Source organism: Pontibacter sp. T17, from assembly GCF_057219875.1.
The window spans coordinates 1,657,815-1,714,115 of record NZ_JBXVVW010000001.1; the positions used below are offsets into that span (position 1 = coordinate 1,657,815).

52 protein-coding genes (1 of these 52 cut by a window edge) are annotated in these 56,301 nt (G+C 57.9%); 22 read left to right on the forward strand and 30 right to left on the reverse strand.

Annotated elements, in window-relative coordinates; translation table 11 throughout:
- Positions 1–984 carry the 3' portion of an ABC transporter ATP-binding protein gene (locus AC2D8O_RS07315; RefSeq protein WP_484678142.1) on the forward strand. The gene continues 924 nt to the left of window position 1, outside the view, so 984 of the gene's 1,908 nt are visible here — the last part of the coding sequence; its start codon lies beyond the left edge, outside the window; its stop codon occupies positions 982–984.
- 11 nt (positions 985–995) lie between these two features.
- Here the strand turns inward: AC2D8O_RS07315 and AC2D8O_RS07320 are convergent, their stop codons facing one another.
- From AC2D8O_RS07320 to AC2D8O_RS07355, 8 genes are all read right to left on the reverse strand, one after another.
- The gene (locus AC2D8O_RS07320) at positions 996–1,820 is read right to left on the reverse strand and encodes a universal stress protein (RefSeq protein WP_484678143.1); all 825 of its coding nucleotides are present in this window, start codon (positions 1,818–1,820) and stop codon (positions 996–998) included.
- A gap of 71 nt (positions 1,821–1,891) precedes the next feature.
- A complete protein-coding gene (locus AC2D8O_RS07325) occupies positions 1,892–2,512 on the reverse strand; it encodes a tetratricopeptide repeat protein (protein ID WP_484678144.1) in 621 nt (206 codons plus the stop codon).
- Between the two features lie 232 nt (positions 2,513–2,744).
- Complete coding sequence (locus AC2D8O_RS07330; protein ID WP_484678145.1) at positions 2,745–3,311, reverse strand: YqgE/AlgH family protein; 567 nt, start codon at positions 3,309–3,311, stop codon at positions 2,745–2,747.
- A gap of 44 nt (positions 3,312–3,355) precedes the next feature.
- Positions 3,356–3,883, reverse strand: coding sequence for a D-glycero-alpha-D-manno-heptose-1,7-bisphosphate 7-phosphatase (locus AC2D8O_RS07335; RefSeq protein WP_484678146.1), 528 nt, complete (start codon positions 3,881–3,883; stop codon positions 3,356–3,358).
- Positions 3,884–3,916: 33 nt separating this feature from the next.
- Entirely contained in the window at positions 3,917–5,938 is a 2,022-nt protein-coding gene (locus AC2D8O_RS07340) for an alpha/beta hydrolase family protein (protein WP_484678147.1), read from the reverse strand.
- A gap of 723 nt (positions 5,939–6,661) precedes the next feature.
- A complete protein-coding gene (gene dnaX / locus AC2D8O_RS07345) occupies positions 6,662–7,798 on the reverse strand; it encodes a DNA polymerase III subunit gamma/tau (protein WP_484678148.1) in 1,137 nt (378 codons plus the stop codon).
- Between the two features lie 58 nt (positions 7,799–7,856).
- Complete coding sequence (locus AC2D8O_RS07350; protein ID WP_484678149.1) at positions 7,857–8,759, reverse strand: alpha/beta hydrolase family protein; 903 nt, start codon at positions 8,757–8,759, stop codon at positions 7,857–7,859.
- Positions 8,756–10,339, reverse strand: a complete 1,584-nt coding sequence (locus tag AC2D8O_RS07355; RefSeq protein WP_484678150.1) for a C1 family peptidase — start codon at positions 10,337–10,339, stop codon at positions 8,756–8,758. The genes AC2D8O_RS07350 and AC2D8O_RS07355 overlap by 4 nt, the downstream gene beginning before the upstream one ends.
- A gap of 126 nt (positions 10,340–10,465) precedes the next feature.
- On the opposite strand from AC2D8O_RS07355, the gene AC2D8O_RS07360 reads away from it, so the two are divergent.
- Positions 10,466–11,509 (forward strand): sodium-dependent bicarbonate transport family permease, encoded by a 1,044-nt coding sequence (locus AC2D8O_RS07360; protein WP_484678151.1) that lies wholly within the window; start codon positions 10,466–10,468, stop codon positions 11,507–11,509.
- Positions 11,506–11,811 (forward strand): P-II family nitrogen regulator, encoded by a 306-nt coding sequence (locus AC2D8O_RS07365; RefSeq protein WP_484678152.1) that lies wholly within the window; start codon positions 11,506–11,508, stop codon positions 11,809–11,811. Before AC2D8O_RS07360 ends, AC2D8O_RS07365 begins: the two co-directional genes overlap by 4 nt.
- Before the next feature lie 4 nt (positions 11,812–11,815).
- Here AC2D8O_RS07365 and uvrA read toward each other — a convergent pair whose 3' ends face one another.
- Both uvrA and AC2D8O_RS07375 read right to left on the reverse strand, forming a co-directional pair.
- Positions 11,816–14,719 carry an excinuclease ABC subunit UvrA gene (gene uvrA / locus AC2D8O_RS07370; RefSeq protein ID WP_484678153.1) on the reverse strand — a complete coding sequence of 968 codons (2,904 nt, stop codon included), beginning with the start codon at positions 14,717–14,719 and terminating at the stop codon, positions 11,816–11,818.
- A 63-nt stretch (positions 14,720–14,782) separates the two neighbouring features.
- On the reverse strand, positions 14,783–15,349 hold the full coding sequence (locus AC2D8O_RS07375) for a DinB family protein (protein WP_484678154.1): 567 nt from the start codon (positions 15,347–15,349) through the stop codon (positions 14,783–14,785).
- A 165-nt stretch (positions 15,350–15,514) separates the two neighbouring features.
- Here AC2D8O_RS07375 and AC2D8O_RS07380 point away from each other — a divergent pair, with 165 nt between their 5' ends.
- From AC2D8O_RS07380 to AC2D8O_RS07395, 4 genes are read left to right on the forward strand one after another with little or no spacing between them, the layout of a single operon-like run.
- Positions 15,515–16,009, forward strand: coding sequence for a hypothetical protein (locus tag AC2D8O_RS07380; RefSeq protein WP_484678155.1), 495 nt, complete (start codon positions 15,515–15,517; stop codon positions 16,007–16,009).
- Positions 16,006–16,455: a hypothetical protein gene (locus AC2D8O_RS07385; protein ID WP_484678156.1), complete on the forward strand. Its 450-nt coding sequence runs from the start codon at positions 16,006–16,008 to the stop codon at positions 16,453–16,455. The genes AC2D8O_RS07380 and AC2D8O_RS07385 overlap by 4 nt, the downstream gene beginning before the upstream one ends.
- Before the next feature lie 44 nt (positions 16,456–16,499).
- A complete protein-coding gene (locus tag AC2D8O_RS07390; RefSeq protein ID WP_484678157.1) occupies positions 16,500–17,399 on the forward strand; it encodes a histone deacetylase family protein in 900 nt (299 codons plus the stop codon).
- 2 nt (positions 17,400–17,401) lie between these two features.
- Positions 17,402–18,190 carry an alpha/beta hydrolase family protein gene (locus AC2D8O_RS07395; RefSeq protein WP_484678158.1) on the forward strand — a complete coding sequence of 263 codons (789 nt, stop codon included), beginning with the start codon at positions 17,402–17,404 and terminating at the stop codon, positions 18,188–18,190.
- On the opposite strand, the gene AC2D8O_RS07400 is transcribed toward AC2D8O_RS07395, so the two are convergent.
- The 8 genes from AC2D8O_RS07400 to AC2D8O_RS07435 all read right to left on the reverse strand — a co-directional run bounded on the left by AC2D8O_RS07400 (position 18,187) and on the right by AC2D8O_RS07435 (position 27,025).
- The gene (locus AC2D8O_RS07400) at positions 18,187–20,562 is read right to left on the reverse strand and encodes a TonB-dependent receptor (protein WP_484678159.1); all 2,376 of its coding nucleotides are present in this window, start codon (positions 20,560–20,562) and stop codon (positions 18,187–18,189) included. The two genes, AC2D8O_RS07395 and AC2D8O_RS07400, sit on opposite strands and share 4 nt — an antisense overlap.
- A gap of 132 nt (positions 20,563–20,694) precedes the next feature.
- The gene (locus AC2D8O_RS07405; protein ID WP_484678160.1) at positions 20,695–21,420 is read right to left on the reverse strand and encodes a head GIN domain-containing protein; all 726 of its coding nucleotides are present in this window, start codon (positions 21,418–21,420) and stop codon (positions 20,695–20,697) included.
- A 32-nt stretch (positions 21,421–21,452) separates the two neighbouring features.
- Positions 21,453–22,157, reverse strand: a complete 705-nt coding sequence (locus AC2D8O_RS07410) for a head GIN domain-containing protein (protein WP_484678161.1) — start codon at positions 22,155–22,157, stop codon at positions 21,453–21,455.
- A gap of 80 nt (positions 22,158–22,237) precedes the next feature.
- Positions 22,238–23,737, reverse strand: a complete 1,500-nt coding sequence (locus tag AC2D8O_RS07415) for a phytoene desaturase family protein (protein WP_484678162.1) — start codon at positions 23,735–23,737, stop codon at positions 22,238–22,240.
- A 51-nt stretch (positions 23,738–23,788) separates the two neighbouring features.
- Positions 23,789–24,220: a hypothetical protein gene (locus AC2D8O_RS07420; protein WP_484678163.1), complete on the reverse strand. Its 432-nt coding sequence runs from the start codon at positions 24,218–24,220 to the stop codon at positions 23,789–23,791.
- Between the two features lie 25 nt (positions 24,221–24,245).
- Positions 24,246–24,731, reverse strand: a complete 486-nt coding sequence (locus tag AC2D8O_RS07425) for a CPCC family cysteine-rich protein (RefSeq protein ID WP_484678164.1) — start codon at positions 24,729–24,731, stop codon at positions 24,246–24,248.
- 201 nt (positions 24,732–24,932) lie between these two features.
- Positions 24,933–26,030, reverse strand: coding sequence for a mannose-1-phosphate guanylyltransferase (locus AC2D8O_RS07430; protein ID WP_484678165.1), 1,098 nt, complete (start codon positions 26,028–26,030; stop codon positions 24,933–24,935).
- Between the two features lie 11 nt (positions 26,031–26,041).
- The gene (locus AC2D8O_RS07435) at positions 26,042–27,025 is read right to left on the reverse strand and encodes a KpsF/GutQ family sugar-phosphate isomerase (protein ID WP_484678166.1); all 984 of its coding nucleotides are present in this window, start codon (positions 27,023–27,025) and stop codon (positions 26,042–26,044) included.
- A gap of 106 nt (positions 27,026–27,131) precedes the next feature.
- Here AC2D8O_RS07435 and recQ point away from each other — a divergent pair, with 106 nt between their 5' ends.
- Positions 27,132–29,354, forward strand: coding sequence for a DNA helicase RecQ (gene recQ / locus AC2D8O_RS07440; RefSeq protein ID WP_484678278.1), 2,223 nt, complete (start codon positions 27,132–27,134; stop codon positions 29,352–29,354).
- Positions 29,355–29,431: 77 nt separating this feature from the next.
- Here the strand turns inward: recQ and AC2D8O_RS07445 are convergent, their stop codons facing one another.
- Together AC2D8O_RS07445 and AC2D8O_RS07450 are read right to left on the reverse strand one after the other, a co-directional pair.
- Entirely contained in the window at positions 29,432–30,889 is a 1,458-nt protein-coding gene (locus AC2D8O_RS07445; protein WP_484678167.1) for an NADP-dependent isocitrate dehydrogenase, read from the reverse strand.
- 111 nt (positions 30,890–31,000) lie between these two features.
- Positions 31,001–31,753: a L,D-transpeptidase family protein gene (locus AC2D8O_RS07450; RefSeq protein ID WP_484678168.1), complete on the reverse strand. Its 753-nt coding sequence runs from the start codon at positions 31,751–31,753 to the stop codon at positions 31,001–31,003.
- 30 nt (positions 31,754–31,783) lie between these two features.
- On the opposite strand from AC2D8O_RS07450, the gene AC2D8O_RS07455 reads away from it, so the two are divergent.
- Together AC2D8O_RS07455 and AC2D8O_RS07460 are read left to right on the forward strand one after the other, a co-directional pair.
- Positions 31,784–32,263, forward strand: a complete 480-nt coding sequence (locus AC2D8O_RS07455; RefSeq protein ID WP_484678169.1) for a hypothetical protein — start codon at positions 31,784–31,786, stop codon at positions 32,261–32,263.
- Between the two features lie 32 nt (positions 32,264–32,295).
- Positions 32,296–33,417, forward strand: coding sequence for a serine hydrolase domain-containing protein (locus tag AC2D8O_RS07460; RefSeq protein ID WP_484678170.1), 1,122 nt, complete (start codon positions 32,296–32,298; stop codon positions 33,415–33,417).
- Here the strand turns inward: AC2D8O_RS07460 and AC2D8O_RS07465 are convergent.
- Positions 33,402–34,253, reverse strand: a complete 852-nt coding sequence (locus AC2D8O_RS07465) for an alpha/beta fold hydrolase (protein ID WP_484678171.1) — start codon at positions 34,251–34,253, stop codon at positions 33,402–33,404. The two genes, AC2D8O_RS07460 and AC2D8O_RS07465, sit on opposite strands and share 16 nt — an antisense overlap.
- A gap of 80 nt (positions 34,254–34,333) precedes the next feature.
- Here AC2D8O_RS07465 and AC2D8O_RS07470 point away from each other — a divergent pair, with 80 nt between their 5' ends.
- The gene (locus tag AC2D8O_RS07470; RefSeq protein ID WP_484678172.1) at positions 34,334–35,173 is read left to right on the forward strand and encodes an AAA family ATPase; all 840 of its coding nucleotides are present in this window, start codon (positions 34,334–34,336) and stop codon (positions 35,171–35,173) included.
- Between the two features lie 116 nt (positions 35,174–35,289).
- Positions 35,290–37,092, forward strand: coding sequence for a molecular chaperone HtpG (gene htpG, locus AC2D8O_RS07475; protein WP_484678173.1), 1,803 nt, complete (start codon positions 35,290–35,292; stop codon positions 37,090–37,092).
- Between the two features lie 65 nt (positions 37,093–37,157).
- Here the strand turns inward: htpG and AC2D8O_RS07480 are convergent, their stop codons facing one another.
- From AC2D8O_RS07480 to AC2D8O_RS07495, 4 genes are all read right to left on the reverse strand, one after another.
- Positions 37,158–37,658 (reverse strand): DUF4199 domain-containing protein, encoded by a 501-nt coding sequence (locus AC2D8O_RS07480; protein ID WP_484678174.1) that lies wholly within the window; start codon positions 37,656–37,658, stop codon positions 37,158–37,160.
- A 70-nt stretch (positions 37,659–37,728) separates the two neighbouring features.
- Positions 37,729–38,442, reverse strand: coding sequence for a DUF5683 domain-containing protein (locus AC2D8O_RS07485; protein WP_484678175.1), 714 nt, complete (start codon positions 38,440–38,442; stop codon positions 37,729–37,731).
- Entirely contained in the window at positions 38,439–39,419 is a 981-nt protein-coding gene (locus AC2D8O_RS07490) for a ParB/RepB/Spo0J family partition protein (protein ID WP_484678279.1), read from the reverse strand. The genes AC2D8O_RS07485 and AC2D8O_RS07490 overlap by 4 nt, the downstream gene beginning before the upstream one ends.
- A gap of 126 nt (positions 39,420–39,545) precedes the next feature.
- Positions 39,546–40,343: a ParA family protein gene (locus AC2D8O_RS07495; protein ID WP_484678176.1), complete on the reverse strand. Its 798-nt coding sequence runs from the start codon at positions 40,341–40,343 to the stop codon at positions 39,546–39,548.
- A gap of 101 nt (positions 40,344–40,444) precedes the next feature.
- Here AC2D8O_RS07495 and AC2D8O_RS07500 point away from each other — a divergent pair, with 101 nt between their 5' ends.
- Complete coding sequence (locus tag AC2D8O_RS07500) at positions 40,445–42,112, forward strand: ABC transporter substrate-binding protein (RefSeq protein ID WP_484678177.1); 1,668 nt, start codon at positions 40,445–40,447, stop codon at positions 42,110–42,112.
- On the opposite strand, the gene AC2D8O_RS07505 is transcribed toward AC2D8O_RS07500, so the two are convergent.
- The gene (locus AC2D8O_RS07505; protein WP_484678178.1) at positions 42,109–43,023 is read right to left on the reverse strand and encodes a glycerophosphodiester phosphodiesterase family protein; all 915 of its coding nucleotides are present in this window, start codon (positions 43,021–43,023) and stop codon (positions 42,109–42,111) included. The two genes, AC2D8O_RS07500 and AC2D8O_RS07505, sit on opposite strands and share 4 nt — an antisense overlap.
- 70 nt (positions 43,024–43,093) lie before the next feature.
- Between AC2D8O_RS07505 and purL the strand changes: the two genes are divergently transcribed.
- Complete coding sequence (purL, locus tag AC2D8O_RS07510; RefSeq protein ID WP_484678179.1) at positions 43,094–45,346, forward strand: phosphoribosylformylglycinamidine synthase subunit PurL; 2,253 nt, start codon at positions 43,094–43,096, stop codon at positions 45,344–45,346.
- Positions 45,347–45,362: 16 nt separating this feature from the next.
- Here purL and AC2D8O_RS07515 read toward each other — a convergent pair whose 3' ends face one another.
- Positions 45,363–46,769 (reverse strand): aldehyde dehydrogenase, encoded by a 1,407-nt coding sequence (locus tag AC2D8O_RS07515; RefSeq protein ID WP_484678180.1) that lies wholly within the window; start codon positions 46,767–46,769, stop codon positions 45,363–45,365.
- Between the two features lie 187 nt (positions 46,770–46,956).
- Between AC2D8O_RS07515 and AC2D8O_RS07520 the strand changes: the two genes are divergently transcribed.
- Entirely contained in the window at positions 46,957–47,619 is a 663-nt protein-coding gene (locus AC2D8O_RS07520; protein WP_484678181.1) for a DUF3667 domain-containing protein, read from the forward strand.
- Positions 47,620–47,621: 2 nt separating this feature from the next.
- Here AC2D8O_RS07520 and AC2D8O_RS07525 read toward each other — a convergent pair whose 3' ends face one another.
- Positions 47,622–47,948: a rhodanese-like domain-containing protein gene (locus tag AC2D8O_RS07525; protein WP_484678182.1), complete on the reverse strand. Its 327-nt coding sequence runs from the start codon at positions 47,946–47,948 to the stop codon at positions 47,622–47,624.
- A 138-nt stretch (positions 47,949–48,086) separates the two neighbouring features.
- Between AC2D8O_RS07525 and AC2D8O_RS07530 the strand changes: the two genes are divergently transcribed.
- On the forward strand, positions 48,087–49,046 hold the full coding sequence (locus AC2D8O_RS07530; protein ID WP_484678183.1) for a hypothetical protein: 960 nt from the start codon (positions 48,087–48,089) through the stop codon (positions 49,044–49,046).
- Positions 49,047–49,130: 84 nt separating this feature from the next.
- Here AC2D8O_RS07530 and ychF read toward each other — a convergent pair whose 3' ends face one another.
- Both ychF and AC2D8O_RS07540 read right to left on the reverse strand, forming a co-directional pair.
- Entirely contained in the window at positions 49,131–50,234 is a 1,104-nt protein-coding gene (gene ychF / locus AC2D8O_RS07535) for a redox-regulated ATPase YchF (RefSeq protein ID WP_484678184.1), read from the reverse strand.
- Positions 50,235–50,289: 55 nt separating this feature from the next.
- Positions 50,290–51,297, reverse strand: a complete 1,008-nt coding sequence (locus AC2D8O_RS07540) for a hypothetical protein (RefSeq protein WP_484678185.1) — start codon at positions 51,295–51,297, stop codon at positions 50,290–50,292.
- Positions 51,298–51,422: 125 nt separating this feature from the next.
- Here AC2D8O_RS07540 and mqnE point away from each other — a divergent pair, with 125 nt between their 5' ends.
- From mqnE to AC2D8O_RS07570, 6 genes are read left to right on the forward strand one after another with little or no spacing between them, the layout of a single operon-like run.
- Entirely contained in the window at positions 51,423–52,586 is a 1,164-nt protein-coding gene (mqnE, locus tag AC2D8O_RS07545) for an aminofutalosine synthase MqnE (protein WP_484678186.1), read from the forward strand.
- 3 nt (positions 52,587–52,589) lie between these two features.
- Complete coding sequence (locus AC2D8O_RS07550; protein ID WP_484678187.1) at positions 52,590–53,246, forward strand: histidine phosphatase family protein; 657 nt, start codon at positions 52,590–52,592, stop codon at positions 53,244–53,246.
- Positions 53,243–54,040 (forward strand): menaquinone biosynthetic enzyme MqnA/MqnD family protein, encoded by a 798-nt coding sequence (locus AC2D8O_RS07555; RefSeq protein WP_484678188.1) that lies wholly within the window; start codon positions 53,243–53,245, stop codon positions 54,038–54,040. The genes AC2D8O_RS07550 and AC2D8O_RS07555 overlap by 4 nt, the downstream gene beginning before the upstream one ends.
- Before the next feature lie 8 nt (positions 54,041–54,048).
- Positions 54,049–54,789 carry a bifunctional demethylmenaquinone methyltransferase/2-methoxy-6-polyprenyl-1,4-benzoquinol methylase UbiE gene (ubiE, locus tag AC2D8O_RS07560; RefSeq protein ID WP_484678189.1) on the forward strand — a complete coding sequence of 247 codons (741 nt, stop codon included), beginning with the start codon at positions 54,049–54,051 and terminating at the stop codon, positions 54,787–54,789.
- A complete protein-coding gene (porT, locus tag AC2D8O_RS07565; RefSeq protein ID WP_484678190.1) occupies positions 54,762–55,481 on the forward strand; it encodes a type IX secretion/gliding motility protein PorT/SprT in 720 nt (239 codons plus the stop codon). The genes ubiE and porT overlap by 28 nt, the downstream gene beginning before the upstream one ends.
- 9 nt (positions 55,482–55,490) lie before the next feature.
- Positions 55,491–56,255 carry an SDR family NAD(P)-dependent oxidoreductase gene (locus tag AC2D8O_RS07570; protein ID WP_484678191.1) on the forward strand — a complete coding sequence of 255 codons (765 nt, stop codon included), beginning with the start codon at positions 55,491–55,493 and terminating at the stop codon, positions 56,253–56,255.
- Positions 56,256–56,301 lie beyond the last annotated feature (46 nt).

The window sequence follows — 56,301 nt, forward strand, 5'->3', positions numbered from 1 at the left end:
GTCGCTGCGGGTGAAATCACGGTGGGTCAGCTAACGAGTTTTCTGATCTACACGATGTTTGTCGGTGCAGCCATCGGCAACTTTGGGGAACTGTACGCGCAGGTGTTACGCACCGTGGGTGCCACTGAGCGTATACGTGAGCTGATGGGCGAGACAACGGAACCCGTGAAGCTGGAAGCGGGGCAACCACGTGCCCAACGTCTTGCAGGCCGTGTGGCGTTCGAAGATGTGATGTTTGGTTACCAGGGCGACCGCAGCCGGGATGTGCTGAAGGGTATCTCTTTCACGGCCAACGCTGGCGAGAAAGTGGCGCTGGTGGGGCCAAGTGGTGCTGGCAAGTCTACGCTGATTTCGCTGTTGCTGCGTTTTTACCAGCCTCAGTCGGGGCGTATCCTGCTGGATGGCCGCGACATGGCCGACCTGCCACTGAGTGAACTGCGCGCCCAGATGGCGATTGTGCCGCAGGAAGTGCTGCTGTTTGGCGGCACGATTCGGGAAAACATTGCCTACGGTCGGCTGGACGCCACCGAGGAGGAAATACTGGAAGCAGCCCGCAAAGCCAATGCGCTGGAGTTCATCCAGGGGTTCCCGGATGGGCTGAGTACAATAGTGGGTGAGCGGGGTGTGAAACTGAGCGGCGGGCAGCGTCAGCGGATAGCGATTGCCCGCGCTGTGCTGAAAGACCCTGCCATTCTGCTGCTGGACGAAGCGACGAGTTCGCTGGACTCGGAATCAGAACATTTGGTTCAACAGGCGCTGGACAAGTTGATGCAAGGGCGTACGACGTTCATTGTTGCGCACCGACTGGCTACGGTACGCACGGCAGACCAGATACTGGTGCTACAGGGCGGCAGGATAGTGGAGCGCGGCCTCCACGATGAACTCATCCGTGTAGAAGATGGGTTGTACCGCATGCTGGCATCCATGCAGTTTACCGACGGCAAACTGCAGACTGGTGCAGAAGCTGAAGTGCCGTTGCTATAGAGAGCGCAGGATTACACCAACGCCAGAATAGGCACGTTAACGAGGTGCGTGCCGCTCTTTAGAGCAGTGGTGTTGAATATGTGGCCATAGATGCCTTTTTCGTTGGCATTGACTGCAATCCAGTCGGGCTTGACGACGTCGTTGAGATGGGCCATGGCATCATTCAGCGTATGCTTGCGTGCGCTAACGCTTTCAAAGGCATGATAGCCGAGTGAATCGGAGATGTTCTTTACAGCATTGGCATACCAATCGTCGGTATGCGCTTTGCCTTCCTTGGCAATGTGATAGGCCACAATGGTGGCGTTGAGGGCGCGGGCAGTCTTGATGAGGTGCCCCCAGGCGTTGAGGTTGGTATGCTCAAGATCTGTAAGACAGGCGATGCGCGGCGAGGGTTTGATGGTGCAGCCTTCAGGTACAGCAAGTACGGGGAAGTCGAGGTTCTGGATAACCGTAGCTGTATTGGTGCCGAGGATTTTCTCCTTGAGGTTGCTGACGCCTTTGGTGCCCATAACGGCCAGATCGTATGGCTGGCTTTCGGCCAGTCGAATGATTTCCTCAATAGCGAAGCCAGCGCGAGCGTATTCGGTGATTTTGACCTCTGGAAGGCCTGTTTTGTTTTCCGCAACAAACGCGCTTAGTTGTGCGCGCGCCTCAGCTGCGGCTTTCACCTCCAGTTGGTTGATGGCATCGAGAGACTGAAAAGGGCTGCTAGCCTTGATCCGATAAACGTTAAGGACGTGCACTTCGGCCTGCGTGGTGTGGGCAAGCTGAATGGCACTGCGGAACGCGGAGGTTGCGCAGGCGGAGAAGTCAATCGGGACGAGCAGTCGTTTCATAGGTATCAGTTCCTACGAAGCTACGGCGTGGTAGGGGAGAGTGCAACAGGGCGGCAGAGAAAGTAGCGAAATCAGACGCCGGTAGACTGTAGTGTGGCGGGGTCTACGGTAGTAAGCTTCCGGAACTCGGGGTCATGGGCGTAGAACTCGAAGACTTCTTCGTGGAGGGCTTCGGCGCTGTAGCGCTTATCGATGTCGATGGCTTTACGAAGATTCTCGAGGGTGTTGTTCCGGTCTTTCATTCCGGCGTAGAAAATCGCCTTGAAGTACCAGATACGGGCTTCCTTGGGGTTCAGCTCCAAGGCATGTGTGAGGGCTTCCATCGCGAGGTCTTCCTTTCCCACTTTGCGGTAGAGGAAGCACTTGGCGAACCAGAGTTTGGGGTCGTCCGGGAGCTGGGTTGTAAGCTTGTTAAGGAGATCAAGTGCTTCCTCGACCTGGCCCATTTTGCCTAGAAGCTGGCATTTGCTGTAGAGGGCTTTGGCGAAGTCGGAGTTGAGCTCAGCGGCTTTGGAATAGGCCTTGAGCGCTTCGTCGAAGCGGTTGAGGTTTTCGAGGGCAACACCTTTTTCGAACCAGGCTTCGGCATGTGAGGGTTTCAACTGCAGCGAAAACAGAAGCATGTTCAACGCCTCTTTGTATCGGGCCTGGTTGTTGAGCGCGACACCCTTTTCGTAATAGTGGAGGTACATTCTTCTGCTACTTCAGAGAGGTTGATCGAAGAGGAGCGGGTATGCAGAAAGAACCTGGCAACGTGGTGATGCCGTATGGGAAACGCAGCGGGGGAAGGTGTTGAGTTTCAGTTTCGTACAGGTTCAGTGGCTCAGCCAGCCTGTATTTCGGCAAACAGAAACAGGCAGGCAGAATCAGGTACTATAATAGACATGGCCGTGCTGAAATACAAACCATTTGGGCACAAAATGGTCAGTTGAGCCGTGGGTCCTCTGGGAAATTGGCTATGAGGGCAAATTCTCCGCCCATGTTGCGCAAGGTTCTCTGCCAGAGCTTAGCGGGGTCTTCCTGAAATATGGCAGGGGAACTGGGGGTGATGATCCAGCTCTTCTCGGTCATTTCTTCGCGAAGCTGTTCGGGCGCCCAGCCCGCGTAACCGACGAAGAAACGGGTGTCAAGGGGGCTGATGCGGCCAATGGAGAGGAGGTCGCGAATCTGTTCATAGGTGCCCCCCCAGAATATGCCTGGGGCTATCTGGTGGGTGTCCTCGACGAGGTCGCCATGACGGTGGATGAAGTGCAGGGTTTCGATCTGCACGGGGCCGCCGATGAAAAGAGTCGGAGAGACGGCAGCGGTGATGTCTTCCATGACATCGCTGAGGCGGGCATTGGCTGGGCGATTGAGCACGAAGCCGAGACTGCCTTCGTCGCCATGTTCCACCAAAAGGATGACACTGCGTTTGAAATTGGGGTCGGCCATCATGGGGTTGGCCAGCAGGAGCATCCCGGGGGAGAGTTGTTCGGTGCTTTCCAGATACATGGAGGTCCGTTTCAGGTATATACGAACCTAGCCCAAGAAGTGATTCAGTTGACGCTGGCGTTATGAAAATATTTGACCACCTGTTCCATGTCGGGCAGGTGTGCGTGCGCATAGGGAGATGTGTGATCGCCGACCATTACGGTGTGCATTCCGAGGGAATGTGCTGGGATAAGGTCGCGTTCGCGGTCGCCAATCATCCAGGATTTGCCGGGATTGAGGCCGTATCGGTGGAGCGCACGTTCAAACCAGAGCGCACCGGGTTTACGGCAGAGGCACGCCGAGAAATCGGGGTGATGGGGGCAGACGTAGAAGCTGGCAGGAGGGAGTCCCTGCTGCTGGAGTGCCAGCTGTACAGAGGTGTGCAGCTGTTGCACGAGGGTCAGGTCATAGAGGCCTTTGGCAATGCCGCCCTGATTGGTAATGATTACCAGCCGGTAATGCTGTTGGAAGGCCAGTTGGGCGAGGTCGAAGAAAGCGGGCTGCAGGATGAAATCCTGTGGATGGCAGACGTAGCCATGTTCGACATTGACCACGCCGTCGCGGTCAAGAAAGAGGCCTTTCTCGAAATTCATGGTGCAAACATACCTAAATGGTAACCGGCGGGCTCAGTGGCCGGCGGTCAGGGTTGGCATGGAGTCGGGCTGTGGGGGTGTCTGCGCCAAGGGAGTAGTACGGGGTTTCAGGAGATATTCCTCGAGGAAATTGCTGATGGCGTCGTAGGAGATACCAAGATTCTGGACCTTGAAAATGCCGTAGCCCTCATCTTCGAAAGTAATAAGACGAACGGGTATCTGTCGATTGCGGAGCGCCTGAACATATTGCTCGGTGCAGTCGCGGGACGACTTGGAGCCCGTGCCACCGCGGATGAGGAGGATTGGCGCTTTGATGCGTGCCGTTGCGTAATGAGGGGAGCGGGCCATGATGGCCTCACGTTGAAGGCGGGGATCTCCAAACTCAGTGTAGAGGGCTTTACGGTCGGCCGAGACGTAAGTGGGAGGGTTCTCGAGGAAATCGAGGAGGTCGGTAAACCCGAAATTGTCTACACCAGCCGCAAAAGCATCGGGATAGGAGGTCAGCGCCGATTCGACAAGAAAGCCGCCATAACGGGTACCGATGATTCCCATCCGAGTGGAATCGACGAGGCCTTCCTGGATAAGGTGATATCGGAGCGACATGATGTCGCGGGTGTCGTCGATTCCCTGGCGCTGGTTGTCGAGGTCGGCAAACCGTCGGCCGAAGCCACCGCTGCCCCGATGGTTGATTTCGGCTACCACAAACCCTTTACTCACAAGGTATTGGAGGAACGGTTGGTAGCTTTCATAGGCCAGGCCATTGGGGCCAGGGTGAACAATGATGACCGCAGGGTGGCGCGTGCCCGTAGGCGTCCAGGTAGGCCGGTAAACAAACGCCTGAATCTTTTCGCCATCAAAAGAGGAGAAATACCTGCTTTGGGGTGCGGCGAGTTCATTGCAGTTGAAGGGGTGGCGGAAAGGCTCGGTGAGTTTGTGGGTGAGTCGGCCATTTTCAGCAGCCCAGATGATGGTGGGGCTGGAGGCGCCTGCATAGCCAATGATCATCTGTTTTTCCTGATGCGCCAGAGTGACCAGTACGGGTCGGGTTCCGGACAGTGGTGCTTCGGGCAGTGGCACGGGCTTCAAAGTCTGTGCGTCCAGCAGGATGCCTTCTGGGCGGCCCGCCTCCATGGTCTGGATAGAGATATAGCGATAGGAGGGGGAGTATTGTGCCGCCAGTACAGACCCATTTGCGCGATAGATTACCTCGCGGCGCCCAGTGGGGATATGGAGGCGCATGAGGTACAGGAAATCGCTGTTCTGGTTGGTGAGGTACAGGAGTGTTGAGTCCCCAGGGCCAAAGTCAACAGGTTCGGTGATGGCAGGGCTGCCCGGTGCACCAATGGGTATATAGAGGGCTTTGTGGCGGTCGAAGATCATGGCTTCGTTGGCCGCATTGGTTTTCATTCTGGCAACCGTGATGAGCTTACGGTTGCGCGAAACAGGGCCGAGGTAGAACAGGGAGTCGTTGGAATAGAGCTGCGTAATGCGCAGGGTATTGAGCGAGATGCAATAGAGGTTGGTGTTCGAGCTGCCACGCGGAGAGGCCCTCAGCACAATAGTGGTGTCGTAGTAGCAGGTGTAACCCAGTGGCTTGATATGCTCGAGGTTGCTGGTCTCGATAGGCTGTATGGAGCCGTCGGGGCGGCGGAGCAGCAGGGACGGCTCAAACTGGGCAGGGCTGACGGAGAGGAACAACACGCTTCGGCTGTCGGGCAGGTAAGCAATGCCTTCGGCCGTCATGGTGTCCAGACCGACGAGAACACGGGTGTCACCTCCACTGAGCGATGCCTCCAGCAGCTTGAACTTGTCGTTGGCCGTACTGGCCTGGTAGGCCATGGGCCTGCTGTTGATGAGGAGTCGTTTGCCGTCGGGAGAGGTAGTCCAGAAGAAATACTTATCGTAGGTACCGTAGTCGGCCAGAGAATAGAGCGGACGGTATTGCGGCCGGGCTACCCGTTGGCAACCGGAGAGAAACAGAAGGGGGAGCAGTGTCGCTACTGCGAGGTTCCGCCAGAAAGTGTGCGGAATGCGTTTAGGAGTAGAGGTATACACAATAGGCCTGCTTAGCTTAAGGTTAACGCTTAAAATACAGTCCGAAAGTCCCAATCCGTTGCGTCATTAACAAACGTTAGGAATTTTGGTGCGGTCAGTACCCAATCCTGGTTTTGAAACGCTCAAGGAATTGGGTGAGAAGGGGGTTTTGGTTTTGGAGAATCCCCAGCCGCTCTTCGTCCGTTAACATAGTTTCACGTGGCTGAGCGGGACGAATGCTGGGGTCAAGTTCAATTTCAAGAACGATGCCGGGGTTTTCCGTAAAAATGCGAAGCTGTTCTACCAGGTATTCGCGGTCGTCCTCGACGCGCTTTAGCTCGAACTGTGCGGGGACCTTCTGGATCCAGCGGTTGCCTTCGAGGCGATAGAATTTGCCACGGAGAATGGCATGGAGGGCAGCCCGAGGCCCCTCTAGCAGTGGCAGCAGGCGGTCGAAAGCCTCGTTGAAAACAGCAGGATCAACGGGGGGATAGTCCTGTATGGGTGCCAGCGTGGGCTTTGTCTCGTGCGTTTCTTCCTCGTGGTCGAAGGCGTCGAGTGAAAGGGCCAGCCTGCTGCGGCCTGTTGTTGGGCGTTGTGTGGCAGGAGGCTGTGTAAGAGGGGGCTGCTCGGTCTGGGGCTTTTCCGCGGGAGGGGTAGCTATGGCAGGTGTAGTCTGCTGAGGCTTTTCTGTTGTAGCAGTATTCGCAGGAGGTTCGGTCTGTGGCTCAGGAGACGCGGCTGTCAGGGCTTTTTTTTTACGTCGGTGCCTTCAGTTACGGCAATGGCATCGGCGAGGTGCGCCATTTTGATGAGCGTGAGCTCGACCAGGAGGCGGGGTGCGGCGACGTTACGGAACTTCTGTTCGGCCTCGGAGAGGAGGTGGAAGGCGCCCAGGAGAAGCGTGGGGTGAACGGCACGGGCCTGCTGCTGGTAACGCTGGCGCACGGAGTCGGTGACTTCGAGGAGGCGAAGGGTGCTGGGTTCCTGTGCAACGAGGAGGTTGCGGACGTGCTCGAGCAGGCCGGAGAGGAAGCTGTAAGCATCGAACCCGCGGTCGATAAGATCGGCGAGTTGGAGCAGGGCCTTGGCGTGGTCGCCGGTAGTCATGCACTCAACGACAGGGAAGAAGGCTTCGTAGTCGAGAACATTGAGGCTGTCGCGTGTGATGGCAACGGTAATGTTGCGCCGCGAGAAGTTGACCATCTGGTCGAAGATGCTGAGGGCATCACGGAGGCCGCCGTCGGCCTTGAGGGCGATAATCTGGAGCGCTTCAGGCTCGTACTGGATGTTCTCTTTTTCGGCGATACGGCCCAGATGTCCAGCGATGTCGGGCACGCCGATGCGGCGGAAGTCGAACTTCTGGCAGCGGGACAGAATGGTGGGCAGAATCTTATGCTTCTCGGTGGTTGCGAGAATGAAGAGTGCGTGTGCCGGGGGCTCTTCGAGGGTTTTCAGAAAGGCGTTGAAGGCTGCCTGCGAGAGCATGTGCACCTCATCGATGATGTACACGTTGCGGCGGCCTGCCTGTGGGATGTAGCGGAGCTGCTCGATGAGACCCCTGATGTCGTCGACGCCGTTGTTGGAGGCTGCATCCAGCTCGAAGATGTTGAGGCTGCGGCCTTCGTTGAAGGAGGAGCAGGAGTCGCACTGGTTGCAGGGGTCGCCTTCAGGAGAGAGATTGGAGCAGTTGACTGCCTTGGCGAGGATGCGGGCGCAGGTAGTTTTGCCTACACCCCGGGGCCCGCAAAACAGGAAGGCATGAGCCAATTGGGCCGTCTTGAGGGCATTCCTCAACGTGGCTGTAATGTGCTCCTGTCCAACGACCGTTTCGAAGGTGTCGGGGCGGTATTTTCTGGCAGAGACAACGAATCCTTCCACGGGGGCAAAGATAAAGGGCGCGGGGCTGGTTTGTGGAGCGAGTTGCCCACAGGGTGGGTCAATGGGTGGGTAGTACGGAGAGGTTATAGACCTCGAGGAATGCAGCGATGCGCTTCCAGATGGTATCCTGTACCTCGGGACGGAAAAAGAGGAAGTGGCCTATCTGCTTGCGGTTGAGGTCGGCGGGCTTGTAGAAAAGATGGTCGCGGCGGGCGTTTGTGTAACGGCCGAGCAGCGCTTCCATGGCAGGGACCGGCGCATAGAGATCATCGGTGGCGCCAACGGCCAGCAAGGGGCCTTTGAAGAGGGCGTAATTGGCGACAGAAGGCCTGTTGCTGGAGAACAGATAGTGCGGGTGGCGGCCCCATCGCGCCCATTCCAGCGCGACACCTGCCGGGAGGTTTTCGCCAAGGCCGAGTTTGCCGGGGAAGTAGCCCATGGCACTGGTGATGGCCGGAAATGCCACATGCCAGAGGCCCCACATCAGAGGTTTGCGGGGGAAGGGCCAATGGCCATAGAAGCCGCTCTGCGATGCAATGGTGACAATGCTGGAGAGCTGCGTGATGTTTTCTGCCAGGCCCACCAACTGACCGCCGGCGCTGTGGCCGATGACGTGGAGGGGGCGACCGTCGTAGCGGGCAGCGAGGTACTTGATAACGCCCTGGAGATCGCGCTCGCCCCATTCGTGCATGTAAGCGGTGAAGCCTCTGATGCTGCGGCGCAGAGAGTCGCCTATGCCGCGGTAGTCGAAGGTGTAAACGAGGTAGCCCTGTTCGGCCAGCCATGTGGCAAAGCGGCGGTAGAAACGCTGCTGGATGCCAGTGCCTCCTGCAATGATGATGACCCCTTTGCTGTGGAGAACATCGCCAAAACGGTAGCCACCCAGGATGTAACCATCACTGGCAGGCAGGTTGACGGCCTCGCCGGCCAGTGAGTCGGTTTCTTGAATGGAAGCGGTCATTTGAGCGTAAAGGCTTCGATGCCGTAACGGACGAGATATTCAAACGGAATGCGGGCATAACCACCGCCGAGCGGATTTTCCTTGGCCCAGCCACTGCCCCAGCTGTTACGGATGATCCACCAGCCACCACCGGGGGCCTGGTTTGACTCCTGAAAGCCGACGATGAGCACTGAGTGATTGCCGATGGGTGCCACGGTAGAGTCGGGCAGGAGCAGGTGGCCAGTGGGGTCTTCGGGGCCGAGAATCCAATCGGGGAAAAGATGAAGCGTAACGGCAACCAGATTGCCCTGTTCCAGATGATCCTTGACAGCACCGAGGTTGCCGGGCATTACCTGCTCGAAACTGCGGCGGAAGTTGCCAGCCTCGCTGCGGGTGTTGAGGGGAACCACGCCGTGGGTAGGCTGATAGGGCCAGGTGACCGCGCGGCATTGGCCAAAACGGGCCAGGGCCAACACGCCAGCACTGAGTGAGGTGCCAACGGATTCGGGCTCACCGTCGAGGAGCTTGGCTTCGTAAAAGAGGTGCTGCTCGCTGAGGTATTCTTCCTTGCCCAGCCTGCGGCAGAGCATTTCGTTGGCAGCAGTGAGGGCAAAAATGGCTCCGGTGGCCCGAGAGCCCTGCGAACGAACAGGCGTGAGGTAGTCGATCCAGTGTATGCCGTTTTCCACCCGCCCGGCAGGGGGCAGGGGGAGTTTGCTGGGGCGATTGCCCTTGATGTGCGAGATAGGGGTTGTGAGCGACTGTGCCTCGGCCAGAGCTGCTGCCAGCATGGCGGAAGGAGCGGCTGAGGACAGTGCGACATTGGGGGAGAAAACGGCACTGTACGGAAGCAGGACCGGGGGTGCAGGGGCTTCGCGGGTGAACTCGGCGGGAAGCTCTTCCTTGGTGCGGGTGGGGGGCGCTGGTACCTGCCCCTGTTGCAGGGAGGCAAGAATCTGGGCAGCTACCTTGCCAAGAGCCTGGAGGTTGTTTGGCTTTGTCTTGAGTTTGCCGGCGGCCTGGCCCAGTTTCATGGGGTTGCTGGCAAGGGCCACCAACTGGCCGTAGCGGGTGATACCGGCCTCGCGGAGACGGGGCACGATGCCTGCAATCCAGTCGGCGGGCAGGCCGTATTCTGCCAGCAACTCGATGTCCAGTTCGTCCGGGGCAGCAGGTGCGGCGTGCTGCGACTCTTTAGCGGCAACGGGTTCGGGTGTAGGTGTTGTGGCTGGCTTTGGGGTATCGGGCAGCTGCTTTTCTGGCGCTTCAGCCTTGGGGGCTTCTGGCGCAGGGGCAACGGCGGGGTTGGGCGCAGGGGCCTCCTGCGGTGCCGCAGGTGCCTTGACGGTACCAGTTTCCTGGAGGTCAGCGAGAATCATGCTGGCCGCTTTGGCCAGTGCCTGCAGGTTGTTGGGCTTGGTCTTGAGCTTTCCGGCTATCTGCGCCAGTACCATAGGAGTAGCTGCGGCGCCAGCCAACTGCCGGTAATTGGTAATACCCATGTCGTGCAGTCGGGGCACGATTTCGGCACAGTAGTCATACGGAAGGCCCTTGGCGGCCAGAACGTTGGGGTCGAGAGCAAGCGAGGCAGAGGCAGCCATCCAGAGTGGGGCGGAGAGGAGGGAGAAACCAGACTATCAAAAATAGGGAGAAACGGTGTACGGCGGTACGCATGGGTACGGCGGGAATGTGTTGATTTGCATCCCAACCGATTGCGTTCGCTTGTTATGGATTGGAATCTGCTGTTATCGAGTCTGTTGTCGCCAATGCTTCTGGCGTTTGTGCTGGGGGTCGTGGCGACACGCGCCGGAAGCGACCTGAAATTCCCTGAGGCTATCTACACCTTTCTGACGATCTATCTACTGGTGGGGATTGGGCTGAAAGGGGGCTACAAGCTGTCGATTACGCCGGTTGAGTCGTTTGCGCTGCCTGCATTGGCGGCGGTGCTGCTGAGCGCGCTGATACCGGTGTGGAGTTATTTTCTGTTGAAGAAGGCAGGAGGCTTTGGGGCGGCCGATGCGGCTGCCATTGCGGCGCACTATGGCAGTGTGTCGGCGGTGACCTTCTCGCAGACGCTGGTGTATCTGGAAGGGCTGCGCGATCAGGCGCTGTCGGCTACACCCGGCCTGACGTCGGCGCAGCTGATGCAAATGGGCGTGGAGCCGGAAGGCTACCTGCCGGGGCTGCTGGCGCTGATGGAGTTTCCGGCGATACTGGTAGCGCTGCTGCTGGCGAGCCGAGGCATGCAGCGCGAAAATCCGATGGCTACGCCAGTGCCGTTCTCCGAAGTGACGCGCGAGCTGCTGTCTGGAAAGAGTACGGTGCTGCTGGTCGGGTTTCTGTTCATTGGTTTTGTGTCGGGCAAGCGGGGTTACGAGCAGGTATCGCCGCTGTTTGATGCGCCTTTTCGGGGTGTATTGACGCTTTTCCTGCTGGAAGCGGGGCTGGTGACAGGCCGCAGGCTGGGCGAACTGCGGAAAGTAGGCCCCTTTCTGATTGCTTTTGGCATACTGATGCCGTTGCTGCATGCGATACTGGGCATCTGGGTGGCACACCTGCTGGGGATGAGCGTTGCCGGGGCGATGGTGGTGGGCACACTGTGTGCTTCGGCCAGTTACATTGCTGCTCCGGCAGCATGCCGGATGGCCCTGCCAGAGGCCAGCCCCAGCTATTATCTTACAGCTTCGCTGGCTATTACCTTTCCGTTCAATCTGTCCATCGGGATACCATTGTATCACGCGCTGGCAACCTATCTCTATCGTGTGCTATGATTCAGACTGTAAAACTGAAACGGGTGGTCATCATCTTTCAGGATGCGCTGGAAGACCGCCTGGCCAATGACCTTAAGCAGCTGGGCGCCAAAGGCTACACTGTAGACAAAGTGCGTGGCGAAGGGCTGGAAGGCATGCGCGGCAGTGCCTGGGAAGGCGAAAACATCCGGATGGTGACGGTGGTGACGCCAGAGGTGGCCAACAAGATACTGGAGCACCTACAGCAGCACTACTTCGAGCGTTTCTCCGGCATTGTGTATATGTCGGACGTGGAAGTGGTGCGCGGCGAGCGCTTCATGTAAGGACTCAGAGGCCCATTTCCAGCTTGAGGAAGCGGCCGGTATGCGAGTTGGGGGTACGGGCTATGTGCTCGGGTGTGCCCTCTGCGATGATGGTGCCGCCGCCGCTGCCGCCTTCGGGGCCTACGTCGACGATCCAGTCGGCAAAACGGACGACATCGAGGTTGTGCTCGATGACGAGGACGGTATTTCCTTTCTGGACAAGGAGATCAAGTACGCCGAGGAGCTTCTCGATGTCCTGAAAGTGCAGGCCGGTGGTGGGTTCGTCGAGGATGTAGATGGTGCGGCCAGTGTCGCGTTTGGCGAGCTCGGTGGCAATTTTCATGCGCTGGGCTTCGCCACCGGACAGGGTAGTGGCAGGCTGGCCCACGGTGATGTAGCCGAGGCCGACGTCGCGCATGGCCTCAAGGCGCTGGCGGATGCGGGGATGGGCCTCGAAGAACTCCACTGCGTCTTCTACTGTCATGTTGAGCACATCGGCGATGCTGCGGCCTTTGTAGCGGACTTCGAGGGTTTCGCGGTTGTAGCGTTTGCCGCGGCAGGTGGGGCAGGTGACGTGAACGTCGGGAAGGAAATTCATTTCCATTACCTGCACGCCTGCGCCGCTACAGGTTTCGCAGCGGCCGCCCTTGACGTTGAAGCTGAAGCGGCCGGGCTTGTAGCCACGGATTTTGCTCTCAGGCAGTTCGGCGTAGAGTTCGCGAATGAAGGAGAACAGACCCGTGTAGGTGGCAGGGTTGCTGCGGGGCGTGCGGCCAATGGGGCGCTGGTCTATCTCGATGACTTTGTCTAGGTGTTCGAGGCCTTCCAGCTTTTCGTGTGGCAGGGCGGGCTTGCGGTGGTTGAAGGCGTGCTGATGCAGCAGGGGGTAGAGGGTCTGATTCACCAGCGACGACTTGCCACTGCCAGATACGCCTGTTACGCAGACGAAAACCCCCAGCGGGATTTCCATCGTGACGTTCTTGAGGTTGTGGCCGGTGGCGCCCACGAGGCGAAGCATGCGCTTGGGGTCGGGCTTGCGGCGCTCGGCAGGCATGGGTAATACGCGGCGGCCGGAGAGAAAATCGGCGGTAGTGGACGGCTGTTCGAGAAACGCCTGGGGGGTGCCCTGAGCTACCACTTTGCCGCCATGCACACCCGCGCCGGGGCCGATGTCGACGATGTAGTCGCTGGCGAGCATCATGTCCTTGTCGTGCTCTACCACGACGATGGAGTTGCCGAGGTCGCGGAGCTTGTGGAGGGAGTTGATGAGGCGCTCGTTGTCGCGCTGGTGCAGGCCGATGGAGGGTTCGTCGAGGATGTAGAGGACGCCCATGAGCTGGGAGCCGATCTGCGTGGCGAGGCGGATGCGCTGGGCTTCGCCACCGGAGAGGGTTTTGGCAGGGCGGTCAAGGGCAAGGTAGTCCAGGCCGACGTCAAGGAGGAAGCGCAGGCGGGCGCGGATTTCCTTGAGTAGCTCGAAGGCGATGGCGCGTTGACGGTCGGAGAGGTCTTTGTCTACGGTCTGGAACCAGGCGTCGAGGGCTTTGAGGTCCATGACAGCCAGTTCGTGAATGTTCTTTCCGGCAAAGCGGAACCAGAGGCTTTCCTTCTTGAGGCGGGCACCGTGGCATTCGGGGCAGGCGTCTTCGCGGAGGTAGCGTTCGGCACCGGAGCGGATGGCCTCGCTCTGGCTGTTGAGGTAGCGAAGGCGCAGGTAGTTGTTGAGGCCCAGGAACTTGCCGCCGATGAACAGGGGCAGCTCTTCCGCCGCGTTGGCGATGAGGGTTTGGTTGAGCTCTGGGTCGCCATAGAGGATGGCATTGCGCGCCTCTTCGGAGATGTCGCGCCATGGAGTGCTGACCTTGAAGTCGTACACCTTGCCGAGGGCACGGATGGCCTCGAAGAGGTCGGTCATGTAGGAGTCTTCGAGCGGAGCCAGGGCACCTTTGAGCAGGCTGGCACTGGCGTCGGCGATGGTCTCTTCGAGGTCCAGGTTCATGACCTTGCCCAGGCCGCCACAGTGGGGACAGGCACCGTAGGGGCTGTTGAAGGAGAAAGAGTTGGGCTGGGGCTCGTCGTAGCTGATGCCGCTCTCGGGGTCCATGAGGTTGCGGCAGTAGGTGGTGGGGGCGTCGTCGAGCTGGCCAGAGCGGTCGTCGCGGAGGGCGCCGATGTAGACGATGCCCTTGCCGTAGTTGAGGGCGGTGGTGAGCGACTGCGTGAGGCGGGACAGCTGGCTGTCGGTGACCTCTACGCGGTCGATGACGACCTCGATGTCGTGCACCTTGTAGCGGTCGAGGCTCATCTTGGGCTCCAGTTCTACGATATCGCCGTCGATGCGTGCACGGGTGTAGCCCTGCTTGCGGATTTTCTCGAGGTCTTCGCGGTAGTGTCCTTTGCGGCCTTTGACCACGGGTGCCAGCAGGGCAATCTGGCGGCCTGCGAACTTATCACGGATGCGGCGCAGGATTTCGTCGTCGGAGAGCTTTTCCATCTTCACGCCGGTGGCGTAGCTGTAGGCTTCGGAGGCCCGGGCATAGAGAAGACGGAGGAAGTCGTAAATCTCGGTGATGGTGCCGACGGTGCTGCGCGGGTTGCGGCTGGTGGTCTTCTGGTCGATGGCGATGACGGGCGAGAGGCCGTTGATCTTGTCGACATCGGGCCGCTCGAGGCCGCCAACAAACTGACGGATGTAGGCGGAGAAGGTTTCGAGGTAGCGGCGCTGCCCTTCGGCATACAGGGTGTCGAAGGCCAACGACGACTTGCCACTGCCCGATACCCCGGTTATCACCACAAGCTGATTGCGTGGCAGGGTAAGGTGGAGGTCCTTGAGGTTGTGCTCGCGGGCGCCGATGATTTCGAGAGCATCGGGTTCGGCAGAAGCGGCAGCAGGAGCGAGGGTTTCGGGAAGGCCGGAAGGCGTTGCCATAGCAAGGCAATAACGCAAGAAAGGGCGGACTAGTTTGCCGTCAAAAGAGAAAATAGTTTGGCGTCAACTGCGTGGGAAGTCGGGGTGCTGGGTGAGGCGCTGCGCCTGCAGCAAGTGGCGCTGGGTATGCAGAGCCTGGACCTCTACGCCGTTTGCCACACCAATTCGGATGAGTGGTGAGGCGACAGAGCGGTAGCGCACGCCCTTGACAGCTTTTCCTACAAAACCCTGGCACAGGTTAGCCATCTGGGCACAATGCTGCTGAAACTGCTGCACCAACTGAGGGGAATGGTTGCCGCAGACGGGCGCAAACTGCCTGGGGCCCTTCATTTTGATTTTGCCATTTGGGCTGACGCCATTGGCGAAGAAACGAGCCAGCCAGTTGGGCTCGTAGGGAGAGTTGGCCGCAGCAGGCCAATCGGGGAGGGTATTGGCGATTGCAGATAAGGTGGGGTGATAGTAGGTGTCGGTGACGATGATGTGGTGCAGGCACTCGAGAATGCTCCAGGAAGTGGGGCTGGGCTTCCAGTTGAGTTGGTTGGAAGAAAGAGACAGAAAAGCGGCAGCCTGCTGTTGGGCGTCGTGATAGCGCTCAGCCTGCTGTTGGAAATGTTGGACAAAAGTGAGCATGAGTGTAAAGTGAGTGTGCATGCAAGTTAGCCTGCGACAGGCTGTTTTACATGCGATTACATCGAAGTGAGGCAAAAGACAGGTAAAACGGCAGCTCTCGTGCCCCGAAATGCGATTGTGGGAGTGGGTGTCAAGTGAGATATTGGGGCACAATCTTTCTGGACAATGGAAAACATGGAAGCGGGCAGTCACACAAATGGTGTTGATAAAGAGGCGATTAGAACTCTAGGCGGTGGGCTTGAGTTTACAGGTCTTGCGCAAATGCTGATAGGAGGACTCGTGTGCCTGTTTGGCGTATTCGCGTTCGTTGCTTCACTTGCCATTACGCAGATTGGCAGCAGGGCAGCGCAGACGCCTTCCAATATGCCCGACCTAGGGATGATCAGCAAGCTGTACATGATGTTCTCCGTGGTGGGTATAGCGATTGGAGTGATTCTGATACTGGCCGGGACAAAGGCTCGTGCTGGGCAGAAAGCCGCAGTAAACTTTCTAGGAGATGGCCGCGCCAGCGACCTGAACAGTATGATACGTGCCACGAGTCAGTACTTCGGTTACCTGCGGTATCTGGTAATTACGCTGATGGTGTCCATGGCAGTGATTTTCATCTTCTTTCTCACAATGGTTGGGCAGATGATGGCATCCATGCCACACGGAGGATGAGCGCTATGCATGAGAGTCCACAGACAGATACCGCACAGTTATGGCAGCTGGGCAGGGTGATTGCAGTTGTTGTGGTGCTGATGGCGGGCTTTGAGGTGCTGAAGCAGCTTTGGGTCATCAGCTATTACGTGCGTCAAATGTTTGCCCCGGTTGACATTGCCATGCCCAGCATTGAGTACCTCTGGGCGCCCCTGCTGCATCTTTTGTCGCTGCTGCTGATGGTGGCGTGTGGTGTGTGGGTGCTGATGGGCGCTGTTTCGTATCTGCGCCATGCATCGGCGGCGTCTGCTGTACTGCTTCACAAGCAGCTGCGTTGGGTTCGGCTGGACTTGGTGCTGGTGCTGGCCAGTTGGGCTGTGGCTTTGTTGAGCAGTATGGTCTGGCGCCTGCAATTCGGGCAGTATGGCGTTTCTGAGGGGGCAATGTGGGACTCCCGGCCGTGGTAACTGTTTTGAACCCCTTTGCGGGAAAAGCGGTTGTCGGGTAACGTATGCGTATCGCCTGGTCGGAGTGTTATGCCCATCCGCTGCCCGAGGGACACCGGTTTCCGATGGCGAAGTATGAGCTGATACCGCAACAGCTGCAGCATCAAGGTATCGCTACGGCGGCTGATTTTCATTCGCCCGCACCGCTGGCCGAGCCGTGGATTGTACGCACCCACAGCGTTGACTACTGGCACCAGCTGAAGAACCAGACGCTGGATGCCCGTGCCATACGCAGGACAGGGTTTCCGCTGAGCCCCGAGCTGGTGCACCGCGAGATAGTGATAGCCCAAGGGACGGTGGACTGTGCCGCCTATGCGCTGGCACATGGTGCGGCCCTCAATGTTGCTGGCGGCACACACCATGCCTACTGGGACCGCGGTGAGGGATTTTGCCTGCTGAACGACCAGGCCATAGCAGCCAATTGGCTGCTGGATACAGCGCAGGCCCGCCGCATTCTGATAGTGGATCTGGACGTGCATCAAGGCAACGGCACTGCCTGCCTGTTTGCGCAGGAACCACGGGTATTCACCTTCTCGATGCACGGGGCGGCGAACTATCCGTATCACAAGGAGGCCTCGGATCTGGATATCCCTCTACCCACTGGCACCACCGACGATGCCTATCTGAACCTGCTGTACGATGCACTGCCGAGGCTGTTTCAGAAGCATCAGCCCGACTTTGTCTTTTACCTGTCGGGGGTGGATGTGCTTGCAACCGACAAGCTTGGACATCTGGCCCTGACGGCTGAAGGCGTACGTCAGCGCGACCTGTTTGTGATGCAGGAAAGCCAGCGACGAGGGTTGCCGCTTGTAGCCTGCATGGGCGGTGGATACTCGCCCCGCCTGGCCGACATTGTGAATGCGCACTGCGAGACCTTCCGCATCGTGCGGGATGTGTATTATTGAGGATGCTGAAATGGATAACGGCCCTGTTGCTGCTGAGTGGACAAGTGCAGGCGCAGGTGACTGATACCACCCTGCTGGTGGGGCGCACGCCTGTGCGGGTACAGATTCCTTATGGCGCGAGCAAAGGTGCAATTCTGGTGCTGCCGGGCTGGGATTTTCACCGCGACCTGTGGTGCAAAGAGACGCCGTTATGCGACACCGCAGCCCGACTGGGCTACACGCTGGTGCTGCCTGAAATGGGCAAGAGTGTTTATGCAAGCGGCTATTTCCCCGAAACACGGGCCGACTATCGCGCGCGGCTGACGCTAACCTGGGTTACGGACACTCTGATACCAGCGCTGCAACAACGGCTGCGGCTGCTACTGCCCGGCAGCAAGAATTACCTGCTGGGGCTGAGTACGGGAGGGCGTGGTGTTGCACTTGTGGCAGAGCGGACAGGAAAGCTCTTCAAGGCGGGCGTTGCGCTGAGTGGCGACTTTGACCAGACGCTGCAACCCACTGACGCCCTGATGGTGAATACCTATGGTACCTTGGAGCGTTTCCCAGGGCGCTGGCGCGGTGAAGACAATCCGGCGATGAACGCGGCGCGGCTGGAGATGCCGTTACTGCTGCTGCACGGCAAAGCCGATAAGGTGGTACCCTGGCAGCACAGCCAGCGAATGCATGATGCGAGCCGAAAACTGGTGCCGGGGGTGAAAGTGGAACTGCGCCTGAACGAAACTGCCGGGCACGACTGGCTTTTCTGGCGCAGCTGTACCCGGCAGGTGCTGGATTGGTTTGGGCAGTACTAGAAGCGCGCCCGAATGCCAAAAGAAGGCAGGAGTGCGGTCTGGTCGTTTTCTACAAGGAGAGGAATGTAGTTGCCGGAACCATCGAGGGCATAGTCGGTGCCATCGGGTGTGCGTTGGAGGGCAAAGTTTGGAGGCGCCGCATTGCGGGTGTTCAGCACATTCTGTACGTCGATGAAGACGGAGAGGCTCCATTTGCTGAAGAACCAGCGGCGCTCGATGCGCATGTCCACCTGCGAGAACGAGGAGGTCTGCTCGGTGTTGAGGCGGGAGAAGTCTGGGAGGCCCTGGCCGCGTACTGCGTAGAAGTTGGCCGCGTCCTGATCCAGTCGCCAGGGAGTGTAGGGGGCACCACCGAGGAGTCGCCATTTGCCTGAGATTTCCCACCGCTGGTCTTTGCCGAAGAGCCAGCCACCTGTGAGGCTGACGAGGTTACGGTAATCCCAGGCCGAGCGGATATATTCGCCGTTGGCACCGCTGAACTGGCTCCAGTAGAGGGTGTAGGAGGCAATACCGTAGAGCGATTTGGTGAGGCGTTTCTGGGCATACATTTCCACGCCGTAAGAACGCCCACGGCCTGTGCTGGCCACGGCTTCATTGCCATAGACACCAAAGCCACCACCGGTGTTGGCCAGGCTGATGCCGTCTTTCAGGCTGACGGGGTAGCGGTCGTATTGTTTCCAAAAGCCTTCGATGGCAATGATGCTGCTACTGTTGGGGCGGTATTCGAGGCCCAACACGTAGTGATCACTCTGAATGTAGCGGCTGCTGCTGTTGGCATTGACGCCCTGCTGCGAGAAACCAAGCAGAGTGTAGGCGGGCAGCTTGTAGTAGCGACCAATGCTGGCGTTGAGGCTCCAGTCGGGGCTGAGGGCGTAACTGAGCGAGAGACGCGGGCTGAGGGCTTCGAGGGGTTGCTGGCCCTTGTCGGTGAAGGTGTTAAAGTCGGCCCGGACACCGAAGTTGGCGGTGAGGCGGTTGGCGAGGAAGGTGCGGGAGAGGCTGCCGTGGACACCATAGCGCCAGAAGCCGATGTTGCCCGAGGCCCGTACGGTGTCGCCGGGGCCACGGAGGTTGTAGGTGCTGCTCTGGAAGGTGACGTACTGGAGCACGGCGCCATAATTCAGACGCCAGTCGCCGAGGCGGCTAACGACGTTAAGCCGCAGTTTGTTTTCCGCTTCCACGCTGTTGTAGTCCTGTACCAGCGTGCCAGCGGTGTTGTTGCCTTCGTACTTGAAGGCGCGGTTGCGGAGTTCATTTCGGCTGAGGGCAATGGTGAAAAAGCCCCGTTGGGTAAGGTGCTTGAGCACAACGCCGTGGGTGTAGCTGTCCTGGTTGTTGACGGGAATGCGGTCGAGGACGTCGCGCTGCTCGGGCTTGAGGTCGCCGGAGGTGTTGAGCGAAAGGCGGTCGATGGCGCCTACACCTACATAGGAGAGGGTGGTGCGGGGGCTGATCTGCCAGTTGATTTTGCCCTGAAAGTCCCAGTAATCGGGCAGGAAGGGCAGGCCGATCTGCTTGAACAGGAGTTGCAGATAGCTGCGGCGTACGGAGAAGAGGGCGGTGACTTTGCCCTGACGATCCATGGGGGTGTCGAAGGTTACGCCGGCCTCGGTGGCGCTGATGATGGTCTGTACCTGGAAGCGCTCGCGGTTGCCGGAGATCATCTCGAAGTCGAGAACTGAACTGAGGGCGTTGTCGTACTGTGCCCCAAAGGCGCTGGACTGGAATGTGACGTTCTGGATGAAGGCGCTGTTGAGAATGCCGACAGGGCCACCACCACTACCCTGGGTGGCAAAGTGGTTGATGTTGGGGATTTCGATGCCGTCGAGATAGAAGACGTTCTCGTTGGGCGCGCCGCCACGTACAATGAGGTCGTTGCGGAAGCCTACGGAGCCAGTGACACCGGGCAGGCTCTGGACCACTTTGGAGATATCGAAGTTGCCACCCGGGTTACTGCGAATCTGTTCGGCGCCGATGCTCTTCAGGCTGATAATGTTCTGAGAGGTTTTGGCGAAAGCGCTGGAGGTAATGACCACTTCGCCCAACTGAGCCTCAGAAGGCTCAAGGGCGAAGTCGAGTTCGGTTACACCACTTTCGATGCGGACCTCAAACTTCACCGCTTCGCGGTAGCCTGTGTAAGTGGCACGAAGGGTTCTGATGCCACGGGGAATGTCGCGGAGGGTGAAGCGTCCGAGGCTGTCGGCCAGCGTGCCCAGTGAGGTGCTGTCTACCTTGAGCACGGCACCGGCCAATGGCTCTTGGGTAATGGCATCGTAAATACGGCCTTGGAGGGTGCCGGTACGCTGTGCCAGCAGCGGGACAGGGAGTGCAAGTATGCAGAAAGCCAGCAATGCGAGGACAAGGCGTTGCATAGGAGTGGGGATAATGGGTGAGAGACCGCAGATACGATGTAAAGGTTCCGGTGGATCATAAAAAAAGGCTTCCCGAAGGAAGCCTTTCGCACACAATGCGATAGATTTCAACTGATATGTGGGCAGTGTAGGTCAGCCGACTTTTGAGATGGACCCAGCCCCTGATGCCTCTATGTTGGAGAGCATTGGCGAGCCTTTGTATTGAAGGCTTGCCCCGCCGGATACTTCGGCTTTCAGGTCTTTGTTGACCTTGATGTGTACATCTGCTGCACCGGAGATGTCGAGGTCAAGTGAATCGACGTCGAGGTCAAAGGCCCGGATTTCGCTGGCGCCGGAGGCCTCGGTTTCGCAGGAGATTGCTCTGCCGGAGAAGTTGGCCTCTGTGGCTCCGCTGAGATCTACAGCGAGGTGTTCGACATTGACAGCGAGGTTTAGGTGGCTGGCTCCCGACGCACGTATTTCCAGCTGTTTGCCTGAAAGCGGCTGCTCGGCCCGCAGTTCTACCGCACCTTCTACATCTAACAGTTCGATATCTGAAGTGTAGGTGATACGAATGGTAGGCGTTTCAGAGAAGGAGAGCGAGAGGCTGGGTTTCATGCGAACCCGGAGCTCGCTGCCACGTACTTCGGTTTCGATATACTCAAGTGCATCGGCAGGGGCATCGATGTCGATGGCGGCGGCCGTCCCTTTCACCAGCACTACATTAAAAGCACTGCTGACGAAAATGCGGGAGAATGCACTGACAGCACGGACTTCGTGCTTGACTTCGCCCTGGAACGTGTGACGCAATTTGTTGCATCCCTGTAAGCCGGGGCTGAGCAGCAATGCGCCAAGTGCGAGTGCGTGCAGTGTTTTCATAGCAGGGAGTATCGGAAAGAGAAGAGACGAAATCAGTAACTGTGAATAGTGCCAGAACCAGCCGAACTGACATTCACTTTGGAAGGCTTGCCTTTGTAGCGGACGTCGCCCGAACCAGCGATGCTGGCTTTGATGCTTTCACTTGCCCATACGTCGGCGTCGCCTGAGCCTGCGATGCTGACTTCCACTTCTTTGGCTTGTAGATCGGCTGCCTGCACATCGCCAGATCCAGCGATAGAGACCTTGTGCCAATTGCTGGAGCCGTTAACGGAGATGTTGCCAGAGCCGGCGATGGCAGAAGTCAGTTGGTCGGCTTCAACCTGCAGACGAATGGAGCCACTGCCACTGACGCCCAGTTTCAGGCGATCGCCTTTCCACACTTCGCTGGAGACTACGTCGCCCGATCCTGCCAGATCGATAGAAGAGAAACTGGGCATGGTAATGCGGACACGGAGATTCTGGTCGCGATAACGGCGCCAGTTCCACTCGCCGTCTTTGATGCGGATGGTGAGGCGGCCACCGCTTACTTCGGTTCGGATGTCGGCCAGCATATCGCTAGGGGCATCGATTTCCACTGAGTAGGCGTCGCCGTGGCGCAGGGTAGCCTCAAAGGGGCCTTCTACCCGCACCGCATCGAAAGTGCCAGGATTGCGGGTCTCAATTTTCTGGGCATAGGCAGCGCCAGCTACCAGCATGACACTGGCGGCACCAGCCAGGAGGGTACGGAAGAGGTTCATGACGTACAAGAATTGAGCGTTGAGTGATGCCTTTAAGGACGTCACACTGTCGGAAGGGTTGCACGTGCCACAGAAAAATTTCAATGAGCCAGCATGCGATCTGCGGCAATAATACCACCGAGCGCCACGCCTGGAACACCCTGGCCGGGATACACGGTATCGCCACAAAGGAAAAAGCCGGGTTGGCTACTGCTGGTTGCGCCCAGCCAACGATAGAGGGGCCGCCGGATGTCTTGCGGCAAGCCACCCACGGTACCCTCATGACGGAGCGTCCACTGCTGCCAGCTGACGGGTGTGCTCTCGGTGCGGTAGAGCACATGATCGGGCTTGAGGTTGTTCCAGGTGCTGAACAGCAGGTTGAGAATGGCTTCTGTTACTTTCTCTTTGTCGGGGTAGTACTGGTCGCCTTTCTGGAACCAGTTGCCGGGCTTCTGGGCGTGTGTACTGATTGCCAGAACCCGTTGTCCTGCTGGCGCGCGGTTGGTGTCGCCCTTGGCCGAGAAGGAGATGAAGATGGAATGTGAGCCCAGTTCGCCCAGTGTTTCGCCAGCCGGCATGTGCAGCTGGTGGTGCAGGGGAAAGTCGGAGGGGAAGACATCCTTGACGACGACGCCCATGGTGAAGGCGCTCCAGTAGGAGTCGAGGGGCTGGGCCTGCTGCTGGAACTGTTGCTGGAGTTTGCCTCTGGTGATTTCCGGCAGGTTCCAGATGGGCAGATTGCTGAGTATCTGTCGTGCCTGCCACTGTCGGCCTTTCTGGTCGGTTACGGTGTAGCCGTTGGCGGTTGGCTCCACGGAGGTAACGCGTGCGCGGAGGCGGACATCGCCCCGGTATCGGCCGATTTCGCGGAGGAGGAGCCAGGGCAGTTGAATCATGCCGCCTACGGGGTTGAAGTTGCGGTAGTTGGTGTAGCAGAGGGCTGGAGCGGCAAAGAGCATGGGGACGCGGTCGAACGTGTTCTGGGCGGTAATCATCAACTGTTCGTTGAGGAAGCGGCAGAAGCGTTCGTCTTTGTCGAGGCCGAGCCGACGGAGTACCTGCGCCACAGTCTGGAATGCGTAACGGAGCTTTGGGAAATCGGCAGGGCTGTTGCGGAGGGCCAGTTGCAGGACGTCGGCGAGAGAGGTTGGCGGGAAGCGGAGGTTGCGGCTACTGACCTTCCAGACGAAGTCTGACAGCTTGCGGGCGAGTGTCCAGAACTGGCGTTGGGCATGGGCGTTACCAAAGACGCGAATGGCTTCCTGCACCCACTGCTCGTGGTCCTGATAGCGGAGGAGTACATGGCCGTCGAGCCAGACGGCCATGGCGGGGTTGAGCGTGATGAGATAATCTTCGAGCTCCTGACGGAACTGAGGGCTGAGGCGGTTGGCCAGCAGGTCAAGGGGTTGGCCGGGGTCGAGGCCCATGAGGGTGGTAGCGCCCGTCTCGAACACCCATCCCTTGCGCCAATAGCTGCTGCAGCAACCGCCAGGAAGGTAGTTGGCTTCGAGTATCAATACACTGCGGCCTGCTTTTGCCAACACGGCAGCTGCGGACAGGCCCCCAATTCCGCTACCGATAACAATGGCATCGTACACCATACTGGCGGCAACGCCAGCGGCGGGTGAGTTGGTTCACTGTAGCAGGGGCAATCAGCGGAGTTTCAGCAGGGCCATGTCTACGTAGTAGATGGCGGCCGAGCAGAGCATGAGGCCAATGGCATTGAGCCCACTGGCAATTGCACAGACGGTGAGCAGATGCCAGGGGTCGCGGGTGGCAGGCAGCAGCTGAGCTGGGGAGAACAGCCGGCGGGCATACAGCCCCGCTACGATGCCGAAGCCAAGCATAAGGAGGACGCCCTGACTGTCGAACCAGCCTGTGGGAAAGAGGAGAAGGCGTGCCAGCAGGGTGTAAAGTGCTGCGATTAGGAGGAGAGCGCCGATGCGACGGTTAGCGGTGGCTTCACCGTTCATTCGGCCTGCCTGACGCAGGAGCCAGCCAGCAGCGAGAGGCCCGGCAAGGGCGGCGGCCAGGGCAATACGGAGGTCAAGGCGCTGATTCAGCGCTTCCAGCAGGCGTTTCACACTGCAAACATAACAGACGAGGAGGTTAGCCGTGCAAGCGAGCGATGAGCTCGTTAAGCTGAAGCATGAGGCTCTGGTGCTGGTCGCGGGGCGAGGTTTCAAGGAGATTGAACACCCGCATGATGTGCTCTTTGATCTGTATGAGGTCTACTGGCGCCCCACCATTGCGACTGATGCGGTAACGGGTTCGACGGAACATTTCGGCATCGTCGGGCCGGTACATGGTGCGATAGTCGGCGAAGTTGCGGCGGGCTTCGGTTAGGCTGTAATCCTTGTTGGGATCCCCCCAGATTTCGTCGGCACGGGGGTCGTCCTGACCATCGTCTTCCCAGCCGCAGAGAAAACAGATTTCGCTCTGGTTGCGGGAATCGAGGGTAGGGAAGTGACAACAGGGGCAACGCAACTCCTTGAGGTCTATGACGCTGCCACGCGAAGCCTCCTGCTGCACACGGGCCAGGTGTGCGTCGAACCGCATCAGCTTCTGGTTGTCTTCCAAGCCCGGCATTTGCATGTTTGTTCAGGAGAGCCTCTTAACAAAAATAACAGGCTTACCCTCTTTTTGTATACCCGAAGGCAACTGGGTTTGCGCTATTTATCCGACTTGCATGCTTTGGGCATGTGGATAACCTTTGGTTGCCTGTAAAAGCAGTTTAATCTGTTGCGGGCTGTTGCAAGCGGCTGAAAGCCAAGGAATCGTGTGTGCGAAGGGGCGTTACACCAATCCGTCACCTTCAGGACGACCTTTCAGGTCGGCAAGAATTTCACGGATGCTCTGTTCGTCATTGCGCTTGCACAGCAACAATACATCGCCAGCATCAACGACAATCAGGTTGTTGATACCTTTCAGGATAGCCATTTTACCATCGGCCATGTGTACGATGTTGCCCTTTGAAGCATGGAGTATGGCTTTTCCCACGACTGCATTGTTGTGGCTGTCGTGGGGGAGCTGTTTGTGGAGGGAAGCCCATGTGCCGAGGTCGCTCCAGCCGAAGCGCGAGCGGATGACGCACGTATTGGGGGCTTTTTCCATGACACCGAAGTCGATGCTGATGTTCTTGCTGCGGGCGTAGATGTCGGCCAGCTTTGCTCGTCCTTCCTCGGTCAGAAAGTCAGTGGGCAATTCGTGGAAGAGCTCGGCCATGTCGGGCAGGTACTCCTGAAATGCCTGCTGCATGGTTCGGGCATCGTATACAAAGATGCCGCTGTTCCACACAAACTCGCCTGTTTTGATGAACATACGAGCTACTTCCAGCGTTGGCTTCTCGGTGAATGTCTTTACGGGAAACACCCCTTTCTGCAAGGGCTTGTCTTCCACCAACTGAATGTAGCCGTAGCCGGTGTCTGGGCGTGTGGGGTGTATGCCCAGGGTAACGATAACGGCCTCGCGTGCTGCTACGTCCAGAGCCGTCTGTATGTCGCGCAGGAAGCTGTGGGTGTTGAGGATAAGGTGGTCGGCCGGGCTGGCAACGATGGTGGCCTTGGGATTGCGGCGGGCGATGTGCTCGGTGGCAAAGGCGATGCAGGGGGCGGTGTTGCGGCCAGTAGGCTCGGGCAGGATGTTGGCAGGGGGCAGGTCGGGCAGCTGCTCCTGCACCTTTGTTACATACTGCTGGTTAGTGACGACGAAGATGCGCTCGGCCGGGAGAATCTCGATGAAGCGGTTGTAGGTATCCTGCAACAGGGATTGTCCGGTGCCGAGGAGATCCAGAAACTGCTTGGGCAATGCCGTACGGCTCTTAGGCCAGAAACGGCTGCCAATGCCGCCCGCCATAATGACTATGTGGGCGTTGGAGAGGTCTTGAGTTTGCATGTGCCAGCGGTTCAGATGCCTTCGCGGAGGAGGTCGTGCAGGTGGAGCAGTGCCACCGGTTTGCCATCGTCTACGACAACGAGCTGCGAAATACTGAAATTCTCCATCTGCTGCAATGCGTCGATGGCCATGACTTCTGCCGCAATGGTTTTGGGGTTGCGGGTCATGATGTTGGCAGCGGTAAGACTGTCGAAGGCAGCTTCGCGCTGGAGCATGCGGCGGAGGTCGCCATCGGTGACAATGCCGAGCAGGCTGCCGGTGTCGTCCAGGACGACTGCCGCACCCTGGCGGCCATTGGTCATGGTAACGATAACATCGCGGACGGACGCGGTGGCATTGACAGCAGGGGCTGGGCCTTGGGCGAGGTCTCGTACGCGGAGGTAGAGGCGTTTGCCGAGGCTGCCGCCGGGGTGGTAGCGGGCGAAGTCGTGGTCGCGGAAGTCGCGGAGCCGCATGAGGCAAACAGCGAGTGCGTCACCAATGGCGAGGTGGGCGGTAGTGCTGGTGGTTGGGGCCAGGTTGTTTGGGCAGGCTTCCTCTGCCACATAGCCATCGAGCGAGGCTTCAGCGTGGGTGGCGAGGTAGGAACGAGGGTTGCCCGTAAGCGCAATGATAGGCACCGGAATGCGTGAAAGCAGGGGCACCAGTTGCTTGAGTTCGGCGGTGTCGCCACTCTTGCTGATGAGGATGGCGACGTCGCCGGCCTGCACCATGCCGAGGTCGCCATGCAGGGCGTCGGCTGCGTGCATATAAAGGGCGGGCGTGCCGGTGCTGTTAAGGGTAGCGACAATCTTCTGCGCGATGAGGCCACTTTTGCCGAGGCCTGAGATGACCACACGGCCCGTGCAGGCATACATAAGCTCCACCGCTTTGGTCATTGCGGCCTGTTCGGCCCCAGGAGCGGCCATCCGCTCGGCGATTTTCTGAATGGCAACAGCCTCCTGTTCAAGCACTTCGCGTGCTATTTGGGGAATCGTCGCTGCGGTGTGCTGCACAGTGTCTAGTTTGTTAACTTTACACAAAGATACGCGTTCAAGCCCCCATTCTGCCTATCGGAACACTGCTACTCTCTCTTTACGCTAAGTCGCTTTTATACTGTTGATGCATACAGACGTGCAGACCGAACGGCGCCGCCAGCCCTTGGGCTTGTTTACGCAGGAAGAATTGCGTGCCGCCCTCAAGCGCTATTTCGGGTACGACCAGTTCCGTGGGCAGCAGGAAGAAATCATCCAGCACATCCTGTCGGGGCGCGATGCATTTGTCATCATGCCGACGGGTGCGGGCAAAAGCCTGTGCTATCAACTGCCAGCAGTGATGTGCGAAGGCACGGCGCTGGTGGTTTCACCATTGATTGCCCTGATGAAGAACCAGGTAGACCAGATGCAAAGCCTGGGCATTGAAGCGGGCTACCTGAACAGCTCGATGTCGAAGCAGGAGTATGAAGCGGTGAAGCGCAAGACGCTGACCGGCGAAATCAAACTGCTGTATGTGGCACCGGAGACACTGGTGCGCGATGAGTTTCTTGAGTTTCTGCGGCAGGCAAAAATCTCGTTCTGCGCAGTGGATGAGGCCCACTGTATCTCGGAATGGGGGCACGACTTCCGGCCGGAGTACCGTCGCATCAGGCCGATGCTGGCCCAGCAGATGGACGTGCCCATTGTGGCGCTGACAGCCACGGCAACGCCCAAAGTGCGGCTGGACATCCAGCACAACCTGCACATAGAAGCCGCTGAGATTTTCCTTTCCAGCTTCAACCGTACGAACCTGTACTATGAGATTCGCCCGAAGGTGAACCCAGTGCAGGACATTGTGAAGTATATCAAAGGCCACAAGGGCAAGTCGGGCATTCTGTACTGTCTCTCGCGCCGGAAGGTGGAAGAAATGGCGCAGGTGCTGAACATGAACGGCATCGTGTCGGTGCCATACCATGCGGGGCTGGACGCCGAAACGCGGAACCGCCACCAGGACATGTTCCTGTCGGAAGACGTGCAGGTGGTGGTAGCGACGATTGCCTTCGGGATGGGGATTGACAAGCCGGATGTACGGTTTGTCATACACTACGACGTGCCGAAGAGTATCGAGAGCTATTATCAGGAAACTGGCCGTGGCGGCCGGGATGGGCTGGAAGGCAATTGCGTGCTGTTCTACGAGTTCAACGACATCGTGAAGCTGGAGAAGTTCATGAAGGACAAGCCGGTGTCGGAACGCGAGGCGGGCAAGCACCTGCTGTACGAAATGGCGGCCTTCTGCGAGAGCGGTATGTGCAGGCGCAAGCAGCTGCTGCACTACTTCGGCGAGCAGTTCAGTACAAAAGACTGTGGTGGCATGTGCGACAACTGCCGCCACCCGAAAGAGACATTTGAAGCAACCGAAGAGGTGCGCCAGATGCTGGAGACGGCCCGACTGACCGACGGCCGCTACGGGATGAACCACCTGATTGGTATTCTGCGAGGCTCACAGTCGGAAGCCATCAAGTCACAGGGGCACGAACAGCTGTCGGTGCACGGCCTTGGCGTACAGCATGAGGAGAAAGCGTGGAAGAGCTATTTCACGCAGCTGCTGGTGCGCGATTATCTGATCAAGGACATTGATGACTACGGAGTTATCAAGCTGTCGGACAAAGGGGCTGCCTGGCTGAAGAACCCGACATCGCTGGATCTGATTCGTTACATAGACCCGGCTACACGCGCCGAGCGCGAAGCTGCCCAGCCACAGATAGAGAAGGCCAAGGCCTACGACGAAGTGCTGTTTGACCAGCTGATGGCCCTGCGCAAGAAGGTGGCCGATAAGCACAAGCTGCCGCCTTACGTCATTTTCCAGGAGCAAAGCCTGGAAGAAATGGCGGTGAAATACCCGATTACGCGGCAGGAGTTTGAGAACCTGCACGGTGTGGGGCAGGGAAAGGCACAACGCTATGCAGGGCCATTCATCGAACTGATCAAGACCTACGTAGAGGAAAACGGCATACAGCGGCCCGAGGACTTTGTAGTGAAGACCCAGGGCAAGAACAGCGCCGACAAGCTCTACGTGATTCAGCAGATAGACCGCAAGACGCCACTGGATGAAATAGCCGAAGCCAAGGGCATGAGCTACGAAGCCCTGCTGGACCTGATAGGCCAGATTGTGCACAGTGGCTCGCGCCTGAACATTGACTACTACATCCGGCAGGTAGTGGACCAGGACAAGCAGGACGAACTGATAGACTATTTCCGCAGCGCGCCCACCGACGACATAGAGCAGGCGCACAAAGAAATGGGCGCCGACTTCACACTGGAAGAAATTCACCTGGTGCGGGCCAAGTTCTACTCAGAGTTCGCCAACTGACAGGGGCTCTCACTCCTTTCACGAAACAGAAAAGCCCGCTGCAAAGCGGGCTTTTGCTTTTGTATCGAGGGCGAAGGTTATTCGCTCTGGGCCTTGGTGAAGCCGTACTCGCCGTCGAAGGTGTAGAGGTTCTCGGTTTTGATGAAGTCTACGCCAGCGTCAGCTACCTTCTTCAGCAGCTCAACGATTTCATGGTTGTCTACAGACGACACAAAGTCGGGGCGCTTGAAGCGGCAACGCCAGTGGTCGGTAAGGAAGGTTTCGGGCATGCCATCGGGCCACACCTTGGTACCGCGGTTCGAAATCATCTTGAGTTCGAACTTGTCGGTGTTGCCGAGCGACTTCAGTTTGTCGGCCAGTTCGTTTACGTTGGTGCCACCCCAGTGTACGAAAACGTCAACGCCCAGGAGGTCCTTCTTGGCCGCGGGCTTGCGCTTGTATTCGTAGGTCTTAACGGGCTGCTTGGCGTTGGCGTAGCTGACAGCTTTGAGGGTAGAAGGCTTCTGGCCCATGCGCGCGATGACGGCGTCGGCGAACTCCTTGGTGCCTACTTTCTCCTTGCTGACGCCTTCTTTGAAGATGTCGTAGGTGTGATAGCCGTCTTCTACGGTCTTGAGCCATGCGTTGTGTACTTTCTCTGCTACGTCGGGCTGGTTGATGTGGACGAGCATCTGGATGGCACCATGAAGCAGACCGGAGGGGTTAGCCATATTCTGGCCAGCGCGTCGGGGCGCCGAGCCGTGGATGGCCTCGAACATGGCACACTCGGTACCGATGTTGGCGGAGCCAGCCAGACCAACGGAACCTGCAATCTGGGCAGCGATGTCGGAGATGATATCGCCGTAGAGGTTCAGGGTCACGATGACGTCGAAGGTCTCGGGGGAGTCAGCGAGCTTGGCAGCGCCGATGTCGATGATCCAATGCTCCTTCTCAATCTCGGGGTATTCAGCGCCTACTTCGTCAAACACCTTGTGAAAGAGACCGTCGGTCATCTTCATGATGTTGTCTTTCGAGAAGCAGGTTACCTTCTTGCGGCCATACTGACGGGCGTAGTCGAAGGCGTAGCGGATGATGCGCTCACAACCGGGGCGTGAGATAAGCTTCAGACACTGGTATACTTCGTCGGACTGACGGTGCTCGATACCGGCGTAGAGGTCTTCCTCGTTCTCACGCACGATGATGACATCCATGTTGGGGAACTTGGTGTCAACGAAAGGGGCGTAAGCAACGCAGGGGCGGATGTTGGCGTAGAGGCCGAGCGCCTTGCGGGTGGTTACGTTGAGGCTCTTGAAGCCACCGCCCTGTGGGGTAGTGATGGGGGCCTTCAGGAATACCTTGGTGCGGCGGAGAGATTCCCACGACGAGTCGGAGATACCGGCGGATTCGCCAGAGAGGTATACTTTCTCGCCAATTTCGATCTCTTCGATCTGGATGCGGGCACCAGCGGCCTGAATGATACGCAGCGTGGCGTCCATGATTTCAGGGCCAATGCCGTCGCCGCGGGCTACGGTAATAGGTACGAGTTGCTCAGCCATAAAGGGAAACTGTTGTGATAACCGGCCTGTTGCCAGGCTGCGGGGCAAATCTATGAAAACTGAAACTTACCGCACACAACGCATGAGGTTCCTTTTGAGTGCCGGGGCGGGTCAATTTGTCAACGTGTAACCCTTTTGGGCGCTGACAGATACGGCAGGCACGGTAGCATGGCTGCTCTCAAAAGCCAGATACACCCGGGCCAGCTGGCTCCAGAGGGTTTTCCATTCGGGGGACTGGGCAGTGAGTTGCGCCAGCTTGGCGGGAGAAAGCCTTGCGGGGAATATGTGTACGGGCAGGGATTTCTGCCCGGCATTGCGGGCCCAGATGGCCAGTAGATACAACTGCTGGATGCCTTCGTCGGTGATGGGAATGCAGCCAATGGTGACGCAGTTGCCGTGCAGGAAGATGTCGCCCCCGGTAGGTTTGCTGCCGGAGCGCGCACGGTCCACAGCGTTGGGATAACTGACTCCAAGCGACAGGAGAAAGTTGCTGTTGGGGTTGAACCGGTCTATGACATAGCAGCCCTCGGGTATTTGTCCGTCGCCAGACTCGACCTTAGGGCCGAGTGAGCCGCTGGAGGCACAGAAGTCAAAGGTTTTGAGCAGTACATAGCCTTTGCCCGCCGAGGCGCCCCACACCTCCAGTTTTTCCTCTTCCTTGAATGCACGGATATATAGTCGGAGGCTGGTCTGCGCCAACCCCGTTTGTTGCAGGAGTTGGCGCATGGCAGGCCCAGCTACCTTTTCTGCGGTACGCACACGGGAATAGCGAAGCTGTTGAGACAGAAAGGATTCCTGAGCCGATGCGGAAGCAGGCAGCCAGAATAACAATGTCAGAAGAAAGGTCTGAGCCGTGTGTTTCATAACTTGAGTGAAGCTACATCACTTTCCAGCATGTTTTCCGAGACACAATACATCCCTTCGGGTATACGCTGGACGGGCGTAGGGCTGGTGTCTTTGGCGTTGGCACTGTGTATCTACGCGGTAGCAGAAGAAGTACGATCCAGCCCAGATTCCTTGTGGCAGGGGATGTTTCTGATAGGTCTGCTCGCAGCTATTATGCTGGTATTGCTGCTGACACACATGACCGTCAGAGTAGATGGGACTGGCATTGCATTCCGCTATTTTCCCTACGCACCATTCTGGAAGATGATTCGGTGGGAAGACATACAGCAAATAGAAGCGGTGACTTATGATGTTAGGAAGCTGTACGGGGCCCATGGCTACCGTTTTTCGCAGAAAGACCGTTCGAGAGGGGTAACTGTTTCAGGCAGTCGAGGAATACGTGTGCGGCTGAAGTCAGGTGATGTCTATCTGTTTGGTACACAGAGGACAAACGAGTGGAAGATGGCGGTTAAAATGCACAGAAAATGAAGGGATTGCTACTGTCGCTACTACTCTGGCCAATGTTGTTATGGAGCCAGGGTAACACTGACACCCTCCGTTGGCTGAATGGCCAACCGATTTCGCCGGTATGGATGAACCTTCGTCTGGCACAACTGGTGGATTCGGCTGGAGTAAAGGGGCTGTCGGTGGCGGTGGTGCAGAATGGCCGCATTGTATATTCCCGTGGTTTTGGCCTGACAGGCAATGGCCCACAGGTGGTGGATACGCAGACAGTGTTTATGGCGGCGTCGTTCAGTAAGGCTGTGTTTGCGTCAGTGTTTATGGGTATGCTGCAACGGCAGACGTTCAATCTGGATTTGCCATTGCACCTGTATCTCAACAAACCGCTGCCGGAGTATCCTGCTTACAAAGACCTGGGCGCCGATGAGCGCTGGCTGCGTATTACCGCGCGGCATGTATTGAGTCACACCACGGGCTTTCCGAATTGGCGCAGTATTACGGGTGGTGGTGTGCTCCGCTTCTATTCTGACCCTGGCACCAGCTTCCAGTATTCGGGCGAGGCCTTTCAACTGTTACAGATGGTGGTGGAAGAAACCACCCACACGGGGCTGGATACGCTGGCTCGTGAGCAGGTGTTTGCCCCGTTGGGCATGAGCAGCAGCAGCTACCGGTGGCGCGAAGACTGGCGGAAGCGGTTCGCTCTTCCGCATGGTATTTCCAACAAACAATTAGCGCACAGGCCCTACGGAAGGGCTTTGGCGGCAGCCTCCATGCTGTCTACGCCCAACGACATGGGCCGCTGGCTGATTGCCCTGATGGGTGGCCGAGGGCAGTGGGCGGGGGTACTGCCCATGATGATGGAGCCCAACATCCAGATTGAATCGCGGCGGATGTTCGGGCCTGAATCGGGCAAGCCGGGCAACTGGGGGCAGAGCCATCTGCTGGCCTGGGGCCTGGGGGTGGGCTTGTTTACCTCGGACACTGGGGGCAGTGCCTTTTTCCATTTGGGGCGGGAGGCAGGCCAGCTAAATCTATTTGTCGCCTATCCGGGTAAACAGACGGGTGTGGTTATCATGGCGAACAGCGACCGTGTGGAGCGCAGTATGCACAAGCTATTGGATGCCCTGCTGGGGCCAGGGCACAAGGTGCCTGATGAATGGCTGGGTTATCGGGGCGACTGAGTCGGTCTCAGAAAGGTCTGAAGGATATCGGCCAGCAGGGAAGTGTGGGTGAACATCAGGCCGTGGCCTGCACCTTCAATGAGTGCCAAATGTGCGCCAGGAATGAGGTTGGCCAGCATACGGCTGTGGTAGGCAGGCACGATAAGGTCGCGTGTACCACCGATGACAAGCGTAGGCACCTGAATACGAGGTAACAGGCGACGTGAATCGAAGGCGTAGATTTCGCGGGCGGCTTCCACAAGATGCGTATCCGGTGTGGAGGCCAGGACCTCGCGATACCAGCCGGCCACAGACTCGGATGCAATGCCCGACTGGCCAATCCACTCGTCGGTGAGGTGCTGGGCAATAGTGCCTGCGCCCATGCTGGCAAAGAAAGTGGGCAGCATGAACTGCTGAATGCCCTCAAGGAAGGTTTGGGGTTTATAAGCCCAGGTTACGCCAAGGATGAGGCGGTGTACACGCTCGGAGTAGGAGATGGCGAACTGCTGTGCTACTACGCCCCCCATAGAGTAACCAAAGAGTACCACACGGTCGAGGCCGAGGAAATCAAGGAGATCACGGAGGTCGTCGGCCCACTGCTGGACGGAGGGGCTGGCGGCGACGTTGCTGCTGCGGGCATGGCCGCGGAGATCGGGCAGCACCAGTGCCCGCTCCTTTGCCAGCGGCTGGCAGAGGGGATAGAACATATCGCCCCGAACGGTGTAGCCATGCAATGCCAGCATTGGCACAGTTTGGGCTGGTCCCTGCACCAGTTCGTAGTAAAGAGGAGTGCCGTCCTGTGCGGTGTAAAAGTCCTTCTCGACACGTAAGGTGCCGATGCTTCGAGTAATTCCCACGCTCCGGTTTGCTTGTTGTTGGTACAAATTACACGAACTTGAGGAAACTTGCAGCATCTGGCCGCAGTTAGAACAAACAGATGGTATTCGAAGGAACCGAACAGTACGTAGCAACCCGCGAGTTGGCGGTTGCCGTGAATGCAGCCGTGACGCTGCAGCGCCCTCTGCTGATCAAGGGTGAGCCGGGCACTGGCAAGACCATGCTGGCCTATGAAGTGGCCAAAGCGTTGGGCAAAGAGCTGATCACCTGGCATGTAAAGAGCACTACTACCGCCCAGCAGGGCCTGTATGAGTATGACGCTGTAGCGCGCCTGCGCGACTCGCAGCTGGGCGACCCCCGCGTGGCCGACATTGCCAATTATATCAAGCCCGGCAAGTTATGGGAGGCCTTTGAGGCTGACGGCCAAAAGCTGCTGCTGATAGATGAGATAGACAAGGCCGACATCGAGTTTCCGAACGACCTGTTGCAGGAGCTGGACCGCATGGAGTTCTACTGCTACGAACTGAACCGGACCATCAAAGCGAACCAGCGGCCCATCGTCATCATTACCTCGAACAACGAGAAGGAGCTGCCAGATGCCTTTCTGAGACGCTGCTTCTTCCACTACATCTCCTTCCCGAATGAGGAGACGATGCGGCAGATAGTGCGGGTGCACTTTCCGACCCTGACACAGGACCTGCTGGATGCAGCTCTAAAGGCTTTCTATGGCCTGCGCAATGTGCCTGGGCTTAAGAAGCGGCCCAGTACGTCGGAGCTGGTAGACTGGATGCGTCTGCTGATTGCTGACCGCATACCGGCAGAAGAACTGGCCCAACTGGACCCCAAGCGCGACCTGCCCCGCTTTGTGGGCGCTCTGCTGAAGAACGAGCAGGACCTTCAGCTGTTTGAGGTAGGCGCCCTGCGCATGCCCCGTTACTAGCCTTTCTGGCAGACCGAACTGACATTTCATCCTGCAAGGCGGGCAACCCTGTCATGCGCACGGCATTTGCTGTGCACCGGACAGACATTCCGTAACTGCACCTATACCAACAGCACATGAGTACCGCACAGACCCGACAGGGGAACCTCTCCATTCACACGGAGAATATTTTCCCAATCATCAAGAAGTTTCTGTACTCCAACCAGGAGGTGTTTCTGCGCGAGCTGGTGAGCAACGCGGTGGATGCCACCCGCAAGCTGAAGACGCTGGCCGGCACCGGTGAGTTTCAGGGCGAGCTGGGCGAACTGAAAGTAGTTATTACCATTGACGAAGCAGCCCGCACGCTTACCATCTCTGACAGCGGGATTGGTATGACGGCCGACGAGGTAGAGAAATACATCAACCAGATTGCTTTCTCCAGCGCCGAGGAGTTTCTGGAGAAATACAAGGACGCGAATATCATCGGCCACTTTGGTCTGGGCTTCTACAGTGCGTTCATGGTAGCCAACCGTGTGGAGCTGGTGACGCGCTCGTACCGCGACGGCGCTGAGGCCGTGCGCTGGACCTGCGAAGGCAGTACTACCTATTCGTTGGAGGCTGCCGAGCGCGAGCGCCGTGGCACCGACGTGATTCTGCACATCCCCGAAGAGCACGACGAATACCTGAAGAGCTGGCGCATACAGGAGATTCTGAATCGCCACTGCCGTTTCCTGCCCGTGGAGGTTGAGTTTGACGGTAAGGTGGTAAACGACCCCAACCCCCTGTGGACCCGCAAGCCCGCCGACCTTACCGAGCAGGACTACCTGGACTTCTATCAGAAGCTGTATCCGATGGCTGAGAAGCCGCTGTTCTGGATACATCTGAATGTGGATTACCCTTTCACGCTGACAGGCGTACTGTACTTCCCGCGCTTGAAGCCAGGGGCAGACTTCCAGAAAAACAAGATTCACCTCTACGCCAATCAGGTGTTCATCACAGATGAGGTGGGCGACATCGTACCCGACTACCTGGCGCTGCTGCATGGGGTGATTGACAGTCCGGATATTCCGCTGAACGTGTCGCGCAGCTACCTACAGACCGACGCTGCCGTGCGCAAAATCAGCGGACACGTGAGCAAGAAGGTGGCCGACAAGCTGGCCGAGCTGTTTCACGACAACCGCCAGGACTTCGAGGCCAAGTGGGACTCGGTGGGGCTTTTCGTGAAGTATGGCATGCTGCGTGACAATGCCTTTCAGGAGCGGGCCGAGAAGTTCTGCCTGCTATATGATGTAGACGGCCAGTTCTACACGCTGGACGAGTACAAAGAAAAAGTGGCCGCCACGCAGACCGACAAGGAAGGCAATGTGGTGTACCTGTATGCTTCTGACAAAAAGCAGCAAGACGGATTTATACAGGCTGCGAAGAAGCGCGGCTACAACGTGCTGTTGCTGGACGGCCTGCTGGACAGCAATTTCCTGTCGTTTCTGGAAACCAAGCTGGAGAAGGCCACCTTTGCCCGTGTAGACTCTGGCAGCTTGGACAAGCTGATAGACAAGGGTATAGAGAAAGTGTCGCTGCTGACGGGTGAGGAGGAAGAGACACTGAAAGCTGCGGCCACTTCCGCTGTGAACGACCCGCTTGCGGCCGTTCAGTTACAGCCACTGGGCGAAGAAGAACTACCCGTGGTAGTGACCCGGCCCGAGCACCAGCGCCGTATGATGGACATGGCCCGCAATGGCCTGCTCAACAGTGAGATACCAGAGCTTGTGACGATTCTGGTCAATACCGCGCACCCGTTTGCCAAAAAGGCACTACTGCTGGATGACTCCGCGCGTGCTGAAGCGCTAAAAGCAGCCTACGACCTGGCCCGCCTGCAACAGGGCCTGCTGACAGGTGCCGACCTTACGGCATTCATCCAGCGGGCGGCCAGTCAGTTGTAAATCTCCATTCACTGAAACGCAAAAAAGGGGCCAATGGCCCCTTTTGCATATGATTTCAGGCAGCATTAAGCAGCAGAAACATCTTTTTTGAGAATGGCGGCTACAATGGAACCAAAGATGGCAACGAAAATGAGGCCAAAGACAATGCCGAATACAATCATCATGGCTGGTGATGTAAACTTGGCAGCCATTTCGGCGCTTGCCTCAATCTGCTCGGCCGAGTAACCAGCCAGCTGCATTTCCTGCTGCTGCTTCTCCAGTGTTCGGGCAGCGAACTCCTGCGTGAAGGTAGAAGCCGAGATGACTACAAGGAGCGTCGAGACTACATTGGAAATAAGTCCCGTTTTGAAGGCAGCGCCAAAGGCGGTGCCAAACGGGTAGTCTTGTGTTTCAAGACTTTGACGGTGTTCTTTCACAGCCATGAACAGGCCCCCAAAGGTGACGATGATGCTGAGAAGAATACTTGGCATCTGGCTGTCTATCTCAAGGAAGCCGAAGGCCAGATAAGAAGCGTAACCGATACCAGCCATCAAAAGGCCGTAACGAACAAAGATGGGGTTAAACATAGGTAGTGTTGGAAAGTCCTTAATCTACCCATAAGATAGTACGCCCATCACAGGGTTGCACATTGAGTTGCTACCGAAGGCTGAATTTTAACGAAATGCCCATTCTTGGGGCGGAAAGGTCGCCATAGGGTGGCATCATGAGCGATGGGTGAACCTGTAGCGCGAGATTGTCGGATACGTTGAAGTGCCGGAGGTGTGCGGCAACATAGGCTTCGATTCCCTGCAAGGTGTATCCCAGCAGAAAAAAGAAAGCTGCATAGTCGCGCTGGCGGCGATAGCCATCACGGATAAGGATGAGTGTCTGTTCGCTGTTCTGAAGGCGTACAAACTTGGGATTGGAAATCGGCTGACCAGCGCGTACTTCGTCGATGGCGGTTATGACCTCGTCCATCCGCTGTTGGTTCCAGAGTACAATGCCACCCGCAGTTCCGAGGGCCGCATATACAAACGGCAGTTTCCACCACTGGCGATTATAGATTTGGCCGCCCCCAGGTATAATGCTGAACAGGAATGCCTTGCGAGGAACGGGCCAGCGCTGGGCAGTGCTGTCGGCTTTCTGCATGCGGCCACGCTGACCAGTAGCCCGCAGGGTATCCTGGGCGGCTGCACTGGCTGCGGTGTCGCTGGGTTGCAGCAGCGTTTGGGTAGACAGACGTGCCGTCAGGCTGTCTGGGCGGGCTGGGGCAGCGGCCGAGTCGGCCGGGGTTTGTCCATAAACCGACACTGCTGCCAACCCGATAAGGGCCAGCAGCAGTGCGATGCATTTCTGTGCCAGAGAGGTCATGCCGTGTGGCTGCTCTGTAGAAGTTCCAGCAGGCGGTTCATGTCTTCGTCGGAGAAGTACTTGAGGCGAATCTCGCCCCCGCCGCCTTCCTTGTGCAGGATGTTGACCTTGGTGCCAAAACGGGTTTCGAGGGTGCGCTCCAGTTGCTTGATTTGAACCTCCAGTGCCGAGGTGGGGGCTGTGGCCTGGGTCTCGGGTTTCTTGGGGGCCTTGGCGCTGTGGAGGTTGCGCACCAGCTCTTCTACCTGTCGCACAGAGAGGCCTTTATCTACTACCTCCTGTGCCATCTGTACCTGCATGGCGGGGTCTTCCACGGTGATGAGTGCGCGGGCGTGGCCCATGGAAACACGCTCGTCGCGGAGCAGACGCTGAAGCTCGGGTGGCAGCTTCAGCAGGCGCAGGTAGTTATTGACGGTGCTGCGGTTCTTGCCCACTTTGTCGCCTACCTCTTCCAGTACGAGGGCACACTCGTCCATGAGTCGCTTGTAGGCAAGCGCCACTTCGATGGGGTTGAGGTCCTCGCGCTGAATGTTCTCGATGAGCGCCATTTCGAGCATCTGCTCATCGTTGGCACTGCGGATATAGGCAGGGATGTGGGTAAGGCCTGCCAGTTTGCTGGCTTGCAGGCGGCGCTCGCCACTGATCAGCTGGTACTGGCCTTCGGCAAGACGGCGAACGGTGATAGGCTGGATGATGCCCTGCACCTTGATGCTGTCGCTGAGTTCCTGCAGGGCCGTCTGATCGAAGTGGGTACGCGGCTGGTAGGGGTTGGTCTCGATCTGGGCAATCGGAATCTCGGCGATGTTGTTGACTGCAACAGCAGGGGCTGCGGTAGCCGCGTCGGTTGCCGGAGTATCGTTATGCTCAGGGGCGTCGGAAAGGAGGGCGCTTAGGCCGCGGCCCAATGCCGAGCGGCGGGCCAGCGCGGGGCCACCCGGCGTGGTGGTAGCAGGAATGGGAGTGTTCTTTTCGGGCATGGCGGGTTTGGTCACTTGCGGGCGGGCAGCCGCACCCTTGCCAGCATTGGCCGGCTGCGGTTTGCCACCTTTTCCTTTGTGGGACTTGCTCATGCAGTGTGTGGTATACGAAAGCGGCAGGCGTAATTACACCGCAGCGCGCTTGGCCGGTTCGGTGATGTTGTTCTTGGCCAGAATCTCCTGTGCAAGGCTCAGGTAGTTCTGCGAGCCTTTGCTTTCGGCGTCGTGCAAAATGACCGGTTTGCCAAAGCTGGGGCTTTCGGCCAGCTTGGTGTTGCGCTGGATGATGCTCTCGAACACGATGTCCTGGAAGTGCATCTTCACTTCGTCTACCACCTGATTGGAGAGGCGCAGGCGCTGGTCGTACATGGTGAGCAGAATGCCTTCTACCTGCATGTTGGGGTTCAGGCGCTTCTGTACAATGTTGATGGTGTTCAGCAGCTTGCCCAAGCCTTCCATAGCGAAGTATTCGCACTGGACGGGGATGATGACGGAGTCGCTGGCGGTGAGGGCGTTGACGGTGATGAGGCCGAGCGAGGGCGAGCAGTCGATGATGATGAAGTCGTAGTGCTCGCGGAGCTTGTCGATCACATGCCGCATTTTGCGCTCGCGGTTGGGCAAATTGATCATTTCAATCTCGGCACCGACGAGGTCGATGTGCGAGGGCAGGAGGTGCAGATACGACAGCTCGGTCTGGAGTACGATGTCGAGGGGGTTGATGTCCTCGTTCATGATGCACTCGTAGATGCTGGTCTTGATGTTGCGGGGGTCGAAACCGATACCCGAGGTGGCGTTAGCCTGGGGGTCGGTGTCGATCATCAGCACCCGGTATTCCAGTGCGGCGAGGCTGGCGGAGAGGTTGATAGCCGTGGTGGTTTTGCCGACACCACCCTTCTGGTTTGCGATAGAAATGACTTTGGCCATGCTGCTGCCTGTAAAGCGAGGTTGGAAGTAGAGTCTTCGTGTAAGGTCGGCGGGTGTTCCACGCCGAACGGGGAGAGCAAAGTTAGGTAAATTGGGTTCCGATGAAGGGGCATAGACACGGTAATCCACAGGTTGTGGGTTTTTCTTCACAGGGGCTGCTGAAGCCGCTGATTCTCTTGTGGTTGGCTGTAATGTGGGTAGGCTGTGGACAAGCCGATGACCCCCAGCGCATCCTGCGGCTGAACCTGACACTGCAACCGGCGTCGCTGGACCCAGCCTATGCGCGCGACCAGTCGATGTCGTGGATGGTGCAGCAGTTGTATACGACGCTGGTGGGGCTGGATTCTGCCCTGGCACCAGCACCCAGATTGGCTGTGCGCTGGGAGATAAGTGACAGCGGCAGGGTGTACACCTTTCATTTAAGGAAGGATGTGCAGTTTCATCCTGATGCCTGTTGGAAGGGGGCGCCCCGAAACGTGCAGGCGCAGGATGTGGCTTTCAGCTTTACGCGCATCTGTGCGCCCGCTACTGCCAGCCCGGGGCAGTGGATTTTTGCCGAACGGGTGAAGGGCGCAGCCGAATTTCAGGCAGGAACGGCAAAGACCATCTCGGGCTTCAGGGTGTTGAATGACAGCACGTTTCAGGTAGAACTGGTGGCTCCCTTTCCGCCATTTCTGGGCATGCTGAGCATGCCTTTTGCCTCCATTGTGCCGCGCGAGGGCGTGGAGGCCTACCGGGGAAACTTCGGCAGGAATCCGGTTGGGTCTGGTGTCTATCGGTTTAGGCACTGGGAAGACGGGCAGCAGCTGGTGCTGCACCGCGTTGCTCCGGCTGCTGGCGAGGTGGAGGCCATTCAAGTGCGGTTCATCCGGTCGCGCCTCACAGCGTTTGAGGAGCTGAAGCGTGGCAACATCGACTGGCTGGAAGGGCTGGATCCGGCGCTGAAAGATGAACTGCTGACGGGCGACGGGCAGTTGCAGCAACGCTGGCGCAGTCAGGTTGCACTGTACTCGGGCCCCCAGCTCACTACAGAATACATCGGTGTACAGCAGCAGGACAGCCTGAATGCGGCCCGTCCCTTATTGGACCGGCGCGTGCGCCAGGCACTGAGCCTGGCCATAGACCGGCAGAAGCTGGTGCTGTATCTGCGGAACAACATGGCAACGCCTGCACAAGGGCTGATCCCGCTGGGCCTGCCGGGGCATTTGGGCGGCATGCTGGAGTACAATGTGGTGAAGGCGGCTGCATTATTGACCGAAGCAGGCTACCCAAACGGAAAAGGATTGCCAATACTTAAACTGGTGTCGAGCCCGGCGTTTCAGCAACAGAACGAGTTTTTGCAGTCGGCCTGGGCGCAGATTGGCGTGCAGGTGGAGATCGAGAATCTGGAAGGGGCCACGGCCCGCGAGATGATCTATCAGGGGCAGGCGCAGCTGTGGCGTGCCAGTTGGGTAGTGGACTACCCGGACGCCGAGAACTTTCTGGCGCTGGCGTACGGCCCTAACGCTGCCCCAGCCGGGCCCAACACCACGCGGTTTGTATCGCCAGCTTTTGACGCAGTCTATCGTCAGGCCATGCAGGAGCCAGTGCTGGCGAAGCGTAGGCTTCTGTACCAAACAGCCGACAGCCTGCTGGTTTCCGAGTTGCCACTGATTCCGCTGTTCTACTACCGGACGGTGCGGCTGTACAACCCACAGGTGCAGGGGCTGCGCAACAGTGCGATGGACAACTATCTGGACCTTCGGGGTGTGCAGAAAACCAGCCGTTAGTTCTGGGGCGACCAGCCCAGGCCCTCGGCAGCGGCAGCTACACGGTCGGATGAGAGTACGCAGGCGCCATTGCGGTGGAGCTGTTCGTACAGCGCCACGCCACGGGCTTCGGCACTGCGGTCAAGGTTGCCCATGACCCCCAGGATGGTGGGGACGTTGCGGGCCTTGAGTGCTGCATAGGTGGCGGCATCGGGCTCAGAGGTGCCGACGAAAGCTACAATACGGGAGAAATCTGCACCGGCGGCATCAAACCGGGCAATGTCTTCCAGCGACCGCATACTGGCCGAGATCAACAGGGTGGGGTCCAGGCTGAGGGCTTCCAGTGCCTGTGGCAGCGTATAAGTGATGAGAATGGCGCGGTTCTGGGCTTTGGCTTCCTGTATTTCTGCGACAATCTGCTTCAGTGGGGTGCCGCGCTTGGGGTCTACGGTCAGCAGAGCTTTGTCTTTAGACCACGCCAGCACGTCGCGAAGAGTGGGGATACGGTAGGATGTGGTCTGCTGCTGGCGATCTTTGAGGTTGTAGGCTTGCAGCTGTTGCAGTGTCAGTGCTTTGGCGAGGCCTGAGCCTGTGGTGGTGCGGTCCAGCTGGTCGTCGTGGAGCATGAACAGCTTGCCATCGGCGCTCAGCTGCACGTCGCATTCGATGATGCAGGGGGCAAACAAAAGACTATGCTCGAAAGTCTCGAGGGCGTTTTCAGGATAACCGGGCATCGGGCCACCCCTGTGGGCACTGATCAGCCCCTTGCCTTCGTAGGCCTTGCGCAGGTAGGCAAGCACTTCCTGCGGGGTGTTGAATGCCACTTTGTACGGTGTGCCAGTGGCGACGGTGGGTGCTTGTGGTGCGGAGGGGCAAGCGGCTAGCAGCAGGGCCGAAACAGCCAGGGCGAACAGGAGATGAAGGCGACGCATGAATGGGATTTGTCTGTCGGTCTGGTGGCAAAAATGTGCAAATTCGCAGCGCCAAGCATCTCCCTTCCGTATGTCAGCCACATTAAATTCCGCTTTTCAGCAGCCTACCAATGTAGAAACGGCCCGCAAGCTGGGCCTGCTGCCGGAAGAATTCCAGAAAATCGAGCAGATTCTGGGCCGGACGCCCAACTTTACAGAGCTGTCGGTGTACTCGGTAATGTGGAGCGAACACTGCTCATACAAGAACAGCATCAAGTGGCTGAAGAAATTGCCGAAGGAAGGCAAGCGCGTACTGGCGGCTGCCGGTGAAGAAAACGCGGGCCTGCTGGATATTGGCGATGGCCTGGGCGTGGCGTTCAAGATCGAGAGCCATAACCACCCTTCAGCCATCGAACCCTATCAAGGAGCTGCGACAGGCGTGGGCGGCATTCACCGCGACGTGTTCACGATGGGTGCTCGGCCGGTGGCGTCGCTGAACTCGCTGCGCTTTGGCGACCTGACCCGCCCCAAAACCCGCCACCTGCTGAAGGGCGTTGTGCGCGGCATCGGCGATTATGGCAACGCCTTCGGTGTGCCCACTGTGGGCGGCGAGCTCTACTTTGACCCCTGCTACAATACCAACCCGCTGGTGAACGCTATGTCGGTTGGGATAGTGAAGCATGGCAAAACCGCCAGCGCCATCGCCAAAGGGCTGGGTAACAAGGTGTTCATTGTGGGTTCTGCCACAGGCAAAGACGGTATACACGGGGCTACGTTTGCCTCCGAAGATATTTCTGCCGCCAGCACCGAGAAGCTGCCCGCCGTGCAGGTAGGCGATCCATTTACCGAAAAGCTGCTGCTGGAAGCCACGCTGGAGCTGATTGACACTGGCGCGGTAGTGGGCATGCAGGACATGGGTGCCGCTGGTGTAGCGTGCAGCACCAGCGAAATGAGCGCCAAAGGCGAGGTAGGCATGGACCTGTGGCTGGACAAAGTGCCGCTGCGCCAGGCCAACATGCAGCCCTTTGAGATACTGCTGAGCGAGAGCCAGGAGCGTATGCTGGTGGTGGTGCATAAAGGCCGTGAGGCTGAGGTGCTGCGTATCTTCGATAAATGGGACCTGAACTGCGCCGAAATTGGCGTGGTGACCGATAGCGGCAATCTGCGCTACTTCTGGCATGGCGAGCAGGTGGGCGAGATTCCGGCTGAAAGCCTGGTGCTGGGCGGTGGTGCCCCGCAATACGAGCGCGAACTGCGCGAGCCCGGCTACCTGAATGCCATCGAGGGATATTCGCCTGCACAGGTGCCGGTGAAACAAAGTGCGGAAGAGCTGAAGGACGTGCTGCTGCACCTGATTCAGCACCCGAACATTGCCAGCCGCCGCTGGGTGCGTCGCCAATACGACAGCATGGTAGGTGCCGCCACCATGACGGGCAACCGTCTGGCTGACGGGGCGCTGGTGCACCTGCATGGTACACAGAAGGGCCTGGCCATGAGCACCGACTGCAACAGCCGCTACGTGCGGTCGAACCCACGGGTAGGCTGCGCACTGGCTGTTGCCGAAGCGGCCCGCAACGTGGCCTGCTCGGGTGCCGAGCCGCTGGGCGTGACCAACTGTCTGAACTTTGGCAACCCCTACAACCCTGAGGTATACTGGCAGTTTGCCAACGCCATTCTGGGCATGAAGGAGGCCTGCGAAGCCTTTGGCCTGCCGGTAACGGGTGGCAACGTGAGCTTCTACAACCAGTCTTCAGACGACGGCCCCGTATTCCCGACGCCGACCATCGGCATGGTGGGCCTGCTGCACAACATTGCCCATGCAGGCAGCATGGACTTCAAGGAAGCTGGTGACGTGATTCTGCTGCTGGGGCCAGTGACCGACGACATGGCCTGTTCTGAATACGTATACAGCTACCACAAGATAGCCGACAGCCCAGCCCCTTACCTGAACCTGAAGGCCGAAGCCGATCTTCAAACCCTGCTGCCGCTGCTTTGGAGCAAGGGTCTCATCAAGTCGGCGCACGATGTGTCGGACGGTGGCCTGCTGGTGACACTGGTGGAGAGCGGCATGCCCCGCGGCCTTGGCTTTGAGGTGAACACGCTGGGCAACCTGCGCAAAGATGCCTTCTACTTTGGTGAGGGCGCAGGTCGTGTGGTCATCACAGTGTCAAGCCAGCACCTGGAAGCTGTGAAGACGCAGGCGGCACAGGCAGGCCTGCCCATCGACTATCTGGGTGTGGTGAAGGGCGACGCTGCCGTGGTGGATGGTAACCGCCTGGCTACCCTGGCCGAGCTGAAAGCGCAGTACGACACCGCGCTGGAAAAGCTGCTGGGCGAAGCCTGATAGCAGCCTTCTGGCGTCAATCGAGGAAGAACTTCAGCAGGCGCTGCTTCAGGGGCGTGTAAGGTGCATAGCGCACAGGCACATCGAAGAGGGTGGACTTCTTCAGCACGCCCTTGGAGTGGCTGAAGCTATCGAAGCTGTATTTGCCGTGGTAGCCACCCATGCCACTGTCTCCCACGCCACCAAAGGGCAAGTCTGGTGCGGCAAGGTGTACCAGCGTGTCGTTTACGCAGCCCCCGCCAAAGCTGCATTCAGTCAGCACTTTGCGTTCGGCGGCGGTGTCGTCAGTGAAGACGTACAGTGCCAGCGGCCGAGGGCGCTCCTGTACGAAGGCGATTGCCTGTTCCAAGGTGTCGTAAGGCTGAATGGGTAGAATGGGGCCGAAGATTTCGTCCTGCATAACGGGGCTGTCCAGGGCAGGCTCCAGCAAAAGAGTGGGTGCAATGTAGCGTGTGCTGTCGTCGGTTTGCCCACCGATTACTGGCTGGCCATCAGCCAGGTAGCTTTTCAGGCGCTGGTAATGGCGGGTATTGATGATGCGGGCATAATCGGGGCTGGCGGCGGGGTCGGCACCATACATCTCGTTCAGCACGGCTTTGGCTTCTTCCAGAAAGCGGGGCAGTACAGCGCGCTGCACCAGCAGGTAATCGGGGGCGACACAGGTTTGCCCGGCGTTGAGCAGCTTGCCCCACAGGATGCGGCGGGCTGTTTGGCGCAGGGGCGTGTCGGCGGTAACGATGCAAGGGCTTTTGCCGCCGAGTTCCAGCGTTACAGGTGTAAGGTGTTTGGCGGCAGCCTGTGCCACAATGCGGCCTACAGCGGTGCTTCCGGTAAAGAAAATGTAGTCCCAGCGCATGGCCAGCAAAGCCTGCGTTTCTTCTACAGCGCCTTTTACCACGGCCACATGGTTGGGCGCGAAGCACTGGCGCACGATTTTCTCCACGATGTCGGCGGTAGCGGGTGCCAGTTCGCTGGGCTTGATGACAGCAGTGTTGCCTGCGGCTACCGCACCAATGAGCGGCGCAAGGGCCAGTTGCAGTGGGTAATTCCAGGGGGCAATGATGAGCGTATTACCATATGGCTCGGGCTTCTGGGTAGTCCAGGCAAGGAACTGTGAGAGGGGTGCGAGGCGGGTACGGCCGCGGGTCCAGCTGCGCAAATGGCGCAGGGTGTGGTTCAGCTCGGCCAGCAGGAAGCCGGTTTCGCTGGCGTAGGTTTCGAACGCTGGCTTGCCGAAGTCGGCCTGCAGGGCAGCGGAGATTTCGGCTTCGTGCTGGCGCAGGGCATCTCGCAGACGCTTGAGCCCCTGAAGTCGGAAGTTTACGTCACGCGTCTGACCTGACAGAAAGAACTGACGCTGACTGGCCTGAATGTCATCGAAAGTGCGAGGCACTTCGAGGGTGGGAACTGCTGCCGTTTGCATAGGGGAAAACTTACCGCTTGCCTAAAGCTACGTAGATTGTTGGCTCTTTGTTCCGCCTGTGATTTCCAATACCACTCCTGAGTCTGCTGTAACAACCGCTGCGGTGGTTTGCAAGTCGTGCGGTGAAGCAGTAAGCGGGGTTTATTGTAGTTCCTGTGGTCAGGCCGCTGATACCCAGCGGTTTTCGATGCGAACGTTCTTTAACCGGGCGGTGCTGGACGCGCTGGATCTGCAACGGGGGCTGTTGTACACCTTTCTGGAACTATGCCGCCGACCCGGGGAAATGATTCGCGGCTATGTGCTCGGCGATCGGGTACGCCACTATAATCCGGTAAAGTACTTCCTGCTGGCATTCACGCTTTCGGTTACGCTGGACGAACTGGCGGGCAAAAAGGCGACAGGCCTGCACTCGCTTCTGGAGACTAGTCCGCTGGGCAAGCTGGTGGAGATTCCGCTATTGTTGGGCTTGACCATTACCTATGCGTGGATGTACATCCTGAGTATCCGGCTGGTGCGTGGCGATATCTATAACCCGGCTGAGAAACTGACCTTTCTGCTTTACACGCTAGGGCACTTTCTGCTCTTCAGTACAGTGCTGATGCTGCCATTGCAGTTGTTGTGGCCCGCGGGGGCTGACAAAGCCTACTGGCTGCTGTTCCCTGCCTATTTTGTATTTCAGCTGTGGGCTGGCAAAGGGTTCTATTCCAAGGACATGAAGCGGGCTGCCGAAATAGTGTTGACAGCCCATCTGCGTATGGTGCTTCTGCTCTTCATCGTGATGATGGCAGGCAGTATTCTGGTTTCGCTGTATGTGTTCTTCTGGAAAGAACTGCCCAAACTGTGGGCCTGACCTCAGGCTACCGTGATGGTAGGGTCTATTTCACTTTTCCAGGCAGTGATGCCCCCTGTGAGGTTGCGCGGATTGACAAAGCCGTTCTGCTTGAGAAACTGGGTTGCAGAGCCCGAACGCCCACCACTGCGACACATAAGGATGAGTTCCCCTTCCTTGAAGTCATCTAGGTCGCCGTTGGCCAAAGCAGTAGGCAGCGAACCCAGCGGAATGGGTACGCCACCAATATTGCCAGCCTGATACTCATGGGGTTCGCGCACATCAATGATGGCTAGTTTTTCGCCTTTGTCCAGGCGTTCCTTCAGTTCTTTGACGGAGATGTCGGCCATTGGTTGTAGGGTTGTTGCTTCCGAAAGATACGCGATTCGGCATGCTTGCGTGCGAAGGTGTAGATTTGTCCTGTGCGATGTGTGCACAGGTGAAAGAGGATTGCGACAGGTCCTTTTTCCGTACTCTCGTTCCCAGCTATGTCCAGTTTTCATTTTTTCGGTTTGCTGCATCTTGCAGTGGGTGAAACCTCAGCGGTGAATGTGTCGACCCAAGACTTCTCCGACCAGGTGCGCATTTATCTGCATAATGCGGCATTCCTTTCTTCATCCCTGAAGCAGCAGGGGTTGGCCTTTACCCTGCTTACCAACAATCTAGCGGCCCTTGAACAGGCCACTGGAAAACTGCCTCAGGGGCTTCAGGTGAAGGAGATTGCCTTTGAGACGCCTGTGCCCAAAGGCATCACTTTCTATTCGGCGCATTTCAAGCTGGATGCCTTTCGGTATATCAGCACTCAGAAAGAGGTGGAATACGCCGTTCTGTGCGACCTGGATGTTGTATGTCTGTGCTCAGTGCCACGTGCACTGCAAAACATTGCAGCACAGCGTCTGCCGTTGGTGTATGACATCTCAGACCAGGTGATACCCGCTTATGGGCACGGTGCGATTCTGGACGACCTAGAGGCTATTCATCAACAGCCTTCGGAGGGCAGGTGGATGGGAGGGGAGTTTATCTCGGGGCCCCCTTCATTCTTTCATGCGCTGGTCATGGAGATCGAAGCCCTTTTACCAAGGTATTTTCAGCGGATTGGGGCTATGCACCATGTTGGCGACGAAGCCTACACCTCAGCCGCGGTGGAGGTAATGCGTCGCAAAGGAGTTGTCATAGGTGATGCGGGCCTCCTGGGAATAGTGGGGCGATACTGGAACGCCAGTGTGCTGCACCCACAGAAACCTTGGGCGTACTTTGCCGACTGCTTCCTGCTGCATTTGCCCGCCGACAAGAAGCTGTTGGCACAATTCGGCGCATCCGGCTTCATCTTTTCCGAGGCCCCCGCATTCATCGGGCGATATCGTAATGAGGCACGGATAACCAGAATCAAAAACTATTTTCTGAACCGACTGCGGTTGAGGTGGATTGCACGGCTGTTAAGAAGGTAGCACAGCTGAGGGCTGGATTGGATGCCGCTCAAAGCAGAAAGCCCCAGTAGCGGGGCTTTCGGAATGCTGTAGGCTTAAATGGGCTTAGACGTTGAAGCGGAAGTGCAGGACGTCGCCATCAGCCACGACGTATTCTTTGCCTTCTACGCGCAGCTTGCCTGCTTCCTTGGCAGCAGCCTCGCCTTTTAGCTTGATGTAGTCGTCGTAGGCAATGACCTCGGCGCGGATGAAGCCCTTCTCAAAGTCGGTGTGGATGACGCCAGCAGCCTGTGGCGCTTTGGCGCCTACCGGAATCGTCCAGGCACGGACTTCTTTGACACCGGCGGTGAAGTATGTCTGGAGGCCCAGCAGCTTATAAGCAGCGCGGATCAGGCGATTGAGGCCTGGCTCTTCAATTCCCATAGCGGTAAGAAACTCCTCGCGTTCGGCAGCCTCACCCAGTTCTTGTATCTGCGCTTCGATGGCAGCACAGATAACAACGGTTTCGGCGCCTTCGGCGGCTGCCAGTTTCTTCACCGCCTCTACGTGGGTATTGGTGCCTGCGGCGATGCTTCCTTCGTCTACATTACAGACGTACAGCACCGGTTTGGCGGTGAGCAGGTGGCTTTCGGCCAGCAGGGCAGTGGCTTCGTCGTTGCCCCGGATGAACGAGCGGATGCTGTTGCCGCTGTTGAGGTGTGCTACTGCCTGCTCAATAATCTCTACTTCACGCTGGGCTTCTTTGGAGCCGCTTTTGGCGGTACGACGGGCTTTGTCCAGGCGCTTGTCGAGGGTCTCGAGGTCTTTCAGCTGAAGCTCGGTTTCGACGGTATCGCGGTCGCTGACGGGGTTGATGCGGCCCTCTACGTGGATGATGTTGTCATCTTCGAAACAGCGGAGCACGTGCAGAATGGCGTCGCACTCGCGGATGTTTGCAAGAAACTGGTTGCCCAGGCCTTCGCCCTTGCTGGCACCGCGTACCAGTCCGGCAATATCTACAATCTGCACGGTGGCAGGCTGTACGGCCTGTGGGTTGACGATGGCGCTGAGGGCATCGAGACGGGGGTCGGGTACCATCACCATGCCCACGTTGGGCTCGATGGTGGCAAAGGGATAGTTGGCAGCCAGTGCGCCCGCGTTACTCAGGGCGTTGAAGAGGGTAGACTTGCCGACGTTGGGCAGGCCAACAATGCCGCATTGCAGTGCCATGTAGAATCAGAAAAGGAAAATGCGGCGCAAAGATACGCTTTTACAGGCGTGGCGGTCAGTTGTCGTCGAAGTCAGACGAGTCGTAGTCAGCGGACTTGCGCTTTTTGTCTTTGGCAGGCTTGGCTTTTTTCTTCTGCTCCTGACGGGCCCGCTCTTGCTGCTGCCGCTTGAAGCGTTCCTGATCAGTGCCAGTGCGACGTATGTCGCGGTCGTCGGTAGCGCCTGGTGCTGGCGCGAAGAGGTCGTCTACTGCCGGTGCAGGCTCGGTGGCAGGCTCAGGCTTTTTGCGGCGGGTAGTAGCGGAGTATTTCTGGCTTTGGAAGAGGCCTCCACCGATGCTGACGCGAAGGTAGGCACCAGTCAACTGGTGATCATCTATGCCAGTGGGCTTTACGCCGCTTGCAGTGTTCTCCCAAGCGCTCTTTCCAGCGGAGAAATAGGCACCCAGATCGGCGCCTACTACCAAGTAGCGTACACTGCCCACTTCCCAGCGGGCCGATACGCCCACTTCCAGCAAACCTGTAGGTGCTGAATACTCGTTGGTCTTGGCTTTGAGCACAGGGTCACTGCCAAAGGCCAGGTTTTCGGTGGAGTAGTTGGCATATGCCATGCGGGTTTTGCCAATGGTGTAGCCAACGAAGGGGTAAAGCAGCAGCCCATTCCGGTTCCAGACGGCATAGCCTACACTGGCGCCGTAGGAGAGGTTGCGGATTTTCACCTGGCCGCGGAAGGTCTCGGTCTCGGTGTAGTCGGCGTAGTTGAAGTGGCCCTGAATGATGAAGCGGCGAAAAAAGAGGCCGCCGCCAGTGATGCCATATGTGCCCCCCAGACGGTTGAGCGCCACAGGCAGCGAGTCGGTCGATAGACCCGTGGTGGTGTTGTCAAGGTTTTGTTGCAGACCACCAAAGCCACCATAGGTAAGGCCACTAAAACCCATAAGCCAGAAGCCCTGCGAGAAAGCCGTCTGGTTTTGGGCCTGTTGCTGCCCAGTGAGCTTTTTTTGTGCCCTTGCGGGCATGGCCAGGGCCGATAACCCCACCAACAGGAACAGGACTCGTTTCATGGTGCAGTCACAAATATATCCGAATTGGCTATGCACGATGGGCTTTTGTAGAATCTGCTGGAACTTTCAATCTTTTTTGAAAATTCTCGTTGTGTAAGTAGTTTTGCACGCGAGACAACAAACATATGAATACTGCCTCTTCCGCTCTGTACAGTGCGAGCCTGACGGCCGCCGAGGTTGCCATACGGGACAAAGTGCTGGCTGGCGAGCGCATCTCAGATGAGGACGCTCTGGCGCTGTATGAGTCGGACAATCTGGCATTTGTGGGTGCTCTGGCGCATGCGGTGCGTGTGCGCAAACACGGGCTGAAAACTTACTTCAACCGCAACTTTCACATAGAGCCCACCAACATTTGCGTATATACCTGTTCGTTCTGCTCATTTGCCCGCCGCCCTGGTGAAGAAGGGGGCTGGGAATATTCGCTGGACGAGGTGGACCAGATCGTGCACCGTTACGACGGCAAGCCAGTAACGGAAGTGCACATCGTAGGTGGCGTACACCCCAAGCGTGGTGTAGACTACTACGGTGAGATGATGCGCCGCATCAAGGCCATTCGCCCGGAGATTCATATCAAGGCTTTTACGGCGGTAGAACTGAAAGTGATGTTTGCCCGCAGCCGCATGACCATTGAAGAGGGCCTGAACGCGTTGCGCGAGTATGGATTGGACTCTCTGCCCGGTGGTGGCGCCGAGATCTTCCATCCAGATGTGCGCAAGCAGATCTGCGACACCAAAGCCAGCTCGGAAAACTGGCTGACAATACACGAAACAGCGCACAAACTGGGCATTCCCAGCAACTGTACCATGCTCTACGGCCACTTGGAGAAATATGAGCATCGGGTGCACCATATGCGTCAGCTGCGCGAACTACAGGATCGTACCAAGGGCTTTAACACGTTCATTCCGCTGAAATTCCGGAACGAGAACAACGACATGAGCTACATTCCAGAGTCTACCGTAACGGAAGACCTGAAGAATTATGCCGTGGCGCGCATCTATCTGGACAACATTCCGCATCTGAAAGCGTACTGGCCAATGATCGGTAAGTCTACCGCACAGGTGAGCCTGAGTTTCGGTGTGAACGACGTAGACGGCACCATCGACGACACGACAAAGATTTACTCAATGGCAGGTGCCGAAGAGCAGACCCCTGTGATGAGCACCCCCGAGCTGATTCAGCTGGTTCGTGCCGCAGGTTTTGAGCCAGTAGAGCGCGACTCGATTTACAACGTGCTGCACGACTACAGTGTAGAGGAGTTTGTGCCAGAAGGCGAAACCACCGTCGCCTGACGCATGCTGAAAGGCCTCTCTTCCCCGGCGCGGCGTACCACCCAGCGGTTGTTCCTGCTGCGGCATGGTCAAACGGAGTTCAATAAGCTGAACATCGTCCAAGGTGGTGGTGTGGACAGCGACCTGAACGATACAGGGCGATCGCAGGCCGAGTTGTTTCATGCGCATTACGGCCACCTTCCTTTTGCTTCCTCTTACTGCTCCACCCTCAAGCGCACGCGCCAGACCCTCCATCACTTTGAGGTAAATGGCTTGGTGCCCACGCAGATAGAAGGCTTGAAGGAAATGGGGTGGGGTGTGCTGGAAGGCGTGCAACAGACTGCTGAGTCTGAGCATCTGTTCAAGCAGATGCTGGACCGCTGGGCCAAAGGCGAACTGACAGCTGCACTCGAAGGTGGCGAAACCCCACTGGAAGTGCGTGACAGAGCAGTGGAATCCGTACGGAGCATCGTGGAAGCCCAGCCTGAAGGCGACCTGTTGATCTGCACGCATGGCCGTACGCTGCGCATACTCCTGTCAGAACTGCTGGGCTACGGCCTAGAGCGCATGCAATGGTTTGGTCACGCCAATACCGGTCTCAATGTGCTGGTGCGGGCGGGGGAGGCCATTTATCTGGAAAAGTACAACGACGTTACCCACCTTCAAGCCCTGCCTCGATGAAGCCCCTGCGCCTGGTAGTAGTGTCGTATCTGAACAGCAAGCCCTTTATTGAGGGGCTGCGTGGCGAGTTTGGCCCTGACGAACTGGAAATCGTAGAGCAGATTCCTTCAGCCTGTGCCGAGTCCTTTAAGACGGGCAAAGCAGATCTGGGGCTGATACCGGTGGGGGCACTGCTGGATTTCGACAGTGTAGAAGTGCTGAATCATTACTGCATCGGCGCCGACGGTAAAGTTGACTCTGTGTTTCTCTTTTCCCAGCAGCCCATCGAAACGCTGAAAGCCGTGTATGTGGACTGGCATTCGCGGAGCAGCAATGGACTGGCGCGTGTGCTGCTGCGCCACCACTGGAAGCAGGAGCCGGCGCTGCTGTCAGAGCCCGATTACTTTGACCGTATCACGGGCAGCACGGGAGGCATTGTCATTGGCGACCGCGCCATTGCCATCCGGCACCAATACAAATACGTGTATGACCTGGCGGCCGAGTGGAAGGCCTGGTCGGGCTTGCCATTTGCCTTTGCCGTTTGGGCCTACCACCCCGACCGTGTGGACAGCGACACCGTCTCTCGGATCTACCGGGCTTTTGAGCACGGCATGGCCAACCGCACGGCCATTTCGCAGAAGTGGGCGCCCCATTTCGGCATGACGCCTGCTGCCGCAGAAGATTACCTTCGGCACGCTATTGATTACGACTTCAACGCCGGCAAGCAGGAGGCAGTACGCCTTTATCTTGCGCGTCTGGCTGAACTGAACTTACGACCCCAACCCGAACTGCGCATTGCCGCAGCCCTTTCCTGACTCCCTACATGGCTACCCCCGAACGCACCGTTGTAACGCCTTATGGCACTGCTGCTGGCTCCAAGAAGCAGCAGGTAGCCCAAATGTTCGACAGCATTGCCCTGCGCTACGATCTGCTGAACCATGCCCTCAGCATGGGTATCGACATTCTTTGGCGCCGCAAGGCCATTCGTATGATTCGGCCTTACGCTCCCAAGGTGGTGCTGGACCTCGCGACGGGCACAGGCGATTTTGCCATCGAAGCTGCCAAGCTGAATCCTGAGCGGATCATTGGTCTGGACATCAGTGAGGGCATGTTGGCAAAGGGCCGCGAAAAGATGCTGAAAAGGGGGTTGGAGCGGCTGGTGGAAATGAAAGCTGGCGATGCCGAACACCTGCCACTGGCAGACGCCAGTGTAGACGCCATCACGGTTGGCTTTGGTGTGCGCAACTTTGAGAACCTGGAAAAAGGTCTAGGGGAAATGCTGCGGGTGCTGAAGCCGGGTGGTGTTGCCATGATTCTGGAACCTGCAGTGCCGACGAAATTTCCGATGAAGCAGCTCTTCCAGTTGTATTTCCTCCACATATTACCCTTCATCGGGCGGCTGGTGAGCAAGGATAAGGTGGCTTACACGTACCTGCCTGAATCGGTGCGGGCGTTCCCAAACGGAACAGATTTTGTGAATATTTGCACCAGCGTTGGCTATCGGACGGCCAAGTTTTACCCGCTAACCCTCGGCATTTGTTCACTCTATCGGCTCGAAAAGTAACCCTGGTGGCACTTCTGGTGACAGTGCTGCCTCTGGCAATGCTGGCCCAGCGCACAGGCAACAGCAGTTACTACGACTACAAACGGTTTTACTTCGGGCTTGCCATTGGGGTCAATTATGCCGACTCGCGTGCCGAACTGGGAACCTTCCCTATTCTGAAGCAGGTGACGCCAACGCAGTTCGACACGCTTTACAACGTACGGACTGAAGGCACCGGCGGTGTGAATCTGGCACTGACAGGTGTGGTGCGCCTTACTGAGAATCTGGACCTGCGCCTTATACTGCCAGAGGTTTCTCTACAGCAGCGCAACTACTATTTCCTGTTCAACTCTGGCACCCAGCTGCGCAAAATCGAGTCGACCTATCTTGCTACTTCGCTGATGCTGAAGTACAAAAGCGATGTGTACCACGACTATCGCGTTTATGTGGCGACAGGTCCTCGGTATGGCATCAACTTTCTCAGTGATGAACGTGTAGCCAACGATCCGGAGTTGCTGAAAATCGTGCGCCGCGACTTTGGCTGGACCTTCGCCGTTGGCATGGATTTCTACGGCACCAAGCTGAAACTGTCACCTGAGCTGAGCTATACCTTTGGGCTCAGCAACGTATATGTGCCCCGCAATGAAGACGTGCCTGGGGCCATCCGGAACATCTACACCAATTCGTTCGCACTAACCATTTACTTCGAGTAACCCCATTGCATGGCTGCTAAAATTGCCCTTATTACAGGCGCCACCGCCGGTATCGGCCTTGAAACTGCCCGTATTTTCGCCCTGCATGGCTATGATGTCATCCTGACTGGCCGCCGTGCCGAACGCCTTCAGGCGCTGGCCGCCGAGCTGGAAGAGCAATATCAGGTGCGGGCGCTGCCATTGGTGCTGGATGTGCGTGAGGCGGCTGCTGTAGAGCAGGTGCTCACCGCACTGCCGGAAGCCTGGCAGCCCATTCATGTGCTGGTGAACAACGCCGGACTGGCCCGTGGCCTTGCCCCTTTCGATCAGGGCACGCTGTCGGACTGGGAGGAGATGATTGATACCAATGTCAAAGGCCTTCTGTATGTGTCGCGCATCGTGGGTGCGGCCATGCGCAAACAGGGCTTTGGGCACATCATCAATGTGGGCAGCATTGCAGGCAAGGAAACCTACCCGAATGGAAACGTATACACTGCCACCAAACACGCCGTAGATGCCCTGACCAAAGCCATGCGCATGGACCTCCTGGGGGCAGGCGTAAAAGTGGGCGCGATACACCCAGGCATGGTAGAAACCGAGTTTTCGGTAGTGCGCTTCCATGGAGACGAAGACCGCGCCCGAAATGTGTACAAGGGGCTACAACCCCTGACTGGCCGGGATGTGGCCGAGACAATTTTCTGGATGGTATCGGCGCCGGCGCATGTCAATATTGCGGATGTGCTGCTGTTGCCCTCTGCACAGGCATCGGCGACGCTGGTGCACCGGGAAGGCTGAGAAGCCGGGGCTGAGGAATCGAAACTCTCGCCTTACCTTCGTGGTA

Excerpts from the sequence above, each read along its gene's own strand:
- AC2D8O_RS07320 (WP_484678143.1), bottom strand. The coding sequence starts at position 1,820 with ATGAAACGACTGCTCGTCCCGATTGACTTCTCCGCCTGCGCAACCTCC.
- AC2D8O_RS07325 (WP_484678144.1), bottom strand. The coding sequence starts at position 2,512 with ATGTACCTCCACTATTACGAAAAGGGTGTCGCGCTCAACAACCAGGCC.
- AC2D8O_RS07330 (WP_484678145.1), bottom strand. The coding sequence starts at position 3,311 with ATGTATCTGGAAAGCACCGAACAACTCTCCCCCGGGATGCTCCTGCTG.
- AC2D8O_RS07335 (WP_484678146.1), bottom strand. The coding sequence starts at position 3,883 with ATGAATTTCGAGAAAGGCCTCTTTCTTGACCGCGACGGCGTGGTCAAT.
- AC2D8O_RS07350 (WP_484678149.1), bottom strand. The coding sequence starts at position 8,759 with ATGACCGCTTCCATTCAAGAAACCGACTCACTGGCCGGCGAGGCCGTC.
- AC2D8O_RS07355 (WP_484678150.1), bottom strand. The coding sequence starts at position 10,339 with ATGGCTGCCTCTGCCTCGCTTGCTCTCGACCCCAACGTTCTGGCCGCC.
- AC2D8O_RS07360 (WP_484678151.1), top strand. The coding sequence starts at position 10,466 with ATGGATTGGAATCTGCTGTTATCGAGTCTGTTGTCGCCAATGCTTCTG.
- AC2D8O_RS07365 (WP_484678152.1), top strand. The coding sequence starts at position 11,506 with ATGATTCAGACTGTAAAACTGAAACGGGTGGTCATCATCTTTCAGGAT.
- uvrA (WP_484678153.1), bottom strand. The coding sequence starts at position 14,719 with ATGGCAACGCCTTCCGGCCTTCCCGAAACCCTCGCTCCTGCTGCCGCT.
- AC2D8O_RS07375 (WP_484678154.1), bottom strand. The coding sequence starts at position 15,349 with ATGCTCACTTTTGTCCAACATTTCCAACAGCAGGCTGAGCGCTATCAC.
- AC2D8O_RS07380 (WP_484678155.1), top strand. The coding sequence starts at position 15,515 with ATGGAAAACATGGAAGCGGGCAGTCACACAAATGGTGTTGATAAAGAG.
- AC2D8O_RS07385 (WP_484678156.1), top strand. The coding sequence starts at position 16,006 with ATGAGCGCTATGCATGAGAGTCCACAGACAGATACCGCACAGTTATGG.
- AC2D8O_RS07390 (WP_484678157.1), top strand. The coding sequence starts at position 16,500 with ATGCGTATCGCCTGGTCGGAGTGTTATGCCCATCCGCTGCCCGAGGGA.
- AC2D8O_RS07395 (WP_484678158.1), top strand. The coding sequence starts at position 17,402 with ATGCTGAAATGGATAACGGCCCTGTTGCTGCTGAGTGGACAAGTGCAG.
- AC2D8O_RS07400 (WP_484678159.1), bottom strand. The coding sequence starts at position 20,562 with ATGCAACGCCTTGTCCTCGCATTGCTGGCTTTCTGCATACTTGCACTC.
- AC2D8O_RS07405 (WP_484678160.1), bottom strand. The coding sequence starts at position 21,420 with ATGAAAACACTGCACGCACTCGCACTTGGCGCATTGCTGCTCAGCCCC.
- AC2D8O_RS07410 (WP_484678161.1), bottom strand. The coding sequence starts at position 22,157 with ATGAACCTCTTCCGTACCCTCCTGGCTGGTGCCGCCAGTGTCATGCTG.
- AC2D8O_RS07415 (WP_484678162.1), bottom strand. The coding sequence starts at position 23,737 with ATGGTGTACGATGCCATTGTTATCGGTAGCGGAATTGGGGGCCTGTCC.
- AC2D8O_RS07425 (WP_484678164.1), bottom strand. The coding sequence starts at position 24,731 with ATGCAAATGCCGGGCTTGGAAGACAACCAGAAGCTGATGCGGTTCGAC.
- AC2D8O_RS07430 (WP_484678165.1), bottom strand. The coding sequence starts at position 26,030 with ATGCAAACTCAAGACCTCTCCAACGCCCACATAGTCATTATGGCGGGC.
- recQ (WP_484678278.1), top strand. The coding sequence starts at position 27,132 with ATGCATACAGACGTGCAGACCGAACGGCGCCGCCAGCCCTTGGGCTTG.
- AC2D8O_RS07445 (WP_484678167.1), bottom strand. The coding sequence starts at position 30,889 with ATGGCTGAGCAACTCGTACCTATTACCGTAGCCCGCGGCGACGGCATT.
- AC2D8O_RS07450 (WP_484678168.1), bottom strand. The coding sequence starts at position 31,753 with ATGAAACACACGGCTCAGACCTTTCTTCTGACATTGTTATTCTGGCTG.
- AC2D8O_RS07455 (WP_484678169.1), top strand. The coding sequence starts at position 31,784 with ATGTTTTCCGAGACACAATACATCCCTTCGGGTATACGCTGGACGGGC.
- AC2D8O_RS07460 (WP_484678170.1), top strand. The coding sequence starts at position 32,296 with ATGTTGTTATGGAGCCAGGGTAACACTGACACCCTCCGTTGGCTGAAT.
- AC2D8O_RS07470 (WP_484678172.1), top strand. The coding sequence starts at position 34,334 with ATGGTATTCGAAGGAACCGAACAGTACGTAGCAACCCGCGAGTTGGCG.
- htpG (WP_484678173.1), top strand. The coding sequence starts at position 35,290 with ATGAGTACCGCACAGACCCGACAGGGGAACCTCTCCATTCACACGGAG.
- AC2D8O_RS07480 (WP_484678174.1), bottom strand. The coding sequence starts at position 37,658 with ATGTTTAACCCCATCTTTGTTCGTTACGGCCTTTTGATGGCTGGTATC.
- AC2D8O_RS07485 (WP_484678175.1), bottom strand. The coding sequence starts at position 38,442 with ATGACCTCTCTGGCACAGAAATGCATCGCACTGCTGCTGGCCCTTATC.
- AC2D8O_RS07490 (WP_484678279.1), bottom strand. The coding sequence starts at position 39,419 with ATGCCCGAAAAGAACACTCCCATTCCTGCTACCACCACGCCGGGTGGC.
- AC2D8O_RS07495 (WP_484678176.1), bottom strand. The coding sequence starts at position 40,343 with ATGGCCAAAGTCATTTCTATCGCAAACCAGAAGGGTGGTGTCGGCAAA.
- AC2D8O_RS07500 (WP_484678177.1), top strand. The coding sequence starts at position 40,445 with ATGAAGGGGCATAGACACGGTAATCCACAGGTTGTGGGTTTTTCTTCA.
- AC2D8O_RS07505 (WP_484678178.1), bottom strand. The coding sequence starts at position 43,023 with ATGCGTCGCCTTCATCTCCTGTTCGCCCTGGCTGTTTCGGCCCTGCTG.
- purL (WP_484678179.1), top strand. The coding sequence starts at position 43,094 with ATGTCAGCCACATTAAATTCCGCTTTTCAGCAGCCTACCAATGTAGAA.
- AC2D8O_RS07515 (WP_484678180.1), bottom strand. The coding sequence starts at position 46,769 with ATGCAAACGGCAGCAGTTCCCACCCTCGAAGTGCCTCGCACTTTCGAT.
- AC2D8O_RS07520 (WP_484678181.1), top strand. The coding sequence starts at position 46,957 with ATGCGAACGTTCTTTAACCGGGCGGTGCTGGACGCGCTGGATCTGCAA.
- AC2D8O_RS07525 (WP_484678182.1), bottom strand. The coding sequence starts at position 47,948 with ATGGCCGACATCTCCGTCAAAGAACTGAAGGAACGCCTGGACAAAGGC.
- AC2D8O_RS07530 (WP_484678183.1), top strand. The coding sequence starts at position 48,087 with ATGTCCAGTTTTCATTTTTTCGGTTTGCTGCATCTTGCAGTGGGTGAA.
- ychF (WP_484678184.1), bottom strand. The coding sequence starts at position 50,234 with ATGGCACTGCAATGCGGCATTGTTGGCCTGCCCAACGTCGGCAAGTCT.
- AC2D8O_RS07540 (WP_484678185.1), bottom strand. The coding sequence starts at position 51,297 with ATGAAACGAGTCCTGTTCCTGTTGGTGGGGTTATCGGCCCTGGCCATG.
- mqnE (WP_484678186.1), top strand. The coding sequence starts at position 51,423 with ATGAATACTGCCTCTTCCGCTCTGTACAGTGCGAGCCTGACGGCCGCC.
- AC2D8O_RS07550 (WP_484678187.1), top strand. The coding sequence starts at position 52,590 with ATGCTGAAAGGCCTCTCTTCCCCGGCGCGGCGTACCACCCAGCGGTTG.
- AC2D8O_RS07555 (WP_484678188.1), top strand. The coding sequence starts at position 53,243 with ATGAAGCCCCTGCGCCTGGTAGTAGTGTCGTATCTGAACAGCAAGCCC.
- ubiE (WP_484678189.1), top strand. The coding sequence starts at position 54,049 with ATGGCTACCCCCGAACGCACCGTTGTAACGCCTTATGGCACTGCTGCT.
- AC2D8O_RS07570 (WP_484678191.1), top strand. The coding sequence starts at position 55,491 with ATGGCTGCTAAAATTGCCCTTATTACAGGCGCCACCGCCGGTATCGGC.